This window comes from Paenibacillus sp. 2TAB19 (genome assembly GCF_052115185.1).
GTDB lineage: Bacteria > Bacillota > Bacilli > Paenibacillales > Paenibacillaceae > Pristimantibacillus.
Genome location: NZ_JBFRGE010000055.1, coordinates 1 through 45,123, shown reverse-complemented (window position 1 = coordinate 45,123; position 45,123 = coordinate 1). Strand labels below are relative to the sequence as shown.

Genomic DNA, 45,123 nt, shown 5'->3' with positions numbered 1-45,123 from the left:
GCTTATTACCCCTCAAGTAGCCTATGTTTGTGCCGATAAGCTGTATTTCACAGCCTATTCTTTCTACACCGCCGCCCGCTCCCTCCACCATCGTCGTTCTCACCATTCTTAAGCTGCATTTCACAGCTTRTTRCCCCTCATGTAGTCTATGTTTGTGCCAATAGACTGCATTTCACAGCCTATTCTGCCTACACCGCCGCGAACTTCGAGTGAGTTTTAGATCAGAATTTTCTGATAATATAAAAGGAATTAGTGGGAAAATGTAGAATATTACTGGTGGGCTTTAACCAAATATATAGATATGGAGGATTGAGCAAATCATGCGTAAAAGGTTCAAATGGTTGACGTCAGCATTGCTCGCCAGCGCCTTGGTGCTTGGACTTATGGGCAGCGCTGCGGCAGAGGATGCGACGGAACAGACAGGGAAACATATCACGCTGCTGCACACGAACGACATGCACGCTCGTGCCGTCGAGGCCACGAGTGGCGAGATGGGTTTCGCCAAGGTGGCCGGCATAATCGATTACTACAAGAGCAAAAATCCGAATACATTGGCCATTGATGCCGGAGATGCCATTCACGGCACGACCTTCGCTACTTTGGTCAACGGCGAAAGTGTCGTAGCCGCGATGAACAAGATGGGCTATGACGCTATGGTGCCAGGCAACCATGAATTCAATTATGGCTCGGCGAGATTGATCGAGCTTGCCGGCAAGCTGAAGTTTCCAATGCTGAGCGCCAATATCAAAGGACTAGGCGCCAAACGGGTCTTCGAGCCGTATATCATCAAAGAAATTGACGGCGTAAAGATCGGCATCTTCGGTCTTTCGACTTCAGAGACGGTGTACAAGACGCATCCGAAGAACGTGGCGGGGCTTCACTTCACCGACTCCGCATCGGAAGCGCAAGCTATTGTCGATGAGCTAAAGGACAAGACCGACGTCATCATTGCGGTCGGCCACCTCGGACAGGACAAGTCCAGCTATGACACGAGTCTTCGGGTCGTCAAAGCCGTAGCGGGCATCGATATCTTTGTCGATGGACACAGTCATACCGTTCTTGAAGACGGCCTTGTAGGCGACAATGGCACACTGATTGTCAGCGCGGGCGAGTATACGAAATACGTCGGCGTCGTTGACTTTTGGGTCGAGAATGGTGCTGTCGTTAAGAAGCAAGCGACGCTTATCAACCAAGCCGAGGCAGCGGAAATCACGCCGAACGCCGAAGTCGCTGAGCTTGTTGCAGCCACGCTGAAGAGCCAAGAGACGATTCTCGCAGAGCAAGTTGGCGAATCGTCCGTTGCTCTTGAAGGCGCAAGGGAGAAAGTACGCGCAAGCGAGACGAACCTTGGCAACCTGGTTGCCGACGCTTTGGCCGACATCTCGGGAGCTGATGTTGCGCTTACGAACGGCGGAGGGATTCGCGCTTCTATCGATGCTGGCCCGATTACGAAAGGCGAAGTCATTACCGTTCTGCCGTTCGGGAATCAGATCGTGACGCTCAAAGTAACCGGCGCAGATATCAAAGCCGCGCTCGAGAACGGCGTCTCTGATTATCCGAATCCGAAGGGCGCTTTCCCGCAAGTGTCCGGCGCCGCTTTCAAAATCGACAAGGAAGCAGTCAAAGGGGAGCGCGTTCATTCCGTCACAATCGGCGGCAAACCATTGGATGAAGCCGCGACATACACCCTTGCCACGAATGACTTCATAGCTGCGGGCGGCGATGAGTACACCATGTTCGGCAAGTATCCGCAAGCCGGCATGTACGGCGCGCTGGATGAAGCGCTCATCGCTTATATTCAGAAGCTTGGCAAAGCAAATCCAACCATTGAGGGACGCATTAAGGAAGGAGTGAAACCCGCCACTCCTTCCCCTGAACCCGAGCCGAAGCCCGAGCCCGAGCAACCTGAACCGAAACCAGAACCTAAGCCTGAACCAAAACCCGAGCCTGCAGCCTCGGCCTACATCGTTGTAAAAGGCGATACGCTATGGGCGATTGCTAAGAAATACGGAACGACATGGCAGGTGCTTCGCGATCTTAATAAGTTAACGAATGCAGACCTCATCTTCCCGGGTCAAAAGATCATATTGCCTTCATAATGTAGCTTATACAAATGCAAAGGGCTGTTCCACGAGCGGATAACCGCTTAAGGAACAGCCCTTTAATTATTAGTCGTTGCTCTTATTTCTTCTGTGCAGAAAAGCGGATCAGAAATCCTAGCATTACGATTACCAATCCAGCCATGTAGAACGGCATGGTGCTGCTATCGCCTGTCTTAGGCAATGTATCAACATCCACTGAACCATCTTCCGGTGTCCCTAAGCCTATTTCTTCATCGTCTACCGTTACTTCTTCGTCATCCGTAGTTTGCTCCTCGCCATCTTCAGGCGCTCCGCCTTCATCCGGTGAGCCTCCCGGCACTTCTTCTTCATCAATAATCACTTCATCGGAAGGCGTCGGCGTTGGATCAGGTGACACTGTAGGCTCAGGAGTAACCGTTGCCTCCGGTATCGGAGTTCCCGTCGGCATCGGCGTCGGCGCCGGTGATGGCGTTACGACTGGTGTCGACGTTGGCGTCGCCGTTGGTGTCGCTGTCGGCGTTGCCGTCGGTGTTGCTGTCGGCGTCTCCGATGGAGTTGCCGTCGGTGTCGGTGTTGCCGTCGGCGTCGCTGTCGGTGTCTCCGACGGTGTCGCTGTCGGCGTTGGTGTCGGCGTCTCCGACGGTGTTGCCGTTGGTGTTGCTGTCGGTGTCTCCGACGGTGTTGCCGTCGGCGTCTCCGACGGTGTCGCTGACGGCGTTGGTGTCGGCGTCTCCGACGGTGTTGCTGTCGGCGTTGGTGTCGGCGTTTCCGACGGTGTTGCTGTCGGCGTTGGTGTCGGTGTTGCTGTCGGTGTCTCCGACGGTGTCGCTGTCGGCGTTGGTATCGGCGTCGCCGACGGTGTTACTGTCGGTGTCGGTGTCGGAGAAGGCGTCGCCGACGGGCTAGGTGTTGGCGTCGCTAGCGGTATCTCCCCCTCGAAAGGTACCCAATGCGGCTGAATTCTGCCTTTCGTGAGCGAAGCTCCTACTAATATGCCGTCGATATTGCCGCTCGTTGCCGTAATATCAGCCTGTGGCGCTAATAGACTGCCCTTGACCCCACTATTGCCGAGCGTCAGCGCCGTAGCATCCGGGAAGTTAAACAATATTTTAGATTGGCGGTCTTTATCGTCAAAGCCAAAATAACCTTGCCACCCCATTGATCGAGTCGCACCCGTAACGTTAATAATCACTGTCGAGCCATTTGGAACGTCCAGCCATACCTCATTCAGATCATACCCTACTGTAAATACATTGAGCTGAGGGTCTGTTCCCTTTAAAGTCGTTTTATTCGAATTGTATTGATCTTTGCTTGTTGTGCCGTTGGTCGGCAAAGCTGCCAGCTCAGCGGACAAATTCAACAAATATTCAGCTTCTGCTTCAAAATCGATAGGTGCCCCTTGATGCTTATTGCCTCTTACGAGCGTGAAGGCCGATGTTGAATGAAGCGTTCCGTAGTAGGCATCGCCATAATCAATTTGACCATTCGTGAACTTCAGTTCTCCGCCCGCCACTAAGCCAATGTCTCCCGATGCATTCGCTCGATTGACGCCAAATCCGGTTATATCAATATCTCCTCCGGCCGCCAGTCCACCTTCGACTTGCTCGTAATACAGCTTAAAGTCACCGAGCATGAACACGTTGTAACTGCCTGCCGTACCGAGCACAGAGCTGTTGCCTCCGCCTGCTCCAAATACAAAAGCGTTGCATAGAATGCCGAAGACGATGACCCCAGTCACGACTAGTGATGCGCTCTTACGAAATGCTTTTCTCATGATATACCCTCCCTATCAAAAAAAATAAAAAAGACCGCACACGAATACGAGATTCATGGCGGTCGGACGATCATAGCGCCTTAGGCGCTGTAGACTCCAGACTTTGCGTCCCACTCTTTCAAATGGTTTGCTATTGGCATAATCGAACAATTCGTTCGTAATCTATGACTCTATCAAAAAGGAACTATACCTATTTTAGCTAATTTTGGTCGCAACCGCAATCCGCTAAATTATATAACCATATGTAAAATATACCCATGTATGTACATGGAAATGAACTTCAATTCCGCTCTCCATATGCCGATTGTTAATATAGGTAATAGGAACTATATCATGAAGCTGTGAAAAGAGGAATGATCCCATTGAAGCAACTAGATCCGCACCAACAAACTCCCGCAAGCGTATATCGTGCTTTCCTCCTCCAGCTCGTCTACAACTATGTATTTGGATCGACCGTCGCCGTGCTCGGAGTCGGGGGCATCATCATTTTCTCCACGCTTAAGCTGCCCCAAGGCGAAGGCTTCGTGCTCGGCGTCATCTTATTCGCTTCTTTGCTCATTATGCTTGCCTGCGAGCTGTTCGTATTCTATCGGCATGCAAAGCCGATTCAAGTCGCTTTCCTGTCCGATCAGCCAACAGCGGAGCAGCTTCGCAAAGCTTATATACAAACGCACCGCTTTCCGGTACTGTCGCTGAAGCGGACTTTCGGACCTCATCTGCTCGGCATATCGGTGCCGGCTATTGCAATGAGCTATATTTTCATCCAAATGGAATGGCTCTCGTTCCCTTATTATTATATCGGACTTGCTTCCGTTGGCGCGCTGCTCGTTGCCAGTATGCATGCCATGATTGAATTTTTCCTGACCGCACGGGCTATTCGACCTGTTGTCACCTATATGCGCAACAAACATGTAGCACTCTATGGGCAGGATCTGACCCTCGGCGGCCAAGTATTTGCTTCGATTCGCACGAAGTTTCTGCTAAGCGCTTTTTTAATCGGTACGCTTCCACTGCTCTTGCATAGTCTTGCGGCTCAGATCAGGCTTGAAGGACTGGACGGCGGGGGCACCTCCGCCTATTGGCAATGGGCCGGTATCATTCTTGTTATCGGCGTCTTCTTCTCCTTGTTCGGCGCCTCGCTCCTATCTCGCAATATTGAGGATCCGATCCACAAGCTCCAAGCTGCGATGATTGCCGTGCAGAACGGCCATTACGACACCCGCGCGGAAGATATTCATTCCGATGAATTTTCGAAGCTGGTCGCAGGCTTCAACCATATGATCGAAGGTCTGCAGGAGAGGGATGAGCGTAATAAGCAGCTTCACCAAAGCTACTTCTTCACGCTTGCTGCCGCGCTTGACGCGCGCGACACCTATACCGCGGGTCATTCGGAACGCGTTGCCGAATATTCCGTCGCGATCGGCGAGCAGGCTGGCTGGCCGCAAACCGAGATTGAACTGCTGCGCAAGTCGGCTCTGCTTCATGACATCGGCAAAATCGGCATTCGTGACTCGGTGCTGTTGAAGGATGGCAAGCTAACGGACGAGGAGTTTAATCAGATTAAGGCACACCCGGGACTGGGCGAAAATATATTGAAGCAGATTGAGCCTGCGGACGCGATGGCCGATCTGCTTCCGGGCGTACGCTCCCATCATGAACGCTATGACGGACGCGGTTATCCCGACGGGCTCGCAGGAGAGCACATTCCTCTGCTTGGCCGAGTTATTGCCATTGCCGACGCTTTCGATGCGATGACATCGGATCGGCCGTACCGTAAAGGAATGACTCGCGAGCACGCCCTAGCGATTCTGAAGGAAGGCAAGGGAACACAGTGGGATCCCGCCTTAATCGAGCTGTTCATTAATTCGCTGCGGCAAAACGAATAATAAAAATAAGAGCTTCGCGACCGGGCATTATGCCACGCGCGAAGCTCTTATTTATTGGAGCGAGCCTATTTTTTGATCAGACGGAAATCATCATAGTGGAAGCCTGGCGCAACGACGCAAGATACGAGTACCGGCTCGTCGCCGAGCGCTCTCGCCATCTGCCATTCGTTAGCCGGCACAAGCGCCTGTGGTTGATGTCCTGCGGAAATGTCCGGGCCCACAATAATTTCCTTACGGGTATGCGGGTCAGCTTCTGTTCCGCCAAGCGTGAGCAGCAACGGGCTTCCCGAATGCCAGAACCATACTTCGTCGGAGTAAACCGTATGCCAGTCCGAGAACTCCTCAGGATGCAGCAAGAAATAAATCGACGATGCGGCAAAACGCGGTCCCGAATACGGAGCGCCGAGCACCTGCTGCGGAATTTCAAAATTAGCTTTCCAAATTTCCTTGTACCATCCGCCTTCGACATGCGGCTTAAGATCAAGCGCATGCACAAGCGGCGACAGCTCCTTCACTGTTGCTCCCATCCCAATCAACCTCTCTCTGTTATGCTCTATTCTATTGAAAACTTTCATTCATTCTATCATATCGGAAATGCCGGTTCGCTGATTAATAGCAAAAATATAGTTGCTAATTGATCCCACGGTTATAAGCCTTGAATTGTTCACCTATTCGACCAACAAAAAAATGGAATTGTCTATGATTTTGGTCATTTATAAGATATACTTATAAATATAGCCGCAGGAGGTGAGCAGATGAGATTGACGATAAGCATGAAGCACAACCAAAGACCCGCGTTTCGCAAACGGTTCTTTAACCTGCTTATTATTTTGCCACTGCTGCTCACTGCACTGTTTGCTTACCAAGCAGGCAACAACTTCGAGTTGACGGCCGGCTCCAGCCGGTTCAATCCTGTTGCCCGCGCAACGACCTGCGCTGCTCTGAACGGGCGCTCCCCAAGCAAGCTGCTTCAGCCTATTCGCCGCAAGCCCGCGGCTTATAAGGTATCACTTGCCGTCTTATTGGGACGGCCCGCTTATTTATCCCCCTTAAGTCTGACCATCCTGCAGCGCTTGAAGCGTTTACTGCTTAAGCCTATTAAATATACATCGGTCTACATTGGTTAGAACCCATTTTTTTGGTACAAACTACAAAAAAATGAGGAGGCAAACCCAATGAATATTAGAGAATCTGATTTGCCTGGAATCGGACGCAAATACCAGATTATTACGCGCGGAGGCGATAAGTTCGTCATTATCATTCATGATGACGGCCGACGTGAAATGTACCATTTTGACTATGAGGATCCGGATGACAGCATCTCCATGGTAACGCTTGAGGATGAAGAAGCTCGTCAGATTGCCGCTATTATCGGCGGAATGACTTACAAGCCGAAGGCACTCGAAACGATTGAAGTAGCACTGGATGATCTAACGATCGAATGGTACAAAATCGAGCCAAACGCCGCTTGCATCGGCAAAACGATCGGCGAGGCGGATATTCGCCAAACGACCGGGGCAACGATTATTGCTGCCGTCGAGAAAGAAGCTAAGCATATTAATCCAGGTCCCGACTATGTTTTCAAAGCAGACTCGACCCTTATTGTGGCTGGTGAACGGCAGAACCTTAAACAGCTTAAGCTCATGCTCCAAAACGGGAGTCGTTAATTATGGACCACATGGTGCTGGAGATCGGTCTCGCCGTTATACTCATCGCCTTGGTCGGGCTGTTAGCTTCAAAAATTCGTTTTTCGGTTATTCCTTTTTATATATTGATCGGTATGGCTGTCGGCCCTCATGCGCCTCACTTCGGCATACTAGACTTCAGATTCATTCACAGCGCTGAATTAATTGAATTCATGGGGCGCCTCGGCGTGCTCTTCCTGTTATTTTATCTAGGTCTCGAGTTCTCGGTTGGTCGACTCATGAAGTCTGGCAAAGCGATCGCGGTTGGCGGAACGATCTATATTTTAATCAACTTTTCACTCGGCTTATTGTTCGGATGGGTTAACGACTTTCCTATCGAGGAAACGATGGTCATTGCAGGTATAACGACCATCTCATCCAGCGCAATCGTAGCCAAGGTGCTCGTCGACTTAAAACGGACGGCGAACCCGGAGACAGAGATGATTCTCGGGATCATTATGTTCGAGGATATTTTCCTCGCGGTGTATATATCCGTATTGTCGGGTCTTGTGCTCAGCGACTCTTCGTCGCTTGGCGGTGTGTTGCTCTCGGCCTCTTATGCGCTTGGATTCATGTTGTTATTCCTCATTATTGGCAGGAAGGCTGCCCCGCTGCTTAACAAGCTGTTCAATATTCGCTCCAACGAATTATTCCTATTGCTCGTCTTCGGCTTCTTGTTCCTTGTCGCCGGTTTCTCCGAGACGATTCATGTCGCAGAAGCGATCGGCGCGTTGCTCGTCGGGTTAGTATTAGCGGAGACGACGCATATGAAACGGATCGAGCATATGATTTTGCCGTTCCGCGACTTCTTCGGCGCTTTGTTCTTCTTCAGCTTCGGTCTCACGATCGACCCGCTCGCACTCGGCGGCGCGGTATGGCTGTCGCTCGGCGCTGTCGGCATTACGCTGCTCGGCAACTTCGTTGCAGGCATGTTCGCAGGCAAGAGCGCTGGACTGTCGCCTAAGGCATCGTCCAACATCGGACTAACGATTGTGTCGCGCGGCGAGTTCTCGATCATTATGGCTAATCTGGGCAAAGCCGGCGGCTTGATGGAGCTGCTGCAGCCGTTCGCTGCGCTATATGTGCTGATCCTAGCCATATTAGGCCCGCTGCTAACGAAGGAGTCTAAGCTCATCTATAAAGGGCTGAATATGATATTCCGCTGGGAGAAGCGGAAGCTCGTGAAAGAGCCCGACCCGCCTGCCCCGCAAGGCGGCAACGGGTAAGTAACGAGGCAGGTGCGACAGGTCAGGATGACTGCCGCGCCTGCCTCTTCTTTGTGCTTGTGTAGTATGCTCACATTCGCTACCTTCCCTTAGCGATAGAGATACTTTCTATCTCTATCTGCCCCTAACACACCCCGATTTGTTGAATAGAGCTGTTTTCTAGCTCTATTCCGCTCAGCTGACCCGCCGTATGCTCAATTTCGCCACTCTCCCTTACAGATAGAGATACTTTCTATCTCTATCTGCCCCTAACACACCTCGATTTGTTGAATAGAGCTGTTTCTAGCTCTATTCCGCTCAGCTGACCCGCCGTATGCTCACATTCGCCGCAATCCCTTGCCGATAGAGATACTTTCTATCTCTATCTGCCTCTAACACACCCCGGTTTGTTGAATAGAGCTGTTTTCTAGCTCTATTCCGCTCAATAGCCCCGCCGTATGCTCACATTCGCCGCTCTCCCTTGCCGATAGAGATACTTTCTATCTCTATCTGCCCCTAACACACCACAATTTGTTGAATAGAGCTGTTTTCTAGCCCTATTCTGCTCAGCTGACCCGCCGTATGCTCACATTCGCCGCAATCCCTTGCCGATAGAGATGCTTTCTATCTCTATCTGCCTCTAGCACACCTAGATTTGTTGAATAGAGCTGTTTATTAGCTCTATTCTGCTCAGCTGACCCGCCGCATGCTCACATTCGCCGCTCTCCCCTGCAGATAGAGATACTTTCTATCTCTATCTGCCCCTAACACACCCCGATTTGTTGAATAAAGCTGTTTATTAGCTCTATTCCGTTCAGTTGCCCCTCCGTATGCTYACATTCGTCGCTTTCCCTTAGCGATAGAGATACATTCTATCTCTATCGGCCCCTAACACACCCAGATTTTTTGAATAGAGCTGTTTTCTAGCTCTATTCGCTCAGCAGTCCCGCCGTATGCTCACAATCAAAAAAAGGCAGTTCCTACGCGGTCAATGACCGGTTGGAACTGCCTTTTTGATCGTTACCTGGCGCCTACGCCTGCACCGCCGAACTGCGCTTTGTGGAGGCGGCTGTAGATGCCGCCCGCTTCCACGAGTTCGTCGTGACGGCCTTGCTCGGTGATGCCGTCCTCGGTGACGACGACGATACGATCCGCATTTTTGATCGTTGCCAATCGATGAGCGATGACGAGCGTCGTACGGCCGACGGACAGCTCAGCCAGCGACTGCTGAATTGCTGCTTCCGTCTCGGTATCCAGCGCTGACGTCGCTTCGTCAAGAATGAGGATTGGCGGATTTTTCAAAAACATCCGCGCAATGGCGAGACGCTGCTTCTGTCCGCCGGACAGCTTCACGCCGCGCTCCCCGACAACCGTATCCAATCCATCCTTCTGCGACTGAATGAACTCTTCCAACTTCGCGCGCCGTGCCGCTTCCATGATCAGCTCATCCGATGCACCGAGCTTGCCGTAAGCGATGTTCTCGCGTATCGTTCCCGCGAACAGGAATACATCCTGCTGCACAATCCCGATCTGCTTGCGCAGCGATTCCAGCTTAATATCCTGAATGTCGTACCCATCGACGGAAATGCTGCCTCCATCGATCTCATAGAACCTCGGCAGCAAGCTGCAAAGCGTCGTCTTCCCTGCGCCAGACGGACCAACGAAAGCAACCGTCTCGCCGGCCCGAATCGTAAGATCGATATGCTCCAGCACCTTCGCTACGCCTTCGTAACCAAACGATACGTTACGGTAGACGATATCTCCCTGCAGCCCATCCACTTCAACCGCATTAGCCTTATCCGCAATATCAGGTTCGGTCTCCATCAGCTCCGTGTAGCGCTTGAAACCGGCGATACCTTTTGGATAGCTCTCGATAACGGCATTGATCTTCTCGATCGGTTTGAAGAAAATATTCGTCAACAGAACGAACGCAACAAAGTCGCCATAATTCAGACTGCCCTTCAACACATACCATGTTCCCGCGATCAAGACGAATACGGAAACTAGACGCATAAGCATATACGTGATGGAGGAGTTCATGCCGATGATTTTGTACGAGATCAGCTTCGTCTCGCGGAAACGCAAGTTGTTCACCTTGAACAACTTTCTCTCATGCTTCTCGTTCGAGAACGCCTGCACGACGCGAATGCCGCCGACCGTATCCTCGACCCGCGCGTTGAAGTCGGCCATATCCGAGAACAGTCGATTCGCAGCTTTCGTCATCTTGCCGTTGAACAGCAGCACGAGCCATATAATGATCGGTACGATGATAAACGTAATGACAGCGAGCTCTGGATTAATGAAGAGCATAATACCGAACGCGCCAATGAGCGTCATAGCGGCAATGAACATGTCCTCCGGACCATGATGCGCAACCTCGCCAATCTCGAACAAGTCGTTCGTCATCCGAGAAATCAAATGACCCGTCTTCGTATTGTCGAAGAAACGGAAGCTAAGCTTCTGAATTTGGTCGAACAGCTGCTTCCTCATATCCGTCTCGATGTTGATACCAAGCATATGCCCCCAATAGGTAACCACATAAGAAAGCAGCGTATTAATCGCATATACAACGAGCAGCACCGCGCAAGCCGTTACAATGAGACCCCAATTCTCGTCGGGCAGGAGCGTGTTGATGACATAGCTGACCGCAAGCGGAAAAATAAGCTCAAGGACAGCTAGCAGCACCGCACAGAAAAAGTCGATGAAGAAGAGCTTCTTATACGGCTTATAATAGGCAAAAAATTTACGAAGCATCGGAAACTCCTTTTCTGTCGAATAAGCATAATTGCTTATGTAATTGATAATGATTTTCACAAGCGTAAACGGCTAACGGCGTCCTCTGGCAGCGTGCAGCATTCGTTTCGCGGTGAAATATAGGCATAAGGATAAGAGTGAAACTTATACTTCCTATATTTTAAAAAATGATATTAAATGATTCCAATACTGTCAACCTATTTACATCCGGCTTCACTCATCCTACTAAGCTTCACGCTCCCCTTATTATCCCCTACACTCACATAAGTTACCGCTGCCCATCAATAATGAGGTTAAGCTCATTAAGTATGAAGCTAACCTCATATCTTCGGCATCATTTCATGTCTGCATAACAAAATAGTGAGCCAAACCTCACTCCCCATGAACCTAACTTCACGAAGGATGAGGTTTGACTCACTAATTCAGTACAACTGCACCAATCTGCTCTAAACAATGAGTTTTGCCTCATATAACAATGAGTCTCCTMACTCTCGATTCGTATGCATCGTGTATATCTTATCCCTATACAGGGAGCAGTTGTACCTGCGCTTGCTTGCCGCTGGTTTGAATGCCTGATTGTTTCTTGCCCGATGTCTTCAAATCCGTTACAAGACGCTCCAGCAGCGCTTTCGCCTGCGCGCCCTCTTTGCCTTGTATACGAACGACAAGCTGTACGGCATTCCCTGCTTGCAACATCTTCTCCGCTTGGCGCAGCTTCGTGTCGTAATCATGCTCTTCGATATGCGGCGTCAAACGAAGCTCCTTCACCTTCGCAGGCTGCTCCTTCACGCGCCCCGCGCGGGCATCCTTGCTCTGCTGCTGCTTCGCTTGCCCTCTGCCGACGAGCTTGCAGGGCGGCGGACTGCTCATAAGCGACGTGCACACAAGATCGACTTTAAGCTCGCGAGCGAGCGCCAGCGCCTCATCTCTCGACATAACGCCGAGATTCTCCCCGTCCAGTCCCGTAAGTTGCACTTCGGATGCTCTTATTTTCTCATTCATTACTAAACCAGTAGCCATAAGCGACGTTCTCCCCTTCGCATCATCTATATCATCTATTAATGTCTATTATACGCCGGGAGCGGCTTGTTTTCTAATCGCAGGCACGACCGAGGCTGCAGCTGCTTTGTCCGCTTCCCTCTGTTCGGCCATTCGCAAATATTTGCGTCCGCGCCAGCGAAACAGCGAGAAGATGCCGCGAACGTACTCGTCGAGAATCATGCAGCCATAAATGCCGATTAATCCCCAGCCGAGCTCGATGCCCACCCAATAAGCAAGCGCCGTCGCGATCAGCCACATGGAGAAGACGGCCAGCCACATCGTATAGCGTGTATCCCCTACCGCGTTCAAGGAGTTGCTAAGCGCCATATTCATCATTTTGCCCGGCTGCAGCAGCAGGTTCATCCCAAGCAGCGATGCGCCGATCGCAATAATATCGTCATTCGACGTGAATAGCCCAAGCAAGTGCCTTCCGAACAAATAAATGACGAAAGCATTTACGGTGACGACAACAAGCCCAATCCATAGCGCACGATAAGCTGTACCATAAGCCTCTTTGATCTTGCCCGCACCGAACAGATGGGCGATCTGAATCTGTACGGCAAGCGCAATCGAATAACCTAACATGAAGCAAAACGATTCAAGCGTGTTCATATAAGTTCTTGCAGCCAGCTCACTTGTGCCAAGCATCGCTATGAAGGAGAAAATGAGCAGTTGCGTGAACACCCAGCAGAACATATTGATGCCCAGCGGCCAGCCGATGCGCAATATCTCCTGAAACAGCTTGCCGTTGAACGTTTTGAAATCTCTAATCGCTATGCGGCGCTCGAATGTATACAGGAACATAATGAACAACACAATTGACGCAAGCAGTCGGCAGACCACCGTTGATACCGCTACGCCGAGCAAGCCCCATTTCGGTAAACCAAGTGCTCCGAAGATGAATCCATAGTTGAGAATAACATGGACCACATTCATGCCAATCGCAATGTACATCGGCCCTTTGGTGTTGCCCGTGTTGCGAATCGCCGTACTCAGCGAGGACATAAGCGCCACAAGAACCATGCCCCCGCCCACAATCGATATATAAGTCTGAGCAAGCGGAAGCAGCGTGTCAGGCAGCTTCAGCATTGCAGCAATCTCCGTCGGAAAAGTGTATAACATAACACTGAGCAATATTCCGATACCCGCGCTGACCGTTACCGACATGATGCCGATCGTCCTCGCATCGCCGGCTTGGCGGGCGCCAAGCTTCTGAGCGATCAAAATACCCGCCCCGCTTGCTACCGTCACAAGCAGCGTCGTTACCGCTTGAAATAACTGATTGGAGAAACCGACAACCGCTACCGCATCATCCGATATTCGGCTGACCATGAGCGTATCCGCCGCTCCAAGCAAAAACTGTAAAAACAACTCAATAAAAATAGGCCACGCAAGCACCCATAAAGAAATTTTTTTCCCGTGATCCGCCATCCTATAATCCCCCTGCACGAGCCGCCCTTCTGCGGTCTCATCCTCATCAGTCTCAACCATCGTCTTTTCAAATTATAGATGCTATACTGAGCTTGATGTATCAGTTTTACAACCGAAACTATAAAAATTCCAACCTCGATCACGAACAATTACATTCAAGGAGGCTTGCCCCCTTATGCCGCTTATTCAGATGACGATTCCACCGCTTCCCCACTACATTACAGGAGGGCCGGCCGTATCTCCCGTAGGGAGAAAGCACCCTAGCAGACGCAACATTGGCGTGTTCGATTTGCTTATTGTTACTAACGGATGTCTCTATATGGGGGAGGAGGACAACCATTTCGACGTGGAGGCCGGACACGCGCTCATCCTCCGTCCCGATGCCCACCATTATGCGACTAATGCGAATAAGGAGCATACGACGTATTATTGGATTCATTTTCAGACGACAGGAGACTGGAGCGTAGTCGAGCACGCACTCGAAAGACCCGCCGAAGACAGTCCTGCCATGACAGCGCATACAAATAATATTTACACTACAAAAACCTTCATTAAGCAGCTCCCCCAATTCACAAAGCTGCTTCAGCCTACGAAAATGGCAGATTCGCTGCAACGGCTCGTCCAGCTTAATATGAACGATCATATTCCGAGTGTCCGCTGGAAGCAGCAGCTTATTTTCCAAGAAGTAATCGAGCACCTCTCGGCATCGATCGAGCTAAGCGGACCGTCCCCTCAAGCGCTCTGCGCGGAGAAGGCCGCTTCTTATCTGCGCGCCCACTACCGCTCGGACATTACCGCGCAGCAGCTCGGCGAGAGCATCAACTTCCACCCCGTTTATATCGCCCGCTGCATGCAAAAGGAGTTCGGCTGCGCGCCCTTCGACTATTTGCTGCGATTCCGAATCGAGCAAGCAAAGCTGCTGCTGCTGCAAACTGATCTTGCGGTCGCCCGCATTGCCGAGGAAGTCGGCTTCAATCACGCCGCTTACTTCACCTCCTGCTTCGCCAAATACGAGGGCATCTCGCCTCGCAAATACCGTCAGCAGTTCTCGCACGGTTAAATGAACAACAATAAAAGCCGTCCTCTCTAACGAGAAGGACGGCTTTCTTATTTTAGTTACATACTTGCCGAGGTATTGCCTTTCTCGGCTACTTGCGTCTGCTGCTTTTTACGAGAAGTAGTAAGCAGCCTGCCAAGCTTAATTGAAGGCAGCTCGACATAATAGTAGCTGGCCGCAGCAGCTCCGAATGAAGCGGCGAATGCGATCATCGCGATAAACGCCGGGTCCATCGTCCCGTTCAGCTTATGCAAGAATGTGAGCAAAATGATCATATGGTATAAGTAGAGACTGTAAGAGATTTTACCAAGGAATAATAGCGGCTTCAGATGCAGCAGCTTCGATGCGCGAACCGATGACATGGCTGCCACGATAAATATCGAAGCGCCCAGCGCAATCAGCCAATCGCCTTGCGGCTCTGTAATATGCTTAGCGAACGACTTGCTGTAAATAACCCATTTGTACGAATAGCTGAATAACGCTGCGACTAAGACTGCGGCTGCAAACCAACCATTCATACGGTTGTACAATTGCTTAAGAGACTCTCTATATTTGGCCAGCATCGCCCCAATGACGAAGAAGGAAGCATAATGCAGCGAAATGACATAGTTTGTTGTGTAGCGCGTCTCGATAGCTCCCAGCAAATACATGCTTACGAGCGAAAGCCCGATCGCGAGCGGCACGCCAGCCTTCCAGCCCCATTTTGCCACAAAGAACATAGCGAATGGGAATATAAGCGAAATCCGCATCTCATGGACAAGCGTCCATATAATCGGATTGTATTTTGTCGTGTTGTAGTTGGTAATGAAACGCAAATGATCCCCAATCGACGCAAAATCCGGCGACCGTGTCCAAAGGCTGTTGAAGTAAGGCGTCAAATCCGACAGCTTCTTCAGGAATACCGCATCACGGAATAAAATAGCGATAAACAAAGCGACCACGAACGGCAAATAAATGCGGCAAATCCGTTTCACGACGTATTTCGGGTAGGATTGCTGTTTGTTGCTATAGAACGGAAGCGACAATACGAAGCCGCTAAGCAGGAAGAACATAATCACTGCTTCATGACCGCCCCAAAAAGCATGCAGCGGCGAATATTTCAGCACATTTAGCGGATACTCCAAATAACTCATACTTGATGTATTCTGAGCCATAGGCATGAATACGAGGAAAAAATGTCCGATCATGACGGCCAATGCGGCCAACCCTCTAAGCGAATCCAATTGGTCATACCTTTGCTGCAAGCGACTGCACCTCAATTTCCAGTTCTTCTTATTATCGACTTAGACGATTATATCGGATTGGCGCGGGTTTGTCCGCATTTTTTTGTTTCCTGCCTTCACTCGATTTGGAAATCCCCGCTGATGTGCGCATTCATGAGCATATCAAAAAAAGACCCAGTCACCCGCAGCAAGCTTCATCCGCTTGCCCGGGTGACCGAGTCTCAGGTCTAACTCATTCCATGGTTAGTTAATAAATCCAATCTGTTTAAGCGTTCGTTGCAGCATCGTTACCGCTTCAGCGCGGGTAGCCTTCGCAGCAGGCGCAAATGTACCTGCAGCTTTGCCTTCCACGATGCCTGCAGCCAGTGCTTCAGCTGCAGCTGTCTTCGCCCAGGCCGCTATCGAGCCCGCATCCTTAATAGCAGATAATGGGTTCAGCGATTCAGCTTTCGCTGCAATCGTTGCCGCCGTATTGGCATCTGCGTAACGAACGGCTTTCATCAGAATCGAAGCCATTTCTTGTCTTGTTATCGTCAGCTCTGGACGGAATGTTCCGTCGTCGTAGCCGCTGATAACACCTGCTTGCACAGCCGTCTGGATCGCACCCGCGTACCATTTGCTTGCCGATACATCGGAGAAGCTGCTGCCGGCCGCCGCTTCATTTAGACCGAGCGAGCGAACGATGATAGCTGTAAACTCTGCACGCGTAATGGATTTGTTCGGAGCAAAATGATTCTCGTCCACGCCGCTTACGATAAGTTTCGATGCGAGCGAATCAATAGCCGGCTTCGCCCAGTGGGAGGCCGCGTCGTCGAATGTCTTGCTGCCGTTAATGACTGTATATACGCTGTTTCCGTTCCGTTTCATGTTAACGATCGTATCGCCGCCAGCTGCCGTGAACGTTGATGGCACGAATACAAGTCGGCCTGTCGCTTCATCGAAGCGTACAGCTGTTGCCGTACTGCCGTTAACCGAAGTACCGTCTAACGTAATCGTACGGTCGTTATACGTTCCTCCGAAAGAAGCAATCGTATATTTGCTGCCATTAGCGCCTTCAGCAACTACAGTGAACTCCAACGCGCCTGTGAGCAAATCAACTTGTTGACCCACAGCCGCTTGCTCGATCTGCTCGCTAGCACCGCCGCTTGCCGGACGAACGGATACGGTAATCTTCGCCGCATCTCCGCCAAGCTGCTTGCTAACCTCATTCCAATTGATTGCCGAGATCGGAAGCTCATAGCTGACGTTATCGCCTTCAATGACGATCACTAAGTTCGGATTCGCAGTTGCCGCATTCTTCACGCCCGCTGGCAGTACGACCGAGATCCCGTTATCGCCAGGTGTACCCGCATCGAACGTAAGTTCATTCGTGCCCGCCGGAAGCCCAGCAAGTTTATCCGCAAATTGCTCTGCCGTAACGTTCAACTCGCCTGGCTTAACTTCCGGCGTAAGCGTTGGTGTCGGAGTTGGCTCCGGAGTTGGGCTTGGGCTAGGCTCCGGCGTTACCTCCGGCACTGACGGTGTGCTTGGCTGCTTCGGCGCCGTAATCTCGTATACCGCAATCGTGCCGGACACTTCATGTGCCGCCAGCAGCAGCGCCTTGCCCGTTGGGCTCTTCGCGGCAGGTACGAACTTCAAACCCTCCGGCGCAATATCGCCGGCTTCGTTAGCTTCAATGTCGCCATCCACACGGGAAGTCATATAAGTAACGTAAGTCGGTTTCTTTGGATTTGTAATGTCATAAACCATGACGCCGCTTATGCGCTCAAGTCCGATAAACGCATACGTCTTGCCTTCGACTGTGCCGACTTCCACGTATTCCGGCTCAGGTCCTTTTGCCGCGCTTCGTACGTCTTTATCATTGTTCTTCTCATTATCTGCGTTAAAGAAAGGCAAATCCTTCGTCAATTGCTCAAACTGATCGCCGCTATCGAATACGAGCGCCCCTGTCGAAGCATCCCAAACCGAGAACGAACGTGTGCCGTAGCTGTACAATCTGTCATACACGCCATTATTCAGGCCATCCAGCGTGGATACGCTTAATCGACCAAGCACCGTATCCAAACCGAATGCTCCGCTGGTTTTGAAGGCATCCAATTCCTCTTGCGTAAAGCCCTTGTAATAAGCCGCATTAAGCTGAATATTATCCTTAATGGACTTGATTCTTCCCTTTTCGGCAAAATCACCATATTCTCTGTCGTCGCCTTCATTAGCAGTCAAAATATACGACTTGCCGCCATAGCTGGTAATCGCCATTCCATCCGGCAAATACATGCCGAGCACAGGCTGCGGTTTAATATCGATAGTTTTATCTTTATCGGATGCATCTAAGCCATTCCCTGGCAACGAATGATCTTTGAAGCCTAGAGCGTGAACACTTGTAACTTGCTTAGTCGTCAGGTTAACCTCTGCCATTGCATTGTTTTCTTGCAGGGATACGTATGCTTTCTTGCTGTCAGCCGACACAACGATATATTCGGGCTCCAAGTCTTGCGCTGCACTAGATCCTGGTCCGAAAATCCGCACGTCCTCAGGAATTGTAACGCTGCCGAAACCAGCCGTTGCCACATCCTCATCCGTCAATGCTCCAACTTCACCTGTTACGTCGATAATGGATACCGAACCTTCCGGGTCAACCGTATAATCCCCGTTCGGCTCGCCTTCGTTAGCGACCAACAGTTGTTTGCCGTCCGGCGAGAACGTCAGCATATCCGGCAGCGACCCTACCGTCACTGAAGTAATCTGAGTACCGTCCATGTCCATGAATACGACTTTGCCCGGATCAGTCTTAGGGCTTGCCGGCACGGATGCCGCAATATATTTACCTGATGGATGAACAGCTACGCTCGTTACGCCGTCCGGTGTGAAGCCTTCAATATTGAAGCTTTCTACTGTTACACGGTTAAGGCGTTCAATCGTTTCTTCTTGACCGAGTTTGGAGAGATCGATTATATCAATTGCTTTCTCGGCCGAGTTAGTCGAGTATGCCCGTTTGCCTTCCCAATCATATACGACGATTTCCGTACCGGCATTCAGATAGCCGGCTCCGCTATCGTAACCTGCGATTTTCTCCATAGAGAACGTTGCAGCGGCTGCTTCTGCCTTATTCAAGTTAACAGGTCCGATTAAGGTAAATGCCATAAGTCCTGCAGCAGCAACCTGCAGTGCTTTGCGAATGCTTGTGCTGTTAGTATTGCGTACGAAGCTCACAATAGTTCCCCCTACGATCTCCCGATCTGAATGTACCTACCCGATACTCTCAGATTAGAACCGAGCGCATCCTAGGTCGATACCATCGTACAAGCCAACTATTAAGCCTATGTAAGCGATTTTTAGAGTTTTTGTAAAAGACTCATGCCGCGCCGGGAATCCTCAACCCCTTATTTACTGTTTCTTCCTCAGAAACGATTATTTACGAATCAGGGTATTCTTATTTCATCCCAACCCTTGCCATTACGCTCCATTTCAGTTAAATAAGGTTCGCTGAGTTCGTTAGAAAACAAATAACCGTTGAAATTCGCAAATAAGATGTTCTAGATTCGTTAGAAAATGAAACTAAAAAAAGCGACCCGATGGGAATTACTTCCCTCCGAATCGCTTCGCTTCTTATATTATATTACAGAAGTTCCTTACGCAGCTGCGCGCCAGACTTTGGCGACAAGTAGGCGAACGGAATGTCGAATACCGTCTTTGCTCCTGCTTGTCCTTCTGCTGCCAGCTTGTATACTGCCCGTGCATACGCAACGAGCACGCTCGCCGTAAATTCCGGGTTGCTGTCTAGCTTCAAGCCGAATTCGATGATTTGCGTGCTGTTCACGCCTGTTTTGCCGCTGCGCAGCACCATGCCGCCGTGAGGCATAGCCGAATGCTCCGCCTTCATCGTCGCTTCATCGATGAAATGAACTGTCGTGTTATAATCGGCAAAATAGTTCGGCATCGTACGAATCTCCTCGGCAATCGCCGCTTGATCCGCACCTTCCTCCGCAACGATGAAACATTCACGAAGATGCTTCTCGCGTGTTGCGAGCTCCGGATTTTCGCCGCTGCGTACCCGATCTACCGCTTCATCGCTTGGAATCGTGTATTGTACGCCATGCTTAACGCCATTCACGCGGCGAATCGCATCGGAGTGGCCTTGGCTGACGCCTTTGCCCCAGAACGTATATTCATTGCCTTCCGGCAGGATCGACTCCGCAAGCAGACGGTTCAGAGAGAACAAGCCCGGATCCCAGCCAGTCGAGATTACGCTCACCTTACCGTTCGCGCGGGCAACCGAATCGACCTGTTCGAAATATTCCGGAATACGCGCATGCGTATCGAAGCTGTCGACGGTGTGGAACAGCTTGGCAAACTGCGGCCCCTGTTCAGGCAGGTCGGTAGCCGATCCGCCGCATAAAATCATAACGTCGAACTCGCTTGTCAGCTTCTCAGCATCGTCAATATGGAAAGCTTTAACCTCGGAAGGAATCGTTGCAGGGTCGCGGCGTGTAAATATGCCGTCCAGACGCATGTCTGGGTTTTGCTTGATCGCCATCTCTACCCCGCGGCCCAGGTTGCCGTAACCTACAATACCAATACGGATTTGTTGTTTCATGATGCCTTCACCTCTTCATTATGTTCGAGTAAAAAGATGCCTATTGTTAGATCCAGCCGCGAGCTTCCATTGCTGCTGCAATCCGTTTAATCGAAATCATGTATGCTGCCGTACGAAGGTCGGTCTTGTGCTCTGCTGCCAAATCGCGAACAGCTACGTAGGAAAGAATCATATTCGTCTCCAGTTTCTCAAGTACCTCGGCTTCGCTCCAGTAGTAATTCATCAAGTTCTGAACCCACTCGAAGTAAGATACCGTTACACCGCCTGCATTCGCAAGCACGTCAGGAATGACCGTAATGCCTTTAGCATGCAGTACGCGATCCGCTTCAGGCGTCGTTGGACCGTTAGCAGCCTCTGCAATAATTTTCGCTTGGATACGGTCTGCATTCGCGGATGTAATCACGTTCTCCAGCGCAGCCGGAACGAGAATGTCAACGTCTAGTTCCAAAATCTGTTCATTCGAAATCGCATATTGTTGGCCGTAATCGCTAATCGAAGCCGTATCCTTCAGTTGGCCGATGTACTCTACATCAAGGCCTTCTGCGTTATAAATACCGCCTTTGGAATCACTCACCGCTACGATCTTGCAGCCTGCTTCGCTAAGCAAACGAGCCGCAATACGTCCAGCGTTGCCGAAGCCTTGAATAGCTGCAGTCGCGCCTTCGACAGCAAGACCTTTGTCCTTAAGCGCAGCCAGTATCGTGTAGACGCAGCCTTGCGCCGTCGCCTCGTTGCGTCCTTTGGAGCCGCCGATAATAAGCGGTTTGCCCGTAATGACGCCTGGAGAATATTTTCCGCTAAGACGGCTGTAAGTATCCATCATCCATCCCATAATTTGCGGAGTCGTGTATACGTCCGGAGCCGGAATATCTTTGTCCGGACCAACGAAGTCAGCGATCGATTCCATGAATGCGCGGCTTACGCGCTCAAGCTCGCCCTTGCTCATCGTGCGCGGATCACAAATAACGCCGCCTTTGCCGCCGCCGTAAGGCAAGCCGACTACGCCGCATTTGAAGCTCATCCACATCGACAGAGCTTTTACTTCGTCAAGCGTCACGTCCGGATGGAACCGGATGCCGCCTTTTGTTGGTCCGATTGCGTCATTATGCTGGGAGCGATAGCCTTCGAATACACGAACCGAACCATCGTCCATGCGTACAGGGAAGCTTACGGACAATACTCTTCTTGGGTGCTTCAAGATGTTAGTAACATGCTCGGGAAGCTGCAACAGAGCAGCAGCCGTATCGACTTGCTGTTGAGCAATTTCGTACGGGTTTAATGTTTCTTTTGTTGTACTTGCGGTTGCACTTACAGTCATTGTATATCCGTCCTTTTTTCTTAATGTTCGCTTTAGCGCAGCAGTCTATTAGAGCTGCACTGAACGCCGATTTTTTCATTTTACCTGTTTCAAACCCTTTTTGAAACTATTTTTTATCGCAAAAATGCAAATTTTTTACGTATTAATCCATTGTTAATTACAGTTTCATTTAGTGTTAGATAGAGTGACACCTGACATGAAGAGCGATAATCGCCGTCGTATCAGCGTTTTCTTCCCTTCAAACTTCTTAAAAACTTTAAATATTTGGGTATTTTCATCGAAAAACGTACGTAAAAACGATTCCTGTCCATACGTAACAATCCGTGTTATGTTTTCTGTGTATATGCTATTTTTTATCTTCTACCGCATATGAATTCCTCCCCTTAGTGAGCAGTTGCGGACAGGAGCGATTCTAACGAAAGTATTAGCGCACAATCCCCGTCATTACGGGCTGAGAGACCGTAATCCGCGCAAAAATAACGCCGCTACAGTCCGTTACGACTAACTACTAACTCCAGCAGCCTGCAGCAATAAAAAAAGACTGTTCCGAGCAAGATCGTATGACCTCATTCGAAGCAGTCTTTTTGAAACAATCCCCTGCCAACCTATGCCTTCTTACGTTCTACGCTGATCCACACAAGTCCAGCCGCCATAAGCGCCGCCCCGCCTATCTGCAGCATAGCGATCCGCTCGTCGAACAAAATATAACCCGCTATAACCGCTGCTGCCGGCACCGCATAACGGAAAAAGTTCGAGCGCGTCGCGCCTACTTTGAACATGCAAGCGTTCCATACGACAAATGCAAGCACCGTGCAGATAAGTACGTTATACGCAATGGACAACCATTGCTCCGTCCCTAGACTTTGCCAATCGGTCTGCCCCCATGAGCCGATCGTCAGCGGCAGCATGAAGATAGCGCCGAATACAATCGTCCACGTACTCACACGCAGCGCTGAGTACTGTTTCATAAGCGAGACCGAGCTCAAGTTGAACAAAGCGCCRATGATGCTGACGCCGAATGCCATCGCATTGCCAAGCATATTGTCGGACGAAAGCGCGAAGCCTTCATCGCCGCCAAGAATAACGAAGCATACGCCGATCATCGCGATGACTCCGCCGACCACAAGCCGCGAAGTAATCGTCTCGCGGGTGAAAAGCGGCGCGAACAAGGCGACGAAGATCGGCCATGGCGCCACGTTCAGCAACGACGCATTCGCAAGCGTCGTATATTTAATGGAGTACATGACGGTAATCTCAAGAAGCGTAATGCCAAGCAAACCGATTAGCATCAACTTCGGAACGAGACGCCACGGTACGCCGACATTGCCCTCCGTAAGCTTCAAGATAAGGAAGAAGAACGGGATCGCGACGCCGAAACGCAGAAATGAAAATACGATCGGATGGAACGACTCCATCGCAAGCCGCGAAATACCGAAATTCGCCCCCCATATAACGGCAACAAGCACGAGGCCGGCATAGTTCAGCCACTTCTTATTCATGATGTATGTTTCCCCATTTACTCTTATTTGCTGTGCATCTTGAACTCCAGGAACAGCTCATTATAGTGAGCCAGCATCTTCTTACCCAAGTTGTCGTACACCTCAAGCTTACTCGTCAGCTCTTCGCTCGGGTAGAACCGTTCATCGCCCGATATATCCTCCGGCAGCAGCGCCAGCGCATCCTTGTTCGGCGTCGAGTAGCCAACGTATTCCGTATTCTGCGCAGCGACTTCGGGATCGAGCATAAAGTTAATGAACTGATGCGCCCCTTCAATATTGCGGGCCGTCTTCGGTATGACCATATTGTCGAACCACAGATTCGAGCCCTCTTGCGGCACAACGTAATCCAGCTTCTCGTTCTCACCCATAATTTCCGAAGCATCGCCGGACCATACGAGCCCTACAGCCGCCTCCTCGCCCGCAAGCAGCATCTTGATCTCGTCGCCGACAATCGCCTTCACGTTAGGCGTTAGCGTTCCCAGCTTCGCTTTCGCCTCCTGCAGATGCGCCTCGTCGGTATCGTTCAGCGAGTAATGAAGGCTGTTCAGCCCCATGCCTATAACTTCGCGAGCGCCGTCGAGCAACAGGATCTGATTGCGCAGACGCTCGTCCCAGAGATCGTCCCAGCTCGTAAATGCAATGCCGTCCACCAGCTCCGGGTTGTAGACGATGCCAACCGTTCCCCAGAAATACGGGATCGAATACGCGTTATCCGGATCGAACGATAGATTCAAGAAGTTATCGTCGATATGCTTCAGGTTCGGAATTTTCGAATGATCGAGCGGAATGAGCAGATCTTCTTCTTTCATTTTGCTAATCGCGTATTCGGAAGGAATGCTCACATCGAACGTTGTACCGCCTTGCTCGATCTTCGTCATCATCGCTTCATTGGAATCGAATGTCTGATAGATGACCTTGATGCCCGTCTCCTCTTCAAACCGATCAAGCAGTTCGGGATCGATATAATCGCCCCAGTTATAGATCGTCAGCGTATTGCCGCCCGTATAGCCTTCGCTCGAATTCAGATAGGAAGTCAAGTACATAAGCCCAAGCGCAACAATAATGACGGTCGCGAACATTCTAACCAGCTGTTTCATGCCCGTCCCTCCTTACCGGCCTTGCCAGCCCCGCCATTGCTCCGCCGATTAATGAAGTAGTAGCCGATAACGAGCAGAATGGTGAATAGGAATAGCAGCGTCGACAACGCGTTGATCGATAACGATACGCCTTGACGCGCCCGTGAGTAGATCTCGACAGATAGCGTAGAGAAGCCATTGCCCGTTACGAAGAACGTAACGGCGAAGTCATCGAGCGAATACGTCAGCGCCATGAAGAAACCGGCGAATATGCCCGGCTTAATATATGGCAGCACAACCTTCGTGAGTACATTCCACGAGCTTGCGCCCAGATCGCGCGCCGCATCGATCAGCGTAGAGCTCATCTCCTCTAGCTTCGGCAGCACCATAATAACAACGATCGGGACACTGAAAGCGATATGAGACAACAATACGGACATGAAGCCAAGCTTAATGCCGATAATCGTAAACAGAATTAAAAATGAAGCGCCGATAATAACGTCCGGGCTTACAATCAGCACGTTGTTCAGCGTCAGCAGCGTCTGTTTCGGCCGATTGCGTCTCATCTGGTGGATAGCTATCGCGCCAAAGACGCCAAGGACGGTCGATAGCGCCGCAGACAGCAAGGCAATAACGAACGTATTCAACACGATAATGAGCAGCCGTGTATCTTGAAATACTTCAACATAATAATCGAACGTGAAGCTCTCGAAGTCGCGCATCGAGCCGCCGCTATTGAAGGAATAGAACATCAAGTAAAAGATCGGCGCATAGAGCAGCGCAAATACGATTACGAGATAAATGTTCGACCATTTATTTTTTTCGCGCAACGACCGCACCCCGCTTTCGGTTGCCTGTCAGAAGCATCATTAGAGCCATCGCAATGACGAGGAATACGGCTATGGTCGCGCCCATGCCCCAGTCTTGCGTGACGAGAAAATGCTGCTCAATCGCCGTACCGAGCGTAATAACCCGGTTGCCAGCGATCAGGCGTGTAATCATAAAGAGCGACAGCGCCGGAATAAACACTGCCATGCAGCCCGCCTTCACGCCGCTGATCGTCAGCGGGAATACGACGCGGCGGAACGTCGTCCAAGAGGACGCGCCTAGATCGCGCGCAGCGTATACAAGCGATGGATTCATTTTCTCCAGCGCATTGAAGATCGGCAGCACCATGAACGGGATGAAAATGTACACCGATACGAACAGGAAGCTGAAGTCGGTGAACAAAATTTGTTGCGTGCCGATGCCCAGCACTTCAAGCACCGAGTTGGCGAAGCCGTATGTACCGAACAAGCCGATGAACGCATAGGCCTTCAGCAGCAAATTGATCCAACTCGGCAAAATAATAAGCAGCAGCCATAACTGCTTATGCTTCGCGCGGGTTAAATAATACGCCGTCGGGTACGAGACGAGCAGCGAGAACGCCGTAATTAAGAACGCGTACCAGAACGAGCTTAACGTCATTTTCAAATAGACAGGGGTGAAAAAGTTAACATAGTTGCTGAACGTGAAGTTACCTTCCACGTCGAAAAACGAATAATAAGCAATCAGCACAATAGGCGCAATGACGAACAACACGATCCATGCCGCGTAGGGCACGAGATAGAAGCTTCGTGATCTATTCGACATCGGCAGCCTCGCTGTCGCTGTACGATTCCAGCCGCTTATCGAATTCCTCTTCCGTCTCCCCAAGCCTCATGACGTGAATCGCCTCCGGATCGAAGGTTAAGCCGATCTGCTCGCCAACCGTTGCTTTGCGCGTGGAGTGGACAAGCCATTCATTGCCCGCTTCGTCCAGGCAGCATATCTCGTAATGAACGCCGCGGAATAGCTGCGAGTCGACCTTCACTTGGAGCTTGCCTTGATCCGGCTTCGTAATCTCCAAGTCTTCGGGACGAATGACGATCTCTACTCCCTCGTCTTTGTTAAGCCCTTGGTCAACGCACTCGAATAAGCGGCCGGCGAATTCGACCTCGAAGTCCTGCTTCATGCGGCCCGGCACAATATTCGATTCGCCGATGAAGTCGGCTACGAAACGGTTGATCGGCTCATCGTAAATATCGGTCGGCGAACCGCTCTGTTGGATTTTCCCCTCATTAATAACGAAAATCTCATCCGACATCGCCAGCGCTTCCTCTTGGTCATGCGTAACGAAAATAAACGTAATGCCCAGACGGCGCTGCAGCTCGCGAAGCTCGTACTGCATCTCCGTCCTCAGCTTAAGGTCCAGCGCCGACAACGGCTCGTCCAGCAATATGATTTCCGGCTCGTTCACGATCGCGCGCGCGATCGCGACACGCTGGCGCTGACCGCCGGACATCTCAGTGATCTCGCGCGACTCATAACCGACCAGGTTAACGAACCGAAGCGCGTCCTTTACTTTGGCGGTGACGTCGGCGTTTTTCATTTTTTTGATACGCAGTCCGAAGGCGACGTTCTCGAACACATTCAGATGCGGGAACAGCGCGTAATCCTGGAACACCGTATTCACTTGGCGTTCATTCGCAGGCACGCGGTTAATGACTTTGCCATTGAAGTAAATCTGTCCCTCCGAAGGCTCCGTGAACCCGGCAATCAATCGAAGGATGGTCGTCTTGCCGCAGCCAGACGGTCCGAGCAGCGTATAGAACTTGCCCCGCTCGATGGTGAAGCTAACATCTTTCAGTACTGCGTCATCATTATCGTAACGCTTCGTAACATGTTCAAAGCGAATAATCGTTTGATCCGGCATTCCGCATTCCCCTTTAGCTATAAAGAAACACTTGTGATTATACAGTATATCAGTAAATCGGCAATAGCAATCATAAAGTCGGCTATTATCACGCGCCGATTATCCGCTCTATCTCTTCCAGCTTTCTGTAAGCGCATATACGCTCTTACAGCATAATGTGGGCTTACCCTTCTACTCATCCTCCATCCGTAAGCGCATATACGCTCTTACAGACCAAACACACTAGCTACTCCCCGCGTGTAAGTTCATATATGCTCTTATAGCTCATTTCCTGCCACCGCCGACTAAACAAAATAAAGAGGCAAGCCCCTCACCTATGAACAACCGTTCACGGTGGTCAGGCCTCGCCCCTCTACTTACTCATTGCTTTATGCTAATGTCGTTGTCGCAGTCTCGCTGCCATTCTCGCCTTTCGTCTTGTGATGGCTGTACGTGAAGTAACCATACGAGAGAAGCGCGAACAGCAATGCGATACCAGCAAGAATCAAGCTGTCGCTCCATAACGAGCTGTAGTCGCCGCTTGAAATAATATCTCTAAAGCCCGCTACCGAATAGGTCATCGGCAGCCATGGCGATATCGCTTGGAGCCAATCTGGCACCAGCTCGATCGGGAACGTACCTGCGGAGCTCGTCAATTGGAAGATAAGCAATATGATCGCAATGAAACGGCCCGGGTTGTTCATCGAAGAAGCGAGGAACTGAATAATCATCATATAGGTAATGCTCGTCAGCACAGAGTAACCAACGAATAACGGCACACTCGTCACTTGCAGATCGAGCAGATACAACAGCGCCGCATCGGCGATAAGCGCTTGAATCGTACCAATCGCCACGACTGTCAACGCTTTGCTCAAGAACCAGCTCCAACCGTTAACCGGACGGATCATCGGATCGCGTACCGAATATACAATCGTAAGCATCATCGCGCCAACATATAGACCTAGCGATAAGAAGTACGGCGCTAGTCCAGTGCCGTAATTATCGACCTCGCTTACTTTCTCGACATCAAGCTGGATGGGATCGGCGAACATATCGACCATCGGATCGGTCAGATCCAGATCCGCCGTCTGATCCGATGCCTCGCTCAGCTTACCCGACAACTCTTGCGTGCCGTCCTCCAGCTTGAGCAGCCCGGTCGTCATATCCTTCGCACCGACTTCTAGCTTCACAGATCCGTCAACGAATGGCCCTACGTTCGATTGCAACGTATTCAATCCATTCGCCAGCGTAGCAACACCGCTATTAAGCTTCTCCGCTCCTGCCGCAATATCTTTGCTGCCATCAGCCGCTGCCGACAGCTTCTCGCCGAACTGCTTCATACCGCCGCTAAACTGCTCCGCACCGGCAACCAATTGCTTGCCGCCGGCACTAAGCTCATCCGCGCCTTTCGAAGCTGCCGTCGCTTTCTCGTCGAATTGACTCAATCCCGCTGTCAGGTTCGCCAGACCACCATTAAGCTGGTCCGCTCCCGAGCTTAATTGCTTTTGTCCCTCTGCAGACTTCGACAGCCCTGCGGCCAGCTCTCTGCTCGACGCCAGCAATCCGCTGAAGCTTTCATCCTTCGCAAGCTCCGGATCAGCTTGCGCCAGCTGCGCTAGATCGTTCGCGAGCTTCGCCGCGCTTGCTGCCAGCTTCGCCTCACTGGCGGCTGAATCGCTCAGCCCGCCGGCGATCTGCCCCGCAGCCTGCTTCGCATCTTCGCTGCCTGTGGCAAGCGTGCTGCTAGCATCCGCCAGCTGTGTCAAGCCGCCGGCAAGCTCGCTCGCTCCCGCGCCGAGCTTCGACGCTCCCGCACCGAGCGACGCGCCGCCGCTTGCGAGCTGCTGCTGCGCTGCCGACAGCTGCGCCAGTCCGCCCGACAGACCAGCCGTTCCGGCGCTTAACGAAGCAGCGCCTTCACCGAGCTCAGAGCTGCCGTTCGCCAGCTTCGCCACTCCCTCTTGAAGGGCGACGCTGCCGCTGACCAGCTTGCTTAGATTCTCCTGAATCAGCTTCGCGCCATCTTTCGCCTTCGTCGTGCCGTCCGCAATTTCCGTAGCACCGCCAGCCGCCTTGCCAATTCCGTCGGCCAGCTCTTCCATCTGCTCGAACACCGTTCTCGTATACGCCGACGTCACTTCCTTATTCAGCTCCGCCTTCATCGTATCAACGGCCTTGCTGCCGATTTGCGAAGCAAGGAAGTTAAAGCTCTCATTCGACAAATACGTAATTTGCGCAGGTACGGGTTGGTCGGAATTAAGCGACGTTGTTTTCTCCGAGAAATCCGAAGGAATTTCAATCGCCATGTAATAGTCATGGTCTTCCATGCCTTTCAGCGCGTCTTCCTTGCTTACGAAATGCCATTCGAACTTTTCGTTTTCCTTTAGTTCTTCCGTAAAATCATCGCCGATATGCAGCGTCTCCTCGTTGTACGTATACCCCACATCGGCGTTAACGACCGCCACCGGCATTTTGTCCAAATTCCCGTACGGATCCCAAAAAGCGCTAATAAACATCGACGAATACATCACCGGTATGACCATAACTCCAGCTATCGAAATAAGCAGCATCTTGTTTTTGCCGATGCCGGACAGCTCCTTGCCGAACTGCTTCAATCCGAACCACTTCATAATTATCCACTCTCCCGCATACTTTATGACCATATTTGTCATTCGGTCACTTTTTCTGATGAAAAAAGGCATCCCAGTTACCTAGGAGCCATAACCAAACCTTCTTGCAAATAAAACCGCAGCCGATCGGATACTTCGCCCTTCTCAAGCGGCTTGTAAGCCTTATTCCAATCGACGGTTAATGCCATATATAATTTCAGCATGACGAATGCTGTCATCTCCGGATCACAAGGCTTAATCTCGCCTTTATCAATCGCAATCTGCACTTGCGACTTAATATATCCTACCACAGCCTGTTCAATCTGCCTTAAACCCTCGATCGCCATTGGCGTTCCAATCTCGCGTACCTCATGCGACAACTTAAGCGCAAGCTCATGCTTTTCGCGGAATTCAAGCAATTGCTCAAGCGCTGCGTATAAATTATCGAAGAACCGCTTATTCGGGTCGATAACCGTCTCCGCCACTAACCTCATATGATGAAGCAGCTTCTTCATAATTTCTTGGAACAGCTCTTCCTTATTCGCGAAAAAAGTGTAGATCGTCCCTTTGCCGACATTCGCGATCTTGGCGACCTGGTCCATTGTTGTCGCTTTGTAGCCAAATAACGCGAACGACCTTTCTGCCGCTTCTACGATTTGTTGCCTGCGATCAACAGCCATTTGCCCACCTCCGCACCCTTGTCGTTTTTACATCCTCATATTTCTGACTGAATGACCAAAAAACCAATTTAGTCATTTTTCCTGAAGTCATCATATCACGACCATTAATCAAACGCAATACGCCAATAAGACGATTATTATCGCACCGTGCCGCAAAGATGCTTTTAACAGCAATTAACGTTATACTAGGGAGACAAGTCCTGCCTATTCAATCATACAAAAAGGAGTGTTACCTATTATGTCTTATAAAGAAATTACGACTATCGAAGAATGGAACAGCGCGCTCGAGGGCTCCGATTCCCGTCCTGTCGTTGTCCTTAAGCACAGCACAACCTGCCCGGTTAGCGCGAATGCGTTTAACGAATTCAATCAGTATTTGAACGACAAGCCGCGCGAAGACGTAGACTACTTGCTCGTTAAAGTAATCGAGTCCCGCCCGGTATCGAACCAAATCGCGGAAGATACTTCGGTCAAGCATGAATCGCCGCAAATCTTGTACATCGACAAGAAGGCTAAAGTATGGACAGCCTCCCACTGGTCGGTAACGAAGGCTCATATCACAGCCGTCCTCGACTAATTTAACAGTTCCAAACATGCCATTCATCCCGGATGTTCGCTAACCATTAGCGGATGTTCGGGATTTTTTGTCGTGTCGGCCTATGACGGATATGCTGTCCGACCTAACCGTTATGCGCCCAACTAACCCCATTCGCAATAGTTATAAAGGCAGTTCTCTCCCTTCATTAAATATGGTTATCTAGAACTCGAGGCATTCGTTTATAAATTAGGAGGAAATGATTTTAATGAAGCGTTATGTTCTGTTATTCTTTACGATTACTTTACTGACATTCGGGTCTGCAGGCGCATTTGGCACCCGCATCGACCACGCCTCCGCAGCAACCGCTCCCTTCAAGGACACACGCGGACACTGGGCCGAACAGACGATTGCCGAGATGGTGAAGCGCGGCGTTCTTGCTGGCTATCCCGACGGCAATTTCAAACCTCAAGCCCCCGTTCAAGTCGATCAATTCATCAAAATGCTCATTTTTTCCTATTCCGATTTGCATTTGAACGGCTCGAGAAGCTGGTCCTCGGGCTTCCTGCAATCGTTAAGCTCGGAGAACCAGGCGATTCTTAAGCAGGACTATCGCTACTTTACGTTCACTCCGAACACGGTCGGGTACTGGGCCAAGGATTTCATCGAAATCGCCAGCGACCTCCACTTCCTGAACAAAAGCCGCTACAGCGACTTCCAAGCCAACATGACCCGCGAGAACGTCGCCGAGATCATCTACTACACCCTGCAAGAAACGGAGTTTCTGGAGGACGGCATATTCGGTCAAAAGATGGCGCAAGCGTACGGAGACATTATGGGCGCGTCCGAGCGCGAACAGAAGTTTATTGCCGAGTCGCTCGTCAAAGGCATTATGGTCGGCTACCCGAACGGCTTCTTCGGCGTAGGCGATACCGTTACCCGGGCGGAAGCGCTCGTTATCTTGAATAGGCTGACCGATAAGACCAAACGACTCGCCGTTAAGGTATCGCCCGAGAAGCTCGAACGCATCGTTCCAACGGCCGGCGGCGGCAACAAGATCGTTGTCTTCCCGGACAAGCGGATGTGGGACGCCTATGAAGCGCTGAGCGCAGCTGGCCAACTGCGCGGCTCGAATCATGATTTATACGAAACAACTCTGCGCCTGTTCAAAGACCAATCGGAGAAGGACAGCGTTACTAACCATGCTTCCGGGACTTCCGCCGCAACGGAGGAAGCTGCCATTTGGCTTGACCCGCAATACAACACCTATGGCGTGACGATCCGTCTGCGCGAAGGGGCATTGGCACGCAATTCCGAGGTTGTCGATCAGTTCGCCAATCAGCTGTTCGGTTACAACGCCTATGCATTCCGCGAGCTGTTCGCAGACATTTGCAAACGCGTCGAAAGCGGCAGCAAAGTCGCTTCGCAGCAAACAACGATTGGCAATGACAACGTCAATATTCAAGTCGACAGCGCCGCCAAAACGGTCATTTTCTCGATCGCTGCAAAGAAAGCTTAAGCGCGGCAGCGCAAAATCGATAACATTTTTTCCAGCAATTATTATATAATGTGTGGGTACGTTATTTTTACGTAGAGAGGATTGGTTCGATGTTTGGCAAAATAGCAGCGGATGTGCTTGGCCTGAGCGACGTAGGCTCCGTTATTCATCCCAATAATTATGACAAAGTAGATTCCGATGATTACGTCTTGCACGAGGACGACGAGAAAATTTATTTCCTGATCAAATCGAAGGCCGACGAATACTGCTTCACGAACTTAGCACTCATTCATCTCGACGGCACGAGCGCAATGAGCAAAAAGCGTACGCTTAGACGTTACCCGTATGCGACCAACCCGATTGCTAATGTATCGATGGAGACAGCCGGGACGGTCGATCTCGACGTGGAGATTAAGTTCACGATCGGTCCCGTCGTTCTCAGTATCGACGTGCACAAGAAGCATATCGAGGAGCTTAAGGATCTGTACAAAGCGCTTATGAAAATTTCCGAAATTACACACGAAAATAACTTGACGCTCGAATTCGCCAGAAACAGCTTGAACATGGCATCCACGACGATCCAGTCGGTCCATAAGGGCGACTTCAATGTCGTATCGCAGTTCGATGCGATTAACAAAGCAGCCTTCACTTGGATGGTAGACACGCATAAGCAATATAAAGTAAAAGATTTCGGTTCAATCTTCGAGCGTTATATCAATCAGTAATGCCAATAGCATCCTGCAATAAGCCGGCGCATCAAGCGTCGGCTTATTTTTGTTCACCCTCAAGGTATTGTCATGTCATATAAACTAACATATTTGTTGCATAAACCTCACTTTCGCGTTTATATTTAAGACATACACTGCTCTCTTAACTTTGACATAAAGAGGTGAACGGACATGACGAGAGAACTCATCTTAACCGTAGACGACGAAATTAGGATCGGCGAGCTCGTTGGCATGTACTTGACGAAGGATGGATTCCGCCATTTAAGCGCGACAAGCGGCAAGCAGGCTATCGAGCTAGCCGAGAACGAGCAGCCTTCATTAATCGTCCTTGACGTACTGCTCCCCGATATGGAGGGTTATGAGCTGTGCGCTAGGCTGAGACAGAAGACCGATGTGCCTATCGTCTTCCTCACCTGCAAAGATACCGAGATCGACAAGGTGGTCGGGCTGAGCGTCGGCGCAGACGACTATGTGAGCAAGCCGTTCAGTCCGATCGAGCTGGTCGCCCGCATTAAGGCGCAACTGCGCCGAAACCGCATCGTCCGTGACAGAGTAGCCCCCGTTGTCTCCAACTCCATTACTTCCGACCATGTACAGCTCAAGATCGACGCCCATGAGGTGTACGTAGACGGCGTCAAGGTCGAGTTGTCCGCCAAGGAGTTCCAACTCCTCTCTTATCTCATGCAAAATGCGAGACAAGTGCTGACGACCGAACGTCTGCTAAGCCATATTTGGGGCTACGAGAACAGCCTCGATACGAAGACGCTGCAAGTGCATATCGGTCATCTCCGCAAGAAGATCGAACGCAATCCCGCAGCACCGGAGCGCATCGTCACCATACGCGGAATCGGGTACAAGTTCGATGAACCGATTAAAGAGATTTAATTCCACCCTTAAACCGCGCACCTTCGCCTTTCAGATGCTTGCGGCTATGTTGACCGTCTCTCTCGTCCCTCTTCTGCTTCTATCCATATTTGCCGGCAAGACCGTTACTTCGCAGCTTAGTCACTTCAATGCTAGGAATACGGCTATGACCGAAAAAAATTACATAAGCATGTATGAAGCCAATATCGACGGGCAGGTTCGCGCGATCGACACCGAACTCCGGCTTGTCGAAGATGCCGTACTGCTCTCGAAGTCTCTTGCTGAATCGATCTTCTCCTTGAAGCATAGCAATAACGGCGTGAAGCCGATCGTATTCACCTATGATAACGAAAGGGGCCGCTTCGTCGAGAAGAACGCGAATGGCGAGGGTGCCATCTCGGTACGCACGAATAACGCGAACAACTATCCATCGCCCGAGCTCGCGCGCGACTTGGCCAAGAGCAAGGCGCTGTTCCCTCTGTTCAAGTCCGAGACGTCGCGCAAGCCGAATATCGTGTCCATCTACTATATCCATCCGGCTGCCGGCTCGTTTTATTACCCTGAATACAACGGCTCGGCGAAGCGCAATCCGAATACGCCGATCTTCGCCCTCACCTCCTACCGCTTCTATTCGGATGCGCTTAATGTACGTCYGAATATTAACCGGGTCGCCTGGACGAAGCCTTACTACGACATTACGCCGCGAGGCTGGATGTTCACCGCTACGACGCCCGTCTATGATGAGCAGCGCGTGCTGCGAGGCGTAGTTGCCGCGGACGTAACAATCGAGCAATTCGTAGACAATGTGCTCGACACAAGATTCGGCGACGAGAACGGGTACGCCCTTCTGCTCGATCGCGACCACGAGCTGATCGCCGCCCAGCAGCACGGCATGGAGGAGATCGAGCAACTGAAGCTGGATACGCTGTTCAGCAACGATACGGTAGACAGCTATCGAAGCCTCAAAATTAACGGCGAGCAGAAGCTTATATTCAGCCGCTCGATACCAACGACCAACTGGATACTAGGCTACGTTATTCCCGAGCATAAGCTGCTGGAGCCGATTCACAGCGCAACGCAGGAACTCTCGGAGAAGACGCGCGATCAACTCATTATGCAACTGTCATTGCTTGGCGTAGTCGCTTTCTTTCTATGCGTTGCGCTTGCCTTCTACTTGCGCTCCAAAGTATCGCGGCCGGTCAACCTTCTGGCGGACGCTTTCGCCGAGCTCGGCGAAGGACAATTCTCCGCAGCGCCGAACGATACGAGGACGCTGGAATTCAATCAGCTGCTGCGGTCATTTAATCGCATGTCAACGAAAATCCGCGAGCTTATGGAGCAGCAGAACGAACATAATTTGCAGCTCGAGCATAAGGTCGAACAGCGTACGGAGCAGCTCAGTGAAATCAACTCCGAGCTTGCGATGCGGGTTGACGAACTCACGCGCATGGAGCATTGGCGCAAGGAGCTGCTCATGAACATATCGCATGACTTGAAGACGCCGATTACACTCATTCGCGGTTATATCGACGCCATAACGGACGGCACAATAGCTCCGGCCGATACAGGCATCTATCTGAAGCGGATTTATGAGGATATTCAGACCATCAACCAGTTCGTTCGAAATCTGAACGAGCTTAGTTTGCTGGAGACCCGTCAGCTAAGCGCCGAGTTCGACAGCGTGAATGCTGCAGCCTTCTTCGATACGGCAGCCGCGAAATGGACGGCCTACACACGACTGGAGAAGAGGCCATTCACAGCTGTTCGACCGCAACTATCAGCGCCGTTAATTATCAATGGCGATAAGCATCTAATCGCGAGAGTCATCGACAACCTCATCGATAATGCCCTTAAGTATTCCGATGCCGACTGCCCGATCAGTTTCACCATGGAGCATGCAGACGAAGCCGTCATCTTCCGCGTCACCGACGCCGGCGCAGGCATTCCGGAAGATGCCCTGCCGTTCATCTTCAATTCCTTCTACCGCGTCGACAGGTCGCGGAACAGCCGCATTCCCGGCAGCGGCCTCGGCTTGTCGATCGCTAAGGAAATCGCCGATATTCACGGCGGCGAGCTGACCGTAAGCCTTAACGAAATAGACGGCAGCGGCTGCGTCTTCTCGCTGTTAATTCCTTTAGCTGCTTCATAGCGGCAGCCCAATCTCCCCCCTCGGTTGGGCTGCCAAATCCCCTTCGCTAATTAGCCAATAATAGACCTAATTGTTTATACTCCCCTTATTGATCGGGCTCCGAGGCTGGGATAGGATGGAAACAACTTATCGAACCTTCCATCCTTTGCATAAGGAGCGTATGTAATGAAACGAATATCAAGACTCATTCCGCTAGCCATTCTTCTGTCGCTTGCATTCGCAGTAATACTGCTTTCGCCTACGTACGCCGCTAACGATCCCGCGCCAAATTGGCAGTTGATCGAACCACTCTACGAAAGCAGCTCCACGCTCATAGCCGCCTATTCCGCTCCAGAACACGGCATCGTCGGCGTCGGCATAACCGATGTCACCGGCAAACTCCAGTCCTTGCTTGACGCGTTAGGCAGACTAGGCGGCGGCACGCTGTTCCTGCCGGAAGGGAAATATGTCGTTCAAGGCAATCTGGTATTGCCGAAAGGGGTAACGCTGCGCGGCGAGTGGGCCAAACCGATCAAGGGACAACCCGTTCAAGGGACGGTTCTCATGGCATACGCCGGCAGAAACGACGCCGAAGCGCCCGCCTTCGTAACGATGGAGACCTCCTCCGGCATTCGAGATTTGTCCATTTGGTACCCCGAGCAATTGCCCGACGATATCGTCCCATACCCTCCCTCCGTCTTGCTCGGCAGACCTAACGTATGGGGCAACGAGAACTGCAATGTCACTAACCTAACTTTTGTTAACGCTTACTCGGGGATTGTGTTCTCCCATTCAAACGGAGGAACGAGCCCCGTTATTCAAAATATTTACGGCACACCGCTATCCCAAGGCATAGAGATCGATAATATTGTAGACGTCGGGCGGATCGATTGGGTCGATTTCTCGCCTGCGTATTGGGCAGGCTCCGGGCTGCCAGGCTCGCCCAACAGAGGCGAATCCTATGAACAATGGATCTATGAGAACGGCACCGGCATTATAATGAGGCGTAACGACTGGTCTTATACGAGCTATGTATCTATTGAGGGCTATGGCATAGGCTACCACGCCGCCCATTCTATAGCTACGCCAGGGGCGGTGCCGAACGGCCACCATTACGATCTGCACATCAAAGACGCTAAGACCGGCATCCTGTTCGACGGAGTAAGCGGCGTAGGCATTATGTTCACAAACATCAAGATCGAGCACAGTGTAAACGGCATCGTTGCAAGCTCCGAGCAGGAAGGGGCGCTTCAACTGTACGGCTGCAGCATCGAGGCCTCGGAGAAAGCGATCTATTCGAGCTCCGCCTCGTTAACGAAGCTGATGATGCGCCAATGCGATATTACAAGCGGAGAAGTCGCAATCGACGGAGGCACTTTGATCGCTTCCGACAATGATTTCAATAACCAATCGCCGCATGTAAGCTTGGGCGAAGAATCCCGAGCCATTCTAACCAGCAATCGGTTCAATGGCGATCCATTGATCGATAATCGATCGAAATATATATCGATCATCGATCATACGCCGGTCACCTACAAGCAGCTCCCACCCTTCCCCGTCATGTCGCCTCAGACTCACAAGCCGAAGCGACAGGCACTTTACGTCGTCACGGATGCGCCGTTCCAGGCGAAGGGTGACGGCAAGACGGACAATACGAAGGCCATCCAGCGGGCGCTGGACACTGCAGGCGATGAGGGCGGCGGCGTTGTATTCTTGCCTCCAGGCAAATACAAAGTGCTCGGCCGCCTCGTCGTTCCAGCCGGCGTCGAGTTGAAGGGTTCACTAGATAACGGTTCGGTACCAACAGGTCCAGGCAGCATTATTCAAGTATATGCCGACCGAGACAATCCGAACGGCGAGCCGTTCCTGAAGCTTGCGCAAGGCAGCGGGGTGCGCGGCCTCGTCTTCGATTACCCCGAGCAGCAAATGCCGAAGGTCTCGTCTTATCCTTATTTGATGCAGTCGCTCGGAAGCGATGTATACATTATCAACATCGGCATGCGAGGCGTCTATAACGGCATCGACWTATTCTCGCATCGTTCGGACCGCCATTATGTCGACTATGCCGCCGGACACGTCTTCCATAACGGCGTTACGGCGGGCGGCGGTTCGCAGGACGGAATTATAAGCAATCTGCAATTCAATCCGCTTCCCTACGCGGCGGGGCAAGAATCGAAATACGGCAGCTGGCCGAGCTCCCCCGCTAAGGACGAAGATTTCCAAGCCATCTACGATTACGGATATAACGAGCTCGATTTCCTGACGCTCGGCAACGTCAGCAATCAAATTCTGTACAATGTGTTTCACTTCGGCTCGGAGAGAGGATTGCTTCTGACCGAGGAGAACGGCATTGGACCATCGGGAATCAGCCTCGGCCTCGGCGTTGACGGAGCCAAACGATCGGTCGTCATCGAGAAGACTGGGGCGCAAGGCTTCGACTTCATAAATACGCAGCTCGTAACCATAGGGGCGGCAGAGGATCGACGCTATATCGAAACGGGGACCGGGTTTGACGGAGAAGTGACCTTCTTCAGCTCCGATCATTGGGGAGCGCCCGTCAACAGCATCGTGCTGGAGAATGGAACGGTGAATATGCTGCTCCCGCATTTCGAAAGCGCGGGCGAGCACGGCTTCTCCAACGTGAAGGACGGCGAACTTCGGATTAACAACGCCTTCATTCGCGGAGCTCATCCCCTATTTAACGCAGGCAAGGAGGCTCAGGTGACGGTCCAGTCCTCCATCGCCGATTCCCTCGGCATCCAGTGGCGCAACAATCCGTTATGGCAGCATAATCTCGCCAATTTGAAAATTATAGCGCCAAAGCCGCAAGCAACACCCGCAGGGCAGCCGGAGCAGGAACAGAATCCTTTGCCGGAGGAAACAGCAGCAGCCTCGGCAACCGAACCCGAATCCGCCGGGTCCGCCCCGTACGGCATTATCGCCGCCGTTGTCGCAGCTATAGCCGCAGCCGCGCTGGGACTGACGTTATGGCTGCGCAAGCGCAGAAAACAACAAGCCGACAAACCTAATCTATAAATCAGCAATGAAATAGCCCGTTCGCTTGCCTTCTTAGGCTCGCGAACGGGCTATTTCACTTTAGTCTATTAAGCTTGGATAACCTGTGTTATTGGGCAGCCGGATCAATGATCGGCAGGTCAAGCGTTGGCGTCTCGTTGAAGAAGTTCCAAGGCTTGATCATAGCCGTCACCCACTCCGTAGGCATGATCGGGAATTCTTCCGCACGCATGACGTGCGTCGTACCCGTTGTCAGCCATACGACCGAGTCTTCGCTTTCAATATCACGGTTTTGCTGCGTCCAGAGGCCAAGACCCGTGTCCGTATTATGCGTCGTGTATTTACCCTCCGAGTACAGCTCATCCTTCTTGTAAGGCGTAACCCAAATGTGATTATTAATGAATTCCGCACGTTTCAATACATAGTCCGTTTTCGTGAAGAGCGGTTCTTCCATGAACGGGTGCGTGCCGCCCGCGAACGGAATAACTTGGTAACCCGTCGTGTTTCCGAGGATGTTCTTTCTCGATTCGCTCTTAACGAGTACGATTTTGTCGGGATCGAACTTTTGAATCGCTTCTTGCTCCGTTTTGTAAGTTTTCTCTTGCATAATCATTTCGCTGCGGGCAAATTCCGGATTGGATACCGTAATCGCCTTAGGCAAAATTTCGCCAACGGAGTTCGTTTCACCGTCAACGTCCAAGTCCAGACGGTAGCTGAAGATATGCTGATGCGTAGGCGCTACAATGTTCTTATCCACAAGCGTGCCATTGCGCGTATCTTTTGCCGCCGTTGGGTCGGACATCGTTTTCGTGTCGACCGCTTTGGCTTGAGCAAGGCCCGTTGCGCCGGCCATCAGCTTGATTGAACCATTTTGCAGGAATACCCAGTCCAAAATGTAATCGTAGTTGCCGATTGTCGCAATCGCGCGAAGCACAAGCTCACGGCGTTCCCTTGCGTCGCCGTTATGCGACCATTCCGCATCGGCGTAACGTTCGAACAAGGCAAATGCGCTTTTAATTACGTTAGCTTTGCCCGCCGTGTCATTAAGCGCAGCGTCGAACAATGTTGMATTTTTCGGAACATCGGAACCTATATTGAGCGTACGAACCGACAAGCCTACGCCGTATTCGCCTGCGTCCATGAAAATTTTGTACAGCCAAGCCGGATCCGGATCGCCGTAAGGAACCATCATGCCGCCAAGACCGCCTTCGTACATGACCTTACGCTTGTCGCCGTTCTCCGTGTACGTAACAGTCGATACAATCGGACCTACACGCGGATCAAGACGGAAGTGGAACTTCCAGTTCTGCCAATCTACCATCGTGCCCTTAACCGAGAAGCTTGCGCCTTCAGGCTGGCTAATGATGAGCGGCTTGATTTCATCCGTGCGTTTTGTTTTGATTACTTTCGAGTAATCGTTCAGGTCTGTTGGAATAGGGGGCGTTCCTGTTTCATAAATTTTAAGCACTTTTTTCGCATTCAGGTCAACCAGGAAGGAAAGTCCGTCCATCGGGTGAGCCATGTTGTTCACCATACCCTCTACGCTCACTCGAGGTACGGAGATGGCAAGGCGCGATCCCGGAGGCGTCAGTTGCGGGCCGTAATCGCCCAGCGGACCGTCAGCGAACCGTACTTTGGACAGGTCGGTAAGACCGCGTTTCGCAAGCGCGGCGACCGCTTTTTCGTCCGCCTCAACAATGGACTCCGTTTGCCCCCACTCCGTATAGAGCGGCCAGCCGGTTTTGACTTCCTTCCAATAAGTGATTTTGTCGGTATCCAGATTAACCGTACCCTCGTAAGGTTTACTTCCTTTAATCAGCGTGAAAGTCGCTTCCCTCGGCAGCTTCGTGATCGGGTTCGCATCCCAAGCCCAAACCTTCGCTTTTTCCGGCTCTTCGAGCTTAATCTCGGAGAAATACATATCTTTGCTGCCATACTGGGAATCGCGAATAATTTGCGATGCTTTCTCAATCTCCTGCGGAGTTAGCGGATTCAGCGGGTGATAGACCATCTTGTTGATTTCTGCGGCACTCAGTCGATCGATGCCTAACGCTCCTGGCAGGAAGCTAACCGTGGCAAAAGCGACAGACAAAGCGATAACCGATGCAACCATCTTTTTCTTATTCATAGTTTCCCTCCGTTATGAACGTATTCTCGTGCGGTTATAATTGCTAGAATGTATGCCCACCCCTATCTCACACCATCGCATCCCTCTTCTCTTTCGATCTATGTCAATTATCCTAACATGCAAAGGTAATAATTCACGGAGGCCAAGGTAAAGGTTGCATAAGAACTTCCTCTCATTTCGGTAAAATGTTGCTGCCGATCTCTTCACTCCTTGCAGAGAACAAAAAAAGCCCCATCCTCGCATTCGCGAGGATAGAGGCTCGAATCGTTAATGCCGCTACACCTTAATGACGAACGGCACTACGAACGTCTTGCCGTTTCGTTGGAATTGCCCCCATACTTTGTACATGCCGCTTACAGGGAATGCTGCCCCGAACACAGCCTGAGGGCCTGATGACGCCCAGTTAAGCGGGTGAATATGGATGAACTGCTCCGTTGTCTGATCGATCGCAACAACATGGCCGACCGCCCCCAAGTAAAGCTCAAGATCCGTAATCGGATCACCCGTTTTCTCATCWGTAAACGTATAGGTCATGCTCATTTGCGTCTGCGGCGCGAGCTCATCCGAGAACTCGAGCTTCACCTTCATCCCGTCAACACTGGCCTCAAGCATCTCGCTCGGCTTAAGCACCGCTGAACCTGCCGCCGTGCCGCTCACCGTAACCAATCCGGTTCTCGTGAGCTCATTCAGCCCCGTCGGAACAAAGTCGGCATATAGTTTGAACTTGCCGCTAGCAGGGAATGTTACCGGCAGTTCGAATACACCGCCGCCTTTGTACTCCGGATGCACATGCTGGAAATGCTGCAGATCCTCGCTTACTACGATGAGATGCAGCAGCTTCTCATTCGTTATATCGAATGCATCGATCGGCTTACCGCCGCCTCCGGCAATCGATAGCGAAAGCTTGGACGGCATGCCTGCCTGCGGTTCACCCTCCGGCCATTCCAGTCGAATCGCCACGCTTTTCTCCGCCGCTGTCTCCGACCCCACCCCCGCATGGCGATGCGCCAAGGATAACGCGTACGGATCAAGGAACGGATCCGATAAATCACCAGTCGCCCCGGCATCCTTCGTTCCTTGCAAGAGAAATATCGCCGCAAGAACGAGCACGAACGCCGTCGATAATAACGTCCACTTGTACTTGACCAATCCGCCACCTCCTGCCTCATTCATGCGCTATGAAGCTATTGTATAGAAGTAGAGTAAAAGTAACGCCCCGCAAAAGTAAAAATAAAGTAAAGCTTTGTTAAAATTCAGCCAAGCAACAACGTAATCTTCCCCACATCGCCATGATGCGGTAGAATAGGAGCTAGACGAAGAACGTCCTGTTGCCATTTTTGGCGAGGGCGTTCTTTTTTTGTTTTCAGAACCAGGGAGCGAGTGGAATGGATCAGTTCGAGTTGGCGCACAAGGCGCTTATCGAGGAGCATTTGGAAAAAAGAAAAGGTGAGCGCAAAGGCCGTTTGCTAAGAGGTCACGGTTTCGGCGAGAGGCTGCTGCTTCAGAATGTATGGTGGCCGCTATTCGGCAGCTTTGAGCATTGTCATCCTGAATATGAAATCTACGATTGGAATCGAAAGTCTCAATTCTTGGACCTGGCTTACATTACCCCATTTGGCAAATTCGGCATTGAATGCGATGGTTTCCAAAGCCACATTAAGGATATGGATAGGGAACGGTTCAACTATACATTGAATCGAGACACCTTCCTTACGGGCWTAGGCTGGAAAATGATCCATTTCTCCTTCGATGATATTGAGCGCCGACCTGAACTGTGCCGCATGCTTTTGCAGCACGTTATTGGTCCTCATATGCTTCGCAAAGACCCAGATGGGACCAACGCCATCGCAGAGAAAGAACTGCTGCAATTCGCATGGCGTCTGGGGCGGCCGGTTCGCCCCAAGGATGTGTGCAGCCTCTTAAACATTGATTTCCGCACCGCCCGCAAGCTATTGCTCACCCTTGTCCAGAAAGGCTGGATGCGCAATATTTCGCAAGGCAAAACAGCCCGCTACTACGAGCTGACCGGCAACGCGCTTCACATGCTCCGGTAAACCGCAGCATCATCAATGTTACCTTCTTTCAGACCCTCCCCGTCGCCACGTTATTATTGAGCTATGTTGGATTTCTGCAGTAACTTTGGGCTGAATTGGCGGGTGCGGTGAGCTATGTTGGATTTTCGCAGTAACTTCGAGCGCTACACTGCCTTTTGGACACAAAGCAGGGTCAAGTCCAAAGTTGTGTGTAAAATCCTCGAACAGAAAGCCTACTCGTCGCGAGTAGGTTTTTCGGTTGTCTTTGGTGTTTTCTTTCGCCACTCGTGGTACTCGGTCATTTCAATATATTTCTTGCCTACCGACCATTTTTCATCCATCTCCATCAGTAACGCACCGAATAGTCGGATGACAGATTGTCGGTTGGGAAAGATGCGAATAACGCGTTCTCTCCGTCTAAGCTCGGCGTTAAGACGCTCTACCACGTTGGTTGTCCTTGTTCGAATTCTGCAGGTAAGAGGCAATGCGATGACAGCTGTTGCATCATCAAAGCCATCCTCCAGCACATTCAGCGCTTTAGGCGCTCTCTCTTCAAAAGCGCTCATGGTCTGTTCCAACAACGAACGAGCACTCTTTACATCTGCTGCTTCGTAAATAGCCCGCACATGAGCCTTCATTTCATCTCGTAGCGCTTTAGGCGTAGCATCTAGAATATTACGCATGAAATGGGTTTGGCATCGCTGCCACGTCGCTCCCTCGAAGTGTTCACGAACCGCTTTTACGAGTCCGCTGTGCTGGTCACTCGTTACGATGTCTACTCCGTGCAATCCGCGTTCTTTGAGATGACTAAATAGGCTTCCCCAAGTCGCTGCTGAYTCGGTGTCCCCTACGCTCAGCCCTAAAAGTTCACGGTAACCTTCCTCGTTAATCCCTGTTGCAATGAGTACGCCACGTGAGCGCACGCGGCCATCTTCACGTACTTTCACATACAAGGCATCTACAAGAAGGAAAGGATAGGCGAGCGTCAGYGGCCGGTTATTCCAAGCGTCTACAAGCGGATCGAGCTGCTTGCATAAATCGCTAATGGTCGATTTCGAAAAACCTGTTCCGCATAGCTCTTCTGTAATCGTTGTAACTTTGCGAGTGGAGACTCCATTGATGACCATCTCCATCATTGCTAACACAAGTGCCTGCTCACTTCGTTGGTAACGGGCAAACAGCTCTGTAGAGAACTCTCCGTTACGAAACCTCGGCACTTGCAACGTAATCTGCCCTACACGTGTGGAAAGCTTGTGCGGATACGAACCATTACGATAACCTTGCCGCTCTTCTGTACGCTCGTAATGCTCAGCYCCYAACTGTTCAGAAGCTTGAGCTTTCAACACTTGATTCARCACGGACTGCAGCAAGGCAGCCATTCCAACATCTTTCGATTCTCCTAGAAATAMTTGATGCAAAAGTTCGGAATCTACGCTAATCTGATATTGAGTCATACCAAAATCCCTCCAATGAATGTTGTCTCGACAACTCCATTCTAAACGAGGATTCTGGCTATGGCTCCCTTTTTTTGAGATCCTAGCTTTTTACACAAGTATACGGACTCAACT

Annotated in this window: 32 protein-coding genes and 1 riboswitch; of the genes, 13 read left to right on the top strand and 19 right to left on the bottom strand. The window is 51.1% G+C overall.

What is annotated here, in order from left to right; all coding sequences use genetic code 11:
• The first annotated feature begins 320 nt into the window (after nucleotides 1-320).
• Nucleotides 321-2,099 carry a 5'-nucleotidase C-terminal domain-containing protein gene (locus AB4Z33_RS21710; protein ID WP_442051886.1) on the top strand — a complete coding sequence of 593 codons (1,779 nt, stop codon included), beginning with the start codon at nucleotides 321-323 and terminating at the stop codon, nucleotides 2,097-2,099.
• Nucleotides 2,100-2,181: 82 nt separating this feature from the next.
• On the opposite strand, the gene AB4Z33_RS21705 is transcribed toward AB4Z33_RS21710, so the two are convergent.
• The gene (locus AB4Z33_RS21705) at nucleotides 2,182-3,855 is read right to left on the bottom strand and encodes a choice-of-anchor A family protein (protein WP_442051885.1); all 1,674 of its coding nucleotides are present in this window, start codon (nucleotides 3,853-3,855) and stop codon (nucleotides 2,182-2,184) included.
• A gap of 54 nt (nucleotides 3,856-3,909) precedes the next feature.
• Nucleotides 3,910-3,997: riboswitch (cyclic di-GMP riboswitch) on the bottom strand.
• A 220-nt stretch (nucleotides 3,998-4,217) separates the two neighbouring features.
• Here AB4Z33_RS21705 and AB4Z33_RS21700 point away from each other — a divergent pair.
• Nucleotides 4,218-5,741 carry an HD-GYP domain-containing protein gene (locus AB4Z33_RS21700; RefSeq protein ID WP_442051884.1) on the top strand — a complete coding sequence of 508 codons (1,524 nt, stop codon included), beginning with the start codon at nucleotides 4,218-4,220 and terminating at the stop codon, nucleotides 5,739-5,741.
• A gap of 65 nt (nucleotides 5,742-5,806) precedes the next feature.
• On the opposite strand, the gene AB4Z33_RS21695 is transcribed toward AB4Z33_RS21700, so the two are convergent.
• The gene (locus AB4Z33_RS21695) at nucleotides 5,807-6,268 is read right to left on the bottom strand and encodes a cupin domain-containing protein (protein ID WP_442051883.1); all 462 of its coding nucleotides are present in this window, start codon (nucleotides 6,266-6,268) and stop codon (nucleotides 5,807-5,809) included.
• Between the two features lie 228 nt (nucleotides 6,269-6,496).
• On the opposite strand from AB4Z33_RS21695, the gene AB4Z33_RS21690 reads away from it, so the two are divergent.
• From AB4Z33_RS21690 to AB4Z33_RS21680, 3 genes are read left to right on the top strand one after another with little or no spacing between them, the layout of a single operon-like run.
• Entirely contained in the window at nucleotides 6,497-6,868 is a 372-nt protein-coding gene (locus AB4Z33_RS21690) for a hypothetical protein (protein ID WP_442051882.1), read from the top strand.
• 48 nt (nucleotides 6,869-6,916) lie between these two features.
• Nucleotides 6,917-7,408, top strand: a complete 492-nt coding sequence (locus AB4Z33_RS21685; RefSeq protein WP_442051881.1) for a cation:proton antiporter regulatory subunit — start codon at nucleotides 6,917-6,919, stop codon at nucleotides 7,406-7,408.
• A gap of 2 nt (nucleotides 7,409-7,410) precedes the next feature.
• Nucleotides 7,411-8,652 carry a cation:proton antiporter gene (locus tag AB4Z33_RS21680; RefSeq protein WP_442051880.1) on the top strand — a complete coding sequence of 414 codons (1,242 nt, stop codon included), beginning with the start codon at nucleotides 7,411-7,413 and terminating at the stop codon, nucleotides 8,650-8,652.
• Nucleotides 8,653-9,651: 999 nt separating this feature from the next.
• Here AB4Z33_RS21680 and AB4Z33_RS21675 read toward each other — a convergent pair.
• The 3 genes from AB4Z33_RS21675 to AB4Z33_RS21665 form a co-directional block, all read right to left on the bottom strand.
• Complete coding sequence (locus tag AB4Z33_RS21675) at nucleotides 9,652-11,385, bottom strand: ABC transporter ATP-binding protein (RefSeq protein ID WP_442051879.1); 1,734 nt, start codon at nucleotides 11,383-11,385, stop codon at nucleotides 9,652-9,654.
• 522 nt (nucleotides 11,386-11,907) lie between these two features.
• Nucleotides 11,908-12,405: a translation initiation factor IF-3 gene (infC, locus tag AB4Z33_RS21670; RefSeq protein WP_442051878.1), complete on the bottom strand. Its 498-nt coding sequence runs from the start codon at nucleotides 12,403-12,405 to the stop codon at nucleotides 11,908-11,910.
• Nucleotides 12,406-12,453: 48 nt separating this feature from the next.
• Nucleotides 12,454-13,857 (bottom strand): MATE family efflux transporter, encoded by a 1,404-nt coding sequence (locus AB4Z33_RS21665; RefSeq protein WP_442051887.1) that lies wholly within the window; start codon nucleotides 13,855-13,857, stop codon nucleotides 12,454-12,456.
• Between the two features lie 175 nt (nucleotides 13,858-14,032).
• Here AB4Z33_RS21665 and AB4Z33_RS21660 point away from each other — a divergent pair, with 175 nt between their 5' ends.
• Complete coding sequence (locus AB4Z33_RS21660) at nucleotides 14,033-14,917, top strand: AraC family transcriptional regulator (RefSeq protein WP_442051877.1); 885 nt, start codon at nucleotides 14,033-14,035, stop codon at nucleotides 14,915-14,917.
• Nucleotides 14,918-14,973: 56 nt separating this feature from the next.
• Here AB4Z33_RS21660 and AB4Z33_RS21655 read toward each other — a convergent pair whose 3' ends face one another.
• From AB4Z33_RS21655 to AB4Z33_RS21605, 11 genes are all read right to left on the bottom strand, one after another.
• Entirely contained in the window at nucleotides 14,974-16,158 is a 1,185-nt protein-coding gene (locus tag AB4Z33_RS21655; RefSeq protein ID WP_442051876.1) for an acyltransferase family protein, read from the bottom strand.
• A gap of 222 nt (nucleotides 16,159-16,380) precedes the next feature.
• Nucleotides 16,381-19,347 (bottom strand): choice-of-anchor I family protein, encoded by a 2,967-nt coding sequence (locus AB4Z33_RS21650; protein WP_442051875.1) that lies wholly within the window; start codon nucleotides 19,345-19,347, stop codon nucleotides 16,381-16,383.
• A gap of 406 nt (nucleotides 19,348-19,753) precedes the next feature.
• A complete protein-coding gene (locus AB4Z33_RS21645; protein WP_442051874.1) occupies nucleotides 19,754-20,731 on the bottom strand; it encodes a diaminopimelate dehydrogenase in 978 nt (325 codons plus the stop codon).
• A gap of 46 nt (nucleotides 20,732-20,777) precedes the next feature.
• Nucleotides 20,778-22,049, bottom strand: a complete 1,272-nt coding sequence (locus tag AB4Z33_RS21640; RefSeq protein WP_442051873.1) for a Glu/Leu/Phe/Val family dehydrogenase — start codon at nucleotides 22,047-22,049, stop codon at nucleotides 20,778-20,780.
• 605 nt (nucleotides 22,050-22,654) lie between these two features.
• Nucleotides 22,655-23,548 carry a DMT family transporter gene (locus AB4Z33_RS21635; RefSeq protein WP_442051872.1) on the bottom strand — a complete coding sequence of 298 codons (894 nt, stop codon included), beginning with the start codon at nucleotides 23,546-23,548 and terminating at the stop codon, nucleotides 22,655-22,657.
• A gap of 23 nt (nucleotides 23,549-23,571) precedes the next feature.
• Complete coding sequence (locus AB4Z33_RS21630) at nucleotides 23,572-24,645, bottom strand: ABC transporter substrate-binding protein (protein WP_442051871.1); 1,074 nt, start codon at nucleotides 24,643-24,645, stop codon at nucleotides 23,572-23,574.
• A complete protein-coding gene (locus AB4Z33_RS21625; protein WP_442051870.1) occupies nucleotides 24,642-25,454 on the bottom strand; it encodes an ABC transporter permease in 813 nt (270 codons plus the stop codon). The genes AB4Z33_RS21630 and AB4Z33_RS21625 overlap by 4 nt, the downstream gene beginning before the upstream one ends.
• Nucleotides 25,438-26,256 (bottom strand): ABC transporter permease, encoded by an 819-nt coding sequence (locus AB4Z33_RS21620; protein ID WP_442051869.1) that lies wholly within the window; start codon nucleotides 26,254-26,256, stop codon nucleotides 25,438-25,440. The genes AB4Z33_RS21625 and AB4Z33_RS21620 overlap by 17 nt, the downstream gene beginning before the upstream one ends.
• Nucleotides 26,246-27,358, bottom strand: a complete 1,113-nt coding sequence (locus tag AB4Z33_RS21615; RefSeq protein WP_442051868.1) for an ABC transporter ATP-binding protein — start codon at nucleotides 27,356-27,358, stop codon at nucleotides 26,246-26,248. Before AB4Z33_RS21615 ends, AB4Z33_RS21620 begins: the two co-directional genes overlap by 11 nt.
• A 368-nt stretch (nucleotides 27,359-27,726) precedes the next feature.
• Complete coding sequence (locus tag AB4Z33_RS21610; protein ID WP_442051867.1) at nucleotides 27,727-29,967, bottom strand: YhgE/Pip family protein; 2,241 nt, start codon at nucleotides 29,965-29,967, stop codon at nucleotides 27,727-27,729.
• A gap of 77 nt (nucleotides 29,968-30,044) precedes the next feature.
• Nucleotides 30,045-30,626 carry a TetR/AcrR family transcriptional regulator gene (locus tag AB4Z33_RS21605; RefSeq protein ID WP_442051866.1) on the bottom strand — a complete coding sequence of 194 codons (582 nt, stop codon included), beginning with the start codon at nucleotides 30,624-30,626 and terminating at the stop codon, nucleotides 30,045-30,047.
• Between the two features lie 238 nt (nucleotides 30,627-30,864).
• Between AB4Z33_RS21605 and ytxJ the strand changes: the two genes are divergently transcribed.
• From ytxJ to AB4Z33_RS21575, 6 genes are all read left to right on the top strand, one after another.
• Nucleotides 30,865-31,203, top strand: coding sequence for a bacillithiol system redox-active protein YtxJ (ytxJ, locus tag AB4Z33_RS21600; protein ID WP_337104271.1), 339 nt, complete (start codon nucleotides 30,865-30,867; stop codon nucleotides 31,201-31,203).
• Between the two features lie 226 nt (nucleotides 31,204-31,429).
• A complete protein-coding gene (locus tag AB4Z33_RS21595; RefSeq protein ID WP_442051865.1) occupies nucleotides 31,430-32,680 on the top strand; it encodes an S-layer homology domain-containing protein in 1,251 nt (416 codons plus the stop codon).
• Nucleotides 32,681-32,769: 89 nt separating this feature from the next.
• Nucleotides 32,770-33,384, top strand: a complete 615-nt coding sequence (locus AB4Z33_RS21590; protein ID WP_337104269.1) for a PH domain-containing protein — start codon at nucleotides 32,770-32,772, stop codon at nucleotides 33,382-33,384.
• Nucleotides 33,385-33,558: 174 nt separating this feature from the next.
• Nucleotides 33,559-34,272 (top strand): response regulator transcription factor, encoded by a 714-nt coding sequence (locus AB4Z33_RS21585; RefSeq protein ID WP_442051864.1) that lies wholly within the window; start codon nucleotides 33,559-33,561, stop codon nucleotides 34,270-34,272.
• On the top strand, nucleotides 34,250-36,400 hold the full coding sequence (locus AB4Z33_RS21580; protein WP_442051863.1) for an ATP-binding protein: 2,151 nt from the start codon (nucleotides 34,250-34,252) through the stop codon (nucleotides 36,398-36,400). Before AB4Z33_RS21585 ends, AB4Z33_RS21580 begins: the two co-directional genes overlap by 23 nt.
• A 165-nt stretch (nucleotides 36,401-36,565) precedes the next feature.
• The gene (locus AB4Z33_RS21575; protein ID WP_442051862.1) at nucleotides 36,566-39,415 is read left to right on the top strand and encodes a glycosyl hydrolase family 28-related protein; all 2,850 of its coding nucleotides are present in this window, start codon (nucleotides 36,566-36,568) and stop codon (nucleotides 39,413-39,415) included.
• 88 nt (nucleotides 39,416-39,503) lie between these two features.
• Here AB4Z33_RS21575 and AB4Z33_RS21570 read toward each other — a convergent pair whose 3' ends face one another.
• Together AB4Z33_RS21570 and AB4Z33_RS21565 are read right to left on the bottom strand one after the other, a co-directional pair.
• Nucleotides 39,504-41,522, bottom strand: a complete 2,019-nt coding sequence (locus tag AB4Z33_RS21570; protein ID WP_442051861.1) for a copper amine oxidase — start codon at nucleotides 41,520-41,522, stop codon at nucleotides 39,504-39,506.
• A gap of 276 nt (nucleotides 41,523-41,798) precedes the next feature.
• The gene (locus AB4Z33_RS21565; protein WP_442051860.1) at nucleotides 41,799-42,671 is read right to left on the bottom strand and encodes a hypothetical protein; all 873 of its coding nucleotides are present in this window, start codon (nucleotides 42,669-42,671) and stop codon (nucleotides 41,799-41,801) included.
• A 236-nt stretch (nucleotides 42,672-42,907) separates the two neighbouring features.
• Between AB4Z33_RS21565 and AB4Z33_RS21560 the strand changes: the two genes are divergently transcribed.
• Nucleotides 42,908-43,576 (top strand): hypothetical protein, encoded by a 669-nt coding sequence (locus tag AB4Z33_RS21560; protein ID WP_442051859.1) that lies wholly within the window; start codon nucleotides 42,908-42,910, stop codon nucleotides 43,574-43,576.
• A gap of 212 nt (nucleotides 43,577-43,788) precedes the next feature.
• On the opposite strand, the gene AB4Z33_RS21555 is transcribed toward AB4Z33_RS21560, so the two are convergent.
• Nucleotides 43,789-45,009 (bottom strand): IS256 family transposase, encoded by a 1,221-nt coding sequence (locus AB4Z33_RS21555; protein ID WP_442051858.1) that lies wholly within the window; start codon nucleotides 45,007-45,009, stop codon nucleotides 43,789-43,791.
• Between the last annotated feature and the right edge of the window lie 114 nt (nucleotides 45,010-45,123).

Coding starts and splice junctions, on each gene's coding strand:
- AB4Z33_RS21710 (WP_442051886.1), top strand. CDS start 321: ATGCGTAAAAGGTTCAAATGGTTGACGTCAGCATTGCTCGCCAGCGCC.
- AB4Z33_RS21705 (WP_442051885.1), bottom strand. CDS start 3,855: ATGAGAAAAGCATTTCGTAAGAGCGCATCACTAGTCGTGACTGGGGTC.
- AB4Z33_RS21695 (WP_442051883.1), bottom strand. CDS start 6,268: ATGGGAGCAACAGTGAAGGAGCTGTCGCCGCTTGTGCATGCGCTTGAT.
- AB4Z33_RS21690 (WP_442051882.1), top strand. CDS start 6,497: ATGAGATTGACGATAAGCATGAAGCACAACCAAAGACCCGCGTTTCGC.
- AB4Z33_RS21685 (WP_442051881.1), top strand. CDS start 6,917: ATGAATATTAGAGAATCTGATTTGCCTGGAATCGGACGCAAATACCAG.
- AB4Z33_RS21680 (WP_442051880.1), top strand. CDS start 7,411: ATGGACCACATGGTGCTGGAGATCGGTCTCGCCGTTATACTCATCGCC.
- AB4Z33_RS21675 (WP_442051879.1), bottom strand. CDS start 11,385: ATGCTTCGTAAATTTTTTGCCTATTATAAGCCGTATAAGAAGCTCTTC.
- infC (WP_442051878.1), bottom strand. CDS start 12,405: ATGGCTACTGGTTTAGTAATGAATGAGAAAATAAGAGCATCCGAAGTG.
- AB4Z33_RS21665 (WP_442051887.1), bottom strand. CDS start 13,857: ATGGCGGATCACGGGAAAAAAATTTCTTTATGGGTGCTTGCGTGGCCT.
- AB4Z33_RS21660 (WP_442051877.1), top strand. CDS start 14,033: ATGCCGCTTATTCAGATGACGATTCCACCGCTTCCCCACTACATTACA.
- AB4Z33_RS21645 (WP_442051874.1), bottom strand. CDS start 20,731: ATGAAACAACAAATCCGTATTGGTATTGTAGGTTACGGCAACCTGGGC.
- AB4Z33_RS21640 (WP_442051873.1), bottom strand. CDS start 22,049: ATGACTGTAAGTGCAACCGCAAGTACAACAAAAGAAACATTAAACCCG.
- AB4Z33_RS21630 (WP_442051871.1), bottom strand. CDS start 24,645: ATGAAACAGCTGGTTAGAATGTTCGCGACCGTCATTATTGTTGCGCTT.
- AB4Z33_RS21620 (WP_442051869.1), bottom strand. CDS start 26,256: ATGTCGAATAGATCACGAAGCTTCTATCTCGTGCCCTACGCGGCATGG.
- AB4Z33_RS21615 (WP_442051868.1), bottom strand. CDS start 27,358: ATGCCGGATCAAACGATTATTCGCTTTGAACATGTTACGAAGCGTTAC.
- AB4Z33_RS21610 (WP_442051867.1), bottom strand. CDS start 29,967: ATGAAGTGGTTCGGATTGAAGCAGTTCGGCAAGGAGCTGTCCGGCATC.
- AB4Z33_RS21605 (WP_442051866.1), bottom strand. CDS start 30,626: ATGGCTGTTGATCGCAGGCAACAAATCGTAGAAGCGGCAGAAAGGTCG.
- ytxJ (WP_337104271.1), top strand. CDS start 30,865: ATGTCTTATAAAGAAATTACGACTATCGAAGAATGGAACAGCGCGCTC.
- AB4Z33_RS21595 (WP_442051865.1), top strand. CDS start 31,430: ATGAAGCGTTATGTTCTGTTATTCTTTACGATTACTTTACTGACATTC.
- AB4Z33_RS21590 (WP_337104269.1), top strand. CDS start 32,770: ATGTTTGGCAAAATAGCAGCGGATGTGCTTGGCCTGAGCGACGTAGGC.
- AB4Z33_RS21585 (WP_442051864.1), top strand. CDS start 33,559: ATGACGAGAGAACTCATCTTAACCGTAGACGACGAAATTAGGATCGGC.